This is a genomic window from Actinoplanes sp. NBRC 101535, assembly GCF_030269225.1.
In the GTDB taxonomy this organism is placed as follows: domain Bacteria; phylum Actinomycetota; class Actinomycetes; order Mycobacteriales; family Micromonosporaceae; genus Actinoplanes; species Actinoplanes rectilineatus.
In genome coordinates this window covers 113815-169293 of record NZ_BSSY01000009.1, presented here as the reverse complement: position 1 = coordinate 169293, position 55479 = coordinate 113815, and the positions used below count along the sequence as shown (strand labels likewise).

General features: G+C 70.6%; 61 protein-coding genes and 1 riboswitch (2 of these 62 cut by a window edge). Of the genes, 42 read left to right on the top strand and 19 right to left on the bottom strand.

Translation table 11 applies throughout. The annotated features are described in order from the left end of the window. The 10 genes in view from QSK32_RS25195 to QSK32_RS25150 are tightly spaced (at most 31 nt apart) and all read left to right on the top strand, a layout consistent with a single transcriptional unit that may run on beyond the window. On the top strand, window positions 1-1010 hold the 3' portion of the coding sequence (locus QSK32_RS25195) for a chemotaxis protein CheW (RefSeq protein ID WP_045747933.1). The gene continues 571 nt to the left of window position 1, outside the view; only the last 1010 of its 1581 coding nucleotides appear in the window; the start codon falls outside the window, past its left edge; it ends in the stop codon at window positions 1008-1010. Window positions 1011-1022: 12 nt separating this feature from the next. After that, window positions 1023-2084 (top strand): chemotaxis-specific protein-glutamate methyltransferase CheB, encoded by a 1062-nt coding sequence (gene cheB, locus QSK32_RS25190; RefSeq protein ID WP_083449712.1) that lies wholly within the window; start codon window positions 1023-1025, stop codon window positions 2082-2084. Between the two features lie 24 nt (window positions 2085-2108). Then, the gene (locus tag QSK32_RS25185; protein WP_285473347.1) at window positions 2109-2732 is read left to right on the top strand and encodes a HEAT repeat domain-containing protein; all 624 of its coding nucleotides are present in this window, start codon (window positions 2109-2111) and stop codon (window positions 2730-2732) included. Then, a complete protein-coding gene (locus tag QSK32_RS25180; protein WP_045747935.1) occupies window positions 2732-3595 on the top strand; it encodes a CheR family methyltransferase in 864 nt (287 codons plus the stop codon). Before QSK32_RS25185 ends, QSK32_RS25180 begins: the two co-directional genes overlap by 1 nt. Continuing rightward, window positions 3595-3996, top strand: a complete 402-nt coding sequence (locus QSK32_RS25175) for a response regulator (RefSeq protein ID WP_045747936.1) — start codon at window positions 3595-3597, stop codon at window positions 3994-3996. The genes QSK32_RS25180 and QSK32_RS25175 overlap by 1 nt, the downstream gene beginning before the upstream one ends. Continuing rightward, window positions 3993-6347 (top strand): chemotaxis protein CheA, encoded by a 2355-nt coding sequence (locus QSK32_RS25170; RefSeq protein WP_285473346.1) that lies wholly within the window; start codon window positions 3993-3995, stop codon window positions 6345-6347. The genes QSK32_RS25175 and QSK32_RS25170 overlap by 4 nt, the downstream gene beginning before the upstream one ends. Beyond that, window positions 6328-6603: a hypothetical protein gene (locus tag QSK32_RS25165; protein WP_045747938.1), complete on the top strand. Its 276-nt coding sequence runs from the start codon at window positions 6328-6330 to the stop codon at window positions 6601-6603. The genes QSK32_RS25170 and QSK32_RS25165 overlap by 20 nt, the downstream gene beginning before the upstream one ends. Beyond that, the gene (locus QSK32_RS25160; protein ID WP_045747939.1) at window positions 6600-6971 is read left to right on the top strand and encodes a response regulator; all 372 of its coding nucleotides are present in this window, start codon (window positions 6600-6602) and stop codon (window positions 6969-6971) included. The genes QSK32_RS25165 and QSK32_RS25160 overlap by 4 nt, the downstream gene beginning before the upstream one ends. Window positions 6972-6997: 26 nt before the next feature. Beyond that, window positions 6998-8041: a methyl-accepting chemotaxis protein gene (locus QSK32_RS25155; RefSeq protein ID WP_045747940.1), complete on the top strand. Its 1044-nt coding sequence runs from the start codon at window positions 6998-7000 to the stop codon at window positions 8039-8041. Window positions 8042-8072: 31 nt separating this feature from the next. Beyond that, on the top strand, window positions 8073-8345 hold the full coding sequence (locus QSK32_RS25150; RefSeq protein WP_045747941.1) for a hypothetical protein: 273 nt from the start codon (window positions 8073-8075) through the stop codon (window positions 8343-8345). Window positions 8346-8391: 46 nt separating this feature from the next. Here QSK32_RS25150 and QSK32_RS25145 read toward each other — a convergent pair whose 3' ends face one another. Together QSK32_RS25145 and QSK32_RS25140 are read right to left on the bottom strand one after the other, a co-directional pair. Continuing rightward, entirely contained in the window at window positions 8392-8589 is a 198-nt protein-coding gene (locus tag QSK32_RS25145) for an antitoxin VbhA family protein (protein ID WP_285473345.1), read from the bottom strand. A 62-nt stretch (window positions 8590-8651) separates the two neighbouring features. Beyond that, entirely contained in the window at window positions 8652-9272 is a 621-nt protein-coding gene (locus tag QSK32_RS25140) for an NYN domain-containing protein (protein WP_285473344.1), read from the bottom strand. A gap of 355 nt (window positions 9273-9627) precedes the next feature. Between QSK32_RS25140 and QSK32_RS25135 the strand changes: the two genes are divergently transcribed. Further along, window positions 9628-10206, top strand: a complete 579-nt coding sequence (locus QSK32_RS25135) for an HhH-GPD-type base excision DNA repair protein (protein ID WP_285473343.1) — start codon at window positions 9628-9630, stop codon at window positions 10204-10206. 67 nt (window positions 10207-10273) lie between these two features. Next, window positions 10274-10660, top strand: a complete 387-nt coding sequence (locus QSK32_RS25130) for a DUF3099 domain-containing protein (RefSeq protein WP_045747945.1) — start codon at window positions 10274-10276, stop codon at window positions 10658-10660. A 2-nt stretch (window positions 10661-10662) separates the two neighbouring features. On the opposite strand, the gene QSK32_RS25125 is transcribed toward QSK32_RS25130, so the two are convergent. After that, on the bottom strand, window positions 10663-11541 hold the full coding sequence (locus QSK32_RS25125; RefSeq protein ID WP_285473342.1) for a carbohydrate kinase family protein: 879 nt from the start codon (window positions 11539-11541) through the stop codon (window positions 10663-10665). A gap of 16 nt (window positions 11542-11557) precedes the next feature. Next, window positions 11558-12508, bottom strand: a complete 951-nt coding sequence (locus QSK32_RS25120) for a pseudouridine-5'-phosphate glycosidase (protein WP_045747947.1) — start codon at window positions 12506-12508, stop codon at window positions 11558-11560. Window positions 12509-12641: 133 nt separating this feature from the next. Here QSK32_RS25120 and QSK32_RS25115 point away from each other — a divergent pair, with 133 nt between their 5' ends. The 5 genes from QSK32_RS25115 to QSK32_RS25095 all read left to right on the top strand — a co-directional run bounded on the left by QSK32_RS25115 (window position 12642) and on the right by QSK32_RS25095 (window position 16320). Then, window positions 12642-12866, top strand: coding sequence for a DUF3039 domain-containing protein (locus tag QSK32_RS25115; protein WP_083449714.1), 225 nt, complete (start codon window positions 12642-12644; stop codon window positions 12864-12866). Between the two features lie 7 nt (window positions 12867-12873). Next, window positions 12874-13488, top strand: a complete 615-nt coding sequence (locus tag QSK32_RS25110; RefSeq protein ID WP_045747949.1) for a trimeric intracellular cation channel family protein — start codon at window positions 12874-12876, stop codon at window positions 13486-13488. Between the two features lie 162 nt (window positions 13489-13650). Further along, window positions 13651-15318, top strand: coding sequence for a DEAD/DEAH box helicase family protein (locus QSK32_RS25105; RefSeq protein WP_425394695.1), 1668 nt, complete (start codon window positions 13651-13653; stop codon window positions 15316-15318). A 265-nt stretch (window positions 15319-15583) separates the two neighbouring features. Then, window positions 15584-16084, top strand: coding sequence for a hypothetical protein (locus QSK32_RS25100; RefSeq protein WP_285473341.1), 501 nt, complete (start codon window positions 15584-15586; stop codon window positions 16082-16084). Then, window positions 16084-16320 (top strand): helix-turn-helix transcriptional regulator, encoded by a 237-nt coding sequence (locus QSK32_RS25095; protein WP_045747952.1) that lies wholly within the window; start codon window positions 16084-16086, stop codon window positions 16318-16320. The genes QSK32_RS25100 and QSK32_RS25095 overlap by 1 nt, the downstream gene beginning before the upstream one ends. Window positions 16321-16434: 114 nt before the next feature. Here the strand turns inward: QSK32_RS25095 and QSK32_RS25090 are convergent, their stop codons facing one another. Both QSK32_RS25090 and QSK32_RS25085 read right to left on the bottom strand, forming a co-directional pair. Then, on the bottom strand, window positions 16435-16677 hold the full coding sequence (locus QSK32_RS25090) for a DUF7455 domain-containing protein (protein ID WP_045747956.1): 243 nt from the start codon (window positions 16675-16677) through the stop codon (window positions 16435-16437). A 247-nt stretch (window positions 16678-16924) separates the two neighbouring features. Further along, entirely contained in the window at window positions 16925-18463 is a 1539-nt protein-coding gene (locus tag QSK32_RS25085; RefSeq protein WP_285473340.1) for an RNA polymerase sigma factor, read from the bottom strand. A gap of 272 nt (window positions 18464-18735) precedes the next feature. On the opposite strand from QSK32_RS25085, the gene QSK32_RS25080 reads away from it, so the two are divergent. Further along, a complete protein-coding gene (locus QSK32_RS25080; protein ID WP_045743102.1) occupies window positions 18736-19539 on the top strand; it encodes an inositol monophosphatase family protein in 804 nt (267 codons plus the stop codon). A gap of 76 nt (window positions 19540-19615) precedes the next feature. Here the strand turns inward: QSK32_RS25080 and QSK32_RS25075 are convergent, their stop codons facing one another. Then, window positions 19616-20206 (bottom strand): LytR C-terminal domain-containing protein, encoded by a 591-nt coding sequence (locus QSK32_RS25075; RefSeq protein ID WP_045743101.1) that lies wholly within the window; start codon window positions 20204-20206, stop codon window positions 19616-19618. Between the two features lie 334 nt (window positions 20207-20540). On the opposite strand from QSK32_RS25075, the gene QSK32_RS25070 reads away from it, so the two are divergent. Both QSK32_RS25070 and QSK32_RS25065 read left to right on the top strand, forming a co-directional pair. Next, window positions 20541-20837, top strand: coding sequence for a DUF4193 domain-containing protein (locus tag QSK32_RS25070; protein ID WP_045743100.1), 297 nt, complete (start codon window positions 20541-20543; stop codon window positions 20835-20837). A gap of 143 nt (window positions 20838-20980) precedes the next feature. Continuing rightward, on the top strand, window positions 20981-21781 hold the full coding sequence (locus QSK32_RS25065; protein WP_285473339.1) for a hypothetical protein: 801 nt from the start codon (window positions 20981-20983) through the stop codon (window positions 21779-21781). Here QSK32_RS25065 and QSK32_RS25060 read toward each other — a convergent pair. Then, window positions 21744-22244 (bottom strand): DUF3093 domain-containing protein, encoded by a 501-nt coding sequence (locus tag QSK32_RS25060; RefSeq protein ID WP_045743098.1) that lies wholly within the window; start codon window positions 22242-22244, stop codon window positions 21744-21746. The genes QSK32_RS25065 and QSK32_RS25060 overlap by 38 nt on opposite strands. 105 nt (window positions 22245-22349) lie before the next feature. Between QSK32_RS25060 and dut the strand changes: the two genes are divergently transcribed. Genes dut through QSK32_RS25030 form a run of 6 tightly spaced genes read left to right on the top strand, consistent with a single transcriptional unit; the run spans window position 22350 to window position 25560 of the window. Further along, entirely contained in the window at window positions 22350-22805 is a 456-nt protein-coding gene (dut, locus tag QSK32_RS25055) for a dUTP diphosphatase (RefSeq protein ID WP_285473338.1), read from the top strand. A gap of 41 nt (window positions 22806-22846) precedes the next feature. Further along, window positions 22847-23515: a DUF3710 domain-containing protein gene (locus QSK32_RS25050; protein WP_052720525.1), complete on the top strand. Its 669-nt coding sequence runs from the start codon at window positions 22847-22849 to the stop codon at window positions 23513-23515. A 27-nt stretch (window positions 23516-23542) separates the two neighbouring features. Beyond that, complete coding sequence (locus QSK32_RS25045) at window positions 23543-23920, top strand: OB-fold nucleic acid binding domain-containing protein (RefSeq protein WP_045743095.1); 378 nt, start codon at window positions 23543-23545, stop codon at window positions 23918-23920. Beyond that, complete coding sequence (locus QSK32_RS25040) at window positions 23917-24708, top strand: DUF3159 domain-containing protein (RefSeq protein WP_052720524.1); 792 nt, start codon at window positions 23917-23919, stop codon at window positions 24706-24708. The genes QSK32_RS25045 and QSK32_RS25040 overlap by 4 nt, the downstream gene beginning before the upstream one ends. Before the next feature lie 4 nt (window positions 24709-24712). Next, a complete protein-coding gene (locus QSK32_RS25035; protein ID WP_045743094.1) occupies window positions 24713-25138 on the top strand; it encodes a helix-turn-helix transcriptional regulator in 426 nt (141 codons plus the stop codon). A 5-nt stretch (window positions 25139-25143) separates the two neighbouring features. Further along, a complete protein-coding gene (locus QSK32_RS25030; protein WP_045743093.1) occupies window positions 25144-25560 on the top strand; it encodes a VOC family protein in 417 nt (138 codons plus the stop codon). Here the strand turns inward: QSK32_RS25030 and QSK32_RS25025 are convergent. Next, window positions 25557-26222: a potassium channel family protein gene (locus QSK32_RS25025; RefSeq protein WP_045743092.1), complete on the bottom strand. Its 666-nt coding sequence runs from the start codon at window positions 26220-26222 to the stop codon at window positions 25557-25559. The two genes, QSK32_RS25030 and QSK32_RS25025, sit on opposite strands and share 4 nt — an antisense overlap. 1 nt (window position 26223) lies before the next feature. Further along, window positions 26224-26889 carry a potassium channel family protein gene (locus tag QSK32_RS25020; protein WP_285473337.1) on the bottom strand — a complete coding sequence of 222 codons (666 nt, stop codon included), beginning with the start codon at window positions 26887-26889 and terminating at the stop codon, window positions 26224-26226. Window positions 26890-27001: 112 nt separating this feature from the next. Between QSK32_RS25020 and QSK32_RS25015 the strand changes: the two genes are divergently transcribed. Both QSK32_RS25015 and QSK32_RS25010 read left to right on the top strand, forming a co-directional pair. Continuing rightward, entirely contained in the window at window positions 27002-29032 is a 2031-nt protein-coding gene (locus tag QSK32_RS25015; protein ID WP_045743090.1) for an APC family permease, read from the top strand. A 77-nt stretch (window positions 29033-29109) separates the two neighbouring features. Continuing rightward, a complete protein-coding gene (locus QSK32_RS25010; RefSeq protein WP_285473409.1) occupies window positions 29110-30402 on the top strand; it encodes a class I SAM-dependent RNA methyltransferase in 1293 nt (430 codons plus the stop codon). Window positions 30403-30414: 12 nt separating this feature from the next. Here the strand turns inward: QSK32_RS25010 and QSK32_RS25005 are convergent, their stop codons facing one another. Beyond that, entirely contained in the window at window positions 30415-30783 is a 369-nt protein-coding gene (locus tag QSK32_RS25005) for a MerR family transcriptional regulator (RefSeq protein WP_045743089.1), read from the bottom strand. 113 nt (window positions 30784-30896) lie between these two features. Here QSK32_RS25005 and QSK32_RS25000 point away from each other — a divergent pair, with 113 nt between their 5' ends. Then, entirely contained in the window at window positions 30897-31970 is a 1074-nt protein-coding gene (locus tag QSK32_RS25000) for an alkene reductase (protein WP_045743088.1), read from the top strand. A 172-nt stretch (window positions 31971-32142) separates the two neighbouring features. Here QSK32_RS25000 and QSK32_RS24995 read toward each other — a convergent pair whose 3' ends face one another. Further along, complete coding sequence (locus QSK32_RS24995; RefSeq protein ID WP_045743087.1) at window positions 32143-33003, bottom strand: bifunctional 5,10-methylenetetrahydrofolate dehydrogenase/5,10-methenyltetrahydrofolate cyclohydrolase; 861 nt, start codon at window positions 33001-33003, stop codon at window positions 32143-32145. A 15-nt stretch (window positions 33004-33018) separates the two neighbouring features. Next, window positions 33019-33101, bottom strand: a riboswitch (ZMP/ZTP riboswitch). 124 nt (window positions 33102-33225) lie between these two features. Between QSK32_RS24995 and dxs the strand changes: the two genes are divergently transcribed. From dxs to QSK32_RS24975, 4 genes are read left to right on the top strand one after another with little or no spacing between them, the layout of a single operon-like run. Further along, entirely contained in the window at window positions 33226-35148 is a 1923-nt protein-coding gene (gene dxs / locus QSK32_RS24990) for a 1-deoxy-D-xylulose-5-phosphate synthase (protein WP_045743086.1), read from the top strand. A 47-nt stretch (window positions 35149-35195) separates the two neighbouring features. Next, window positions 35196-36521, top strand: coding sequence for an outer membrane protein assembly factor BamB family protein (locus tag QSK32_RS24985; RefSeq protein WP_285473336.1), 1326 nt, complete (start codon window positions 35196-35198; stop codon window positions 36519-36521). Window positions 36522-36549: 28 nt separating this feature from the next. Next, window positions 36550-37902 carry an outer membrane protein assembly factor BamB family protein gene (locus tag QSK32_RS24980; protein WP_045743084.1) on the top strand — a complete coding sequence of 451 codons (1353 nt, stop codon included), beginning with the start codon at window positions 36550-36552 and terminating at the stop codon, window positions 37900-37902. A 50-nt stretch (window positions 37903-37952) separates the two neighbouring features. After that, window positions 37953-39239 carry an outer membrane protein assembly factor BamB family protein gene (locus QSK32_RS24975; RefSeq protein ID WP_285473335.1) on the top strand — a complete coding sequence of 429 codons (1287 nt, stop codon included), beginning with the start codon at window positions 37953-37955 and terminating at the stop codon, window positions 39237-39239. A gap of 122 nt (window positions 39240-39361) precedes the next feature. Here QSK32_RS24975 and QSK32_RS24970 read toward each other — a convergent pair whose 3' ends face one another. After that, window positions 39362-39736 carry a hypothetical protein gene (locus QSK32_RS24970; RefSeq protein WP_285473334.1) on the bottom strand — a complete coding sequence of 125 codons (375 nt, stop codon included), beginning with the start codon at window positions 39734-39736 and terminating at the stop codon, window positions 39362-39364. Window positions 39737-40031: 295 nt separating this feature from the next. Between QSK32_RS24970 and QSK32_RS24965 the strand changes: the two genes are divergently transcribed. Beyond that, window positions 40032-40706 (top strand): response regulator transcription factor, encoded by a 675-nt coding sequence (locus QSK32_RS24965; protein WP_045743081.1) that lies wholly within the window; start codon window positions 40032-40034, stop codon window positions 40704-40706. Next, a complete protein-coding gene (locus QSK32_RS24960; RefSeq protein ID WP_083449077.1) occupies window positions 40703-41920 on the top strand; it encodes a sensor histidine kinase in 1218 nt (405 codons plus the stop codon). Before QSK32_RS24965 ends, QSK32_RS24960 begins: the two co-directional genes overlap by 4 nt. A gap of 58 nt (window positions 41921-41978) precedes the next feature. On the opposite strand, the gene QSK32_RS24955 is transcribed toward QSK32_RS24960, so the two are convergent. From QSK32_RS24955 to QSK32_RS24940, 4 genes are all read right to left on the bottom strand, one after another. Beyond that, on the bottom strand, window positions 41979-42962 hold the full coding sequence (locus QSK32_RS24955) for a hypothetical protein (RefSeq protein ID WP_285473333.1): 984 nt from the start codon (window positions 42960-42962) through the stop codon (window positions 41979-41981). 152 nt (window positions 42963-43114) lie between these two features. Then, window positions 43115-45175: a 3-hydroxyacyl-CoA dehydrogenase NAD-binding domain-containing protein gene (locus QSK32_RS24950; RefSeq protein ID WP_285473332.1), complete on the bottom strand. Its 2061-nt coding sequence runs from the start codon at window positions 45173-45175 to the stop codon at window positions 43115-43117. Then, on the bottom strand, window positions 45172-46368 hold the full coding sequence (locus QSK32_RS24945; RefSeq protein ID WP_285473331.1) for a thiolase family protein: 1197 nt from the start codon (window positions 46366-46368) through the stop codon (window positions 45172-45174). Before QSK32_RS24945 ends, QSK32_RS24950 begins: the two co-directional genes overlap by 4 nt. 244 nt (window positions 46369-46612) lie before the next feature. Next, a complete protein-coding gene (locus QSK32_RS24940) occupies window positions 46613-47926 on the bottom strand; it encodes an HRDC domain-containing protein (protein ID WP_083449076.1) in 1314 nt (437 codons plus the stop codon). Window positions 47927-48087: 161 nt separating this feature from the next. Here QSK32_RS24940 and QSK32_RS24935 point away from each other — a divergent pair, with 161 nt between their 5' ends. Beyond that, entirely contained in the window at window positions 48088-49191 is a 1104-nt protein-coding gene (locus tag QSK32_RS24935) for a S1C family serine protease (RefSeq protein WP_285473330.1), read from the top strand. A gap of 269 nt (window positions 49192-49460) precedes the next feature. Here the strand turns inward: QSK32_RS24935 and QSK32_RS24930 are convergent, their stop codons facing one another. Beyond that, window positions 49461-50033, bottom strand: a complete 573-nt coding sequence (locus QSK32_RS24930) for a DUF3000 domain-containing protein (protein ID WP_045743075.1) — start codon at window positions 50031-50033, stop codon at window positions 49461-49463. An 82-nt stretch (window positions 50034-50115) separates the two neighbouring features. Here QSK32_RS24930 and hemE point away from each other — a divergent pair, with 82 nt between their 5' ends. From hemE to hemQ, 3 genes are all read left to right on the top strand, one after another. Further along, complete coding sequence (hemE, locus tag QSK32_RS24925) at window positions 50116-51150, top strand: uroporphyrinogen decarboxylase (RefSeq protein WP_045743074.1); 1035 nt, start codon at window positions 50116-50118, stop codon at window positions 51148-51150. A 93-nt stretch (window positions 51151-51243) separates the two neighbouring features. After that, window positions 51244-52635, top strand: a complete 1392-nt coding sequence (gene hemG / locus QSK32_RS24920) for a protoporphyrinogen oxidase (RefSeq protein WP_285473329.1) — start codon at window positions 51244-51246, stop codon at window positions 52633-52635. Next, window positions 52632-53333 carry a hydrogen peroxide-dependent heme synthase gene (gene hemQ / locus QSK32_RS24915; RefSeq protein ID WP_045743072.1) on the top strand — a complete coding sequence of 234 codons (702 nt, stop codon included), beginning with the start codon at window positions 52632-52634 and terminating at the stop codon, window positions 53331-53333. The genes hemG and hemQ overlap by 4 nt, the downstream gene beginning before the upstream one ends. Here the strand turns inward: hemQ and QSK32_RS24910 are convergent. After that, window positions 53317-53772: a GNAT family N-acetyltransferase gene (locus tag QSK32_RS24910; protein ID WP_045743119.1), complete on the bottom strand. Its 456-nt coding sequence runs from the start codon at window positions 53770-53772 to the stop codon at window positions 53317-53319. The two genes, hemQ and QSK32_RS24910, sit on opposite strands and share 17 nt — an antisense overlap. Before the next feature lie 85 nt (window positions 53773-53857). On the opposite strand from QSK32_RS24910, the gene QSK32_RS24905 reads away from it, so the two are divergent. The 3 genes from QSK32_RS24905 to QSK32_RS24895 form a co-directional block, all read left to right on the top strand. Then, window positions 53858-54133: an isoamylase early set domain-containing protein gene (locus tag QSK32_RS24905; protein ID WP_045743071.1), complete on the top strand. Its 276-nt coding sequence runs from the start codon at window positions 53858-53860 to the stop codon at window positions 54131-54133. A gap of 65 nt (window positions 54134-54198) precedes the next feature. Next, window positions 54199-54804 carry an NAD(P)H:quinone oxidoreductase gene (wrbA, locus tag QSK32_RS24900; RefSeq protein WP_285473328.1) on the top strand — a complete coding sequence of 202 codons (606 nt, stop codon included), beginning with the start codon at window positions 54199-54201 and terminating at the stop codon, window positions 54802-54804. Between the two features lie 36 nt (window positions 54805-54840). After that, window positions 54841-55479 carry the 5' portion of a thymidylate synthase gene (locus QSK32_RS24895; protein WP_285473327.1) on the top strand. It continues 159 nt past the right edge of the window, so only the first 639 of its 798 coding nucleotides appear in the window; it begins with the start codon at window positions 54841-54843; its stop codon lies off the right edge, out of view.

The window sequence follows — 55479 nt, the reverse complement described above, 5'->3', positions numbered from 1 at the left end:
AACTGGTCAGCTTCGCGGTCGAGGGCCAGGAGTACGCCCTGCCGATCGACCAGGTGCAGGAGATCGTCCAGGCGCCCGAGTCGGTCAGCCACATCCCGAACGCCGGCAACCGGGTCCTCGGCGTGATCGACCTGCGCGGCCGGCTGCTGCCGGTGGTGAGCATGCGCCGGGTCTTCGGGCTGCCGGTGACCCCGCTGGAACCGCAGAACCGGATCGTCGTGTGTTCCATCGACGGTGGTGTGGTCGGCGTCGTGATGGACACCGTCCGGGAGGTGCTGCGGGTCCCGCACCAGCTGGTCGCCCCGCTGCCGCCGGTGGTCGCGGGTGAGGGGCGCAAGACCGAGGTGGAGTCGGTGTGCCGTCTCGAGGACGGCAGACGACTGGTCTCGGTGCTGAACGTGAACCGGATGTTCGATTCGCCCGAGGTCCGCGACGAGATCGCCGAATACCAGGAGGACCAGCCGGAGATGATCGAGGAACGGGGCCGGGACGCCGACGACGGGCGTGGCGACGAGGAGCTGTTCGTGGTGTTCCGCCTCGACGACGAGGAGTACGCCGTCGACGTCGACACCGTCCAGGAGATCATCCGGGTGCCCGAGGCGCTGATCCGCGTGCCGAAGTCGTACGACTTCGTGGAAGGCCTGGTGAATCTGCGCGGGACCGTGCTGCCGGTGGTCGACCTGCGGACCCGGCTGGGACTCGGCCGGACCGAGCGCGACGAACGCCAGCGGATCGTGGTGCTGATCATCGGTGGGGTCCGGACCGGCTTCATCGTCGACTCGGTCGCCGAGGTGGCCCGGGTCGGGCGCAACGTCCTCGAGCCGGCTCCGGAACTCTCCGCGGAACAGGCCCGGGTGGTGTCCCGGGTGGCCAACCTGCCGGACCAGCAGCGCATGCTTCTGCTCGTACAGGTGGATCAGCTCCTGGCGGCGAACCAGGCGGCCGATGCCGCCGAACTGTGCGAAACCGTGTGTGAGACCGCCGCCGACGAGGCGCTGGTCGGCGTCTGATCGGAGGCTCCGGTGGCAGCCACCTCTGTCCTGATCGTCGACGACTCGGCCCTCATGCGCCGGGCGCTCAAGGGGATCCTCGCCGACGGCGGCTTCGACGTGCACACCGCTCGCAACGGTGTCGACGCGTTGGAGCAACTCGGCCGGATCCAGCCGGACGTGGTGACCCTCGACGTCAACATGCCGGAGATGGACGGCCTGACCTGCCTGGCCCAGATCATGGACCAGCAGCCCACACCGGTCGTGATGGTCTCCTCACTGACCGACCACAACGCGCTCGTCACGCTGGAGGCGCTGGAACTGGGCGCGGTCGACTACGTCCCCAAACCGGGCGGAACCGTCTCGCTCAACATCGACGACGTCGCCGTCGAACTGGTGAGCAAGGTCCGGGAGGCCGCCTCGGCCCGCCTCAAGCGGGCCGGGGGGCTGTCCGACCGGGTCCGGCAGCAGACCCGCAGGAGCGCCGCGGCCCCACCACGCCGGGAGGTCAGCGCGGTCGGCGCGGTCGACCTGGTCCTGATCGGCTCGTCCACCGGCGGCCCGGCGCTGCTCTCCGACCTGCTGCCGCAGCTGCCGGCCGGCCTCGGCGCCCCGGTGGTGCTGGCCCAGCACATCCCGGCGTCGTTCACCGCGGCCCTGGCCCGGCGCCTCGACGAGGTCTGCGCGTTGCGGGTGCACGAGGTGGACCGCGTGATGAACGTGCAGCGCGGCAACATCTACATCGGCCGGGGCGGGGCGGACGTCGTGGTGGCCCGCCGCACCGACGGCCTGATCGTGAAGAGCGTGCCGTCCGGGGCCGAGTACCGCTGGCATCCGAGCGTGGACCGGATGGTGGCCTCGGCCCGCCGCTACCTCGACCCGCAGCGGTTGGTCTGCGTCCTGCTGACCGGCATGGGCGACGACGGCGCCGCCGAGATGTGCCTGGTCAAGGAGGGTGGTGGCCGGACCATCGCCGAGGCGGAGGAGACCGCCGTGGTCTGGGGCATGCCCGGTGAACTGTCCCGAAGGGGCGGGGCCAGCGTGGTGCTGCCCTCGTACGAGATCGCCCACCGGCTCGCCGACTGGGTTCGCTGAGTTCGTCGAGGAAGGGTGATCACGATGGGACTCGTCCGGAAGCAGGCACCGCAGGCGCCCGAGGAGGTGTCGCCGGAACAACCGGCGGCCGAGGCGCTGATGCGCCAGCTGGACGACCCGGATCCGGAGGTACGCCGGGAGGCCGCCCTGGCGCTGGACGGGGTGACCGAGGCGGTGCACGCCCTGTTGATCCGGGCCACGGTGGAGACCGAGTCCCGGGTCCGGGACGCCGTGCTCACCACCCTCGCGGTGCACGACACCGAGGAGGTGGCCGGGGCGCTCGCCGTACACCTGGCCAGCGACGACCCCGGTCTGCGGACCGCCGTCGCGGAGGCGCTGGCCACCATGCCGAGGTCGACGCCGTCCCTGATCCCGGACCTGCTCGCCGCCCCCGACCACGACATCCGGGTGATGACCGCGATGGTCCTGGCCGACCTGCCGCACCCCGAGGCGAAGACCTGGCTGGTCCGGATGATCGCCGAGGACAGCCATCCGAACGTGGTGACCGCCGCGATCGACGCGCTGCTCCCGGTGGCCACCTCCGAGCACGCCGACGTGCTGGAGGAGGCGGTGCACCGCTTCCCCGGCGACCCGTTCCTGCGCTTCACGGTTCAGACGGCGGTCTCCCGCCTGGTCGGTACCGCGTGATGGCCACCGCCACGGCCGGCCTGTCCGACCCGGACTTCGCGCGGTTCTGCGAGTACTTCTACAAGCGCACCGGCATCCACTTCACGTCGGCCAAGCGCTACTTCGTCGACAAGCGGATCGAGACGTGCATCCGCGAGTCGGAGTACGACACGTTCGCCAGCTGGTTCTCGGCGCTGCGGATGAACGACCGGTCCTCGATGCTGCAGGGCCTGATCAACCAGCTCACCGTCAACGAGACGTACTTCCTGCGCGAGGACTACCAGTTCGACGCGATGCTCAGCACGGTGCTGCCGGGCGTCCTGGCCGACCGCGGCGGGGTGAACCGGATCGTCGGACCGGTCAAGATCCTCTCGCTGCCCTGCTCGACCGGGGAGGAGCCGTACTCGATCGCGTTGCGGCTCCTGGAGGAGTGGGACCAGATCGACCACGTGGACGTCGAGATCCACGGCGCGGACATCGACAGCGAGGTGCTCGCCAAGGCGGCCCAGGCCAGCTACGGCGAACGGTCCCTGCAACGGGTGCCCAAGTCCTGGCTGAACAAGCACTTCGTCGCCGCCGGCGCCGGGCGGTACCAGGTCGAGGACGGCATCCGCAGCGCCGTCACGCTGCACCGGGTGAACATCTGCGACACCCTCTCGATGCGGGCGTTCCGCGACTTCGACGTCATCTTCTGCCGCAACGTCCTGATCTATTTCGACGAGCTGTCCAGCCGGCGGGCGGCCGAGAACCTGTACGGCGCGCTGCGTCCCGGCGGATACCTCTTCCTCGGTCATTCCGAGTCGATGAGCCGGATCTCGCCGATCTTCACGCCGGCCCGCCTGCCGGAGGGCATCGTCTACCAGCGACCGACCGGAGCGAAGTGATGACCTCGGATACCGCGACCAGACCCAGGGTCCTCGTCGTCGACGACGCCGCCACGGTACGGATGTACCACACCAGCCTGCTCGCCGAGGGCGGCTTCCAGGTGGACGAGGCGGCGAACGGGCTGGAGGCCGTCGAAGCGGCGATGACCACCGCGTACGACCTGTTCGTCGTGGACGTGAACATGCCCAAGATGAACGGGTACGCCTGCGTCGAGGCGCTGCGGTCGGCGACCGTCGGCACCCCGGCGCCGGTGGTGATGATCAGCACCGAGGACCGGCCGGGTGACGCGGACCTGGCGTACCGGGCCGGGGCGAACCTCTACCTGGTCAAACCGGTGGCGGGCGACCGGCTGGTCCGGATCGCCGGGATGCTCACCGCACAGAGGGGCGTCCCGGCATGAACCCGCTGCTCTCCCAGTTCCTCGCCGAGGCCAACGACCTGCTCGCCCAGGTCGACGAGGGCCTGCTCCAACTGGAGCAGCGGCCCGGCGACGCGGAACTGGTCAACGAGGTCTTCCGGGGCGCGCACACCTTCAAGGGCTCGTCCGGCCTGTTCGACTTCCCGGAACTGACCCGCCTGACCCACGCCGCCGAAGACCTTCTCGACGCGGTACGCGCCGGCAAACTGGCCCTGGACTCCGGCATGGTGGACGACCTGCTGGCCGCGTTCGACCTGATCCGCGGCTGGCTGGCGCACGTCACCGCCCACGAACGCCTACCCGTCGGCGCGGGCACCGACGCCGCCCTGCTGATCACCAAGCTGCGCGCCCCGATCGGCGGCGAACCGGTCAGCGTCGCCGCCCACGCCGCCGCGGTCCCGCCGCGGGTGGTCGACGCCGCCCCCGAATGGCTCGCCTGGTTCGACGCCGACTGGCTGAGCACGACCGCGGCGTGGCTGGAGACCACCTCGTCGACCATGCGTTTCCTCTGGTACACCCCGGACACGGACTGCTTCTTCCGTGCCGAGGACCCGCTGCACCTGGTCCGGCAGGTGCCGGCCCTGGAACACCTCGGCGCGGTCCGCCCCCAGCAGTGGCCGCCGGTCGACGACTACGACGAGTACGCCTGCCTGATCTCGTTCGTGTTCGCCACCCGGGCCGCGGTCGGCGAACTGGAGTACCTCTTCCGGTACGTCCAGGACCAGGTCCAGGTCGTCGAACTGGACGCCGACGCGATCACCCGGCACCTGCGCGGCGAACCGCCGTTGAAAGCCGAGGAGCCGGTGCACGTGGCGGTCACCGAGGTGGCCGACAGCGAGATCGCCGCCGACGCCCGGGCCGTGCTCAGCGCCGCCCAGCGCTCGCTCGAACTGCGCCCCGACGACGAGGCGGTCCACCTGCGCTCGGTCTGCCACGCGGTCTCCGCCGCGGCGTACGCGCTGGGTGTCCCGACCGTCCTGACGGACGCCGCCCGCCCGGCGATCCTGGCTGCCATCGAACGACTGCTCGCCGAGGCGGCCCCCGCACCGGTGATGCCGCTGACCCCGTCGGGTGCCCCGGCCACCACCGCGGCGCCGGCGGAGGCCCCGGTCGCCCGGGCCGACGACCCGAACGGCCAGGTCGGCACCAAGGTCCTGAAGGTGGACCAGGAGAAGGTCGACCGGCTGATGGAGCTGGTCGGCGAACTCAACGTGGCGAAGAACGGCCTGACCTTCCTCGCCGACGCGGCCGAGGAGGAATTCGGCAGCCGGGTGCTCAGCCGGCGGATCAAGGACCAGTACTCCGGCATGCACCGGATCGCCGAGGAACTCCAGGCCGCGGTGATGGACGTCCGGATGCTCCCGCTGTCGGTGGCCTTCAACCGGTTCCCGCGCCTGGTCCGCGACCTCAGCCGGCGCCTCGGCAAGACCATCGAACTGGTCACCGAGGGCGAGGACACGATGGCGGACAAGGACGTCATCGAGGCGCTCGGCGACCCGCTGGTACACCTGGTCCGCAACAGCCTCGACCACGGCATCGAAACCCCCGACCAGCGGCTGGCGGCCGGCAAACCGGGCTCCGCGAAGCTGACCCTGGCCGCGGTGGCGGACGGCGACGCGGTCATCGTCGAAGTGTCCGACGACGGGTGCGGCATCGACCCGGAACGGGTCAAACGCAAGGCGTACGAGAAAGGGCTCATCAGCGAGGAAGAGCTGGAGACGATGTCCGACGTCGAAGCCGTCGACCTGGTCTTCCGGGCCGGCTTCTCCACCGCCGACCAGGTGTCCGACCTCTCCGGCCGGGGCGTCGGCATGGACGCGGTCCGCGCCAGCGTCGAGAAGCTCGGCGGGACCGTGACCATGCGGTCGCGACTCGGCCACGGCACCACCACCCGGCTGCGCCTGCCGCTGTCCATGGCCGTCACCCAGGTGATGGTGGTCAGCGTCGCGGGTCAGAGGTTCGGGATTCCGGTCGATCTGGTGGTCGAGACGGTACGCGTCCCGGCCGCCGAGATGGGCCGGGTACTGCACCAGGAGGTGGTCGTGATGCGCGGCGAGGTGATCCCCGTGATCGACCTGGCCCGTGCCCTCGACATGCCCTGGTCCCCGGAGGACCCCACCGACCGCCGGATCCTCGTGGTCAGCGTCAACGGCCAGCGGGTCGGGCTGCTCGTCGAACAGTTCCACCGCGAGGTCGACGTGATCCTCAAACCGATGGAAGGACTGCTGGCGTACGCGGACGAGTTCTCCGGAACGGCTCTGCTCGGCGACGGCCTGGTCCTGCTCGTACTCAACATGAAGGAGGTGCTCGGCCTTGCCGCTCGAGTTGCATGACGACAGCGCCACACTCGCCGGCGTCGTGTCGGTCGACGAGGTCGAGCAGTTGGTCGGTTGGCTGCGGGCCGCTCGCCGGCCCCGGGTGAGCCTGCGCAGGTGCAGTCACCTGCACACCGGCGCGCTTCAGGCCCTCATGCTCTTCCGGCCGAAGATCTCGTCAGCACCGACCGACGCCTTCCTGGCATCGCAGGTGCTTCCGCTGCTCACCGGGGGCAGCGGCCAGGCCAGCCGACAAGGAAGTGATCCGCCATGACCACCGTCATGCTCGTCGACGACTCCGCCACCATGCTCATGAGCCTCAAATCCATCCTCACCAAGGCCGGGTACCAGGTCGAGACCGCGGGCCACGGCAAAGAGGCGCTGGAGAAGCTCAGCAAAGGGGTCAAACCCAACCTGATCATCAGTGATGTGAACATGCCCCAGATGGACGGGATCACCTTCGCCCGCGAGGCGCGCAAGGCCCCCGGCATGCGGTTCACTCCGATCCTCATGCTCACCACAGAGTCGGAACAGACCAAACGCACCGAGGCGAAGAACGCCGGCGCCACCGGCTGGCTGGTCAAACCGGTCGGACCGGAGCAGTTGCTCGGCGTCATCAAGCAGGTGCTGCCGGGGGCCTGACCGCTCATGAGTTACGGAGGTATCGCATGCCCAGCCTTCTCCGCCGAGCCGCAACGGCTCCGACCGGGGAGACGAAGCAGGTGAGCGGGGACGTCGTGGCCGACGCACTGGCGCCGATCCCGCCGTACTGCGACGTGATCGACGCCCACGTGCGCGACGTCATCGAGCAGACCGGCGACGCCGCCCAGGCGATCGTCGAACAGCTCCTCAAAGTCGACCAGCTCGCGGAGGTGATGGCCGGCGACGTCTCCCAGCTCGCCGGCACGCTCACCCGCACCGAACACGAACTGACCCGGGTCAGCTCCTCCAACGAGGAACTCCTCGGCAAGCTGATCTCCTACTTCCTGTACCGCGACCACCAGATCCGCGCGCTCGTCGACCAGATGCGCGAACTCAACCAGCACGTCGCCCAGATCGAGGAGGTCAGCCGGGCCACCAACATCCTCGCCCTGAACGCGATGATCGAAGCCGTCCGCGCCGGAGACGCCGGCGAGGGCTTCTCGGTCGTCGCCGACGAGGTGCGCAAACTCGCCCACCGCTCGGCGGAGGCCGCCCAGGGCATCGGCAGCAGCATCGCCGACCTGACCGCCAAACTGGACGCGGTCCTCTCCGACGACAGCCAGTTCGACCGGGCCGAGGACGTACCCGAGATGAACCAGGACACCGCGATGACCCGGCGCCTGGGCGGCATCGCCGACGCGCAGCGGGAGATGTCGGAGATGGTCGGCGGGGTCCTCAAGGACACCGTGAGCGCCGCGGACCAGGTGCAGCGAAGCTCGAACGCGCTCAGCGTGGAGACCACCGGCGCGGTCGGGCACATCCAGTTCCAGGACATCAGCCGCCAGATGCTGGAACACGTCGGCCACGCGGTCGCCGACGTGCGCCGCCAGGCCGAGAGCACCAGCGCGTACGCCCACGGCGACCTCACCGAGGAGGCACTGCGCCAGAATTCCATCAACGTGGAGGACCTGCGGACCCAGCACGTCATGTCCCGTCAGCGGGCCACCCACGCCGCGCAGACCGGCACGAAGGACGCCGCGGGCACCGAACCGCTCATCGAACTCTTCTGACCCACCGACAGCATCAGCGAGAGGCGCCACGATGGCTCGCCACGACGACATCGGCCACGACGTGCCGACCGAGCAGGACGCGGTGGAAGCCCTCGCCGACCTGATCGGCGCGGAGATGGCCGAAGGACTCTGGGGACTCGCCGTCCAGGCGCTCGGCATGCAACGCCCGGTCAGTTCCCCCACCGACCTGCGCAGAGTCGCCGAACACGTGATGGAGGTGGGCGAGTTGAGCCGCGTCGCCGGCCGCTCCCTGAAGGTCCGCATCATCACGTACGAGGCCCTGGCCCGCACTCTCCAGACCTGACCCCCGGTGTGCCGTCACCCGGCACCGGGAAAGGTCATCGTGGGCGTCACGTGGTGCGGTGGTAGGCCGACAGCATCGCCTCCATCCGGTCCGCGGTGATGCGGCCCTTTGCGAAGAGGCCGGCCAGTGCGGTGGCGATCGAGGAGGGCTCCAGGCCCTCGGCCCGGATCGACCCGGCGACGTCGTCGACCGCACGCTCACGTTCGCCGCGCAGGTACATCGTTGCGGGTCGCGCGGATGCCACCGGTGGCGCTGCCGTCGAGCCTGGTGTGCGCCTCTGGTGTAGCCGTCGGGTGGCCGGCGTCATCATCGCCAATGACCCGGCCGGTTGACGACCGTTCCGTCGATGGTCTTGATGATGTCGGGCAAGAGGTGGCGTTCGGGGACTTTGTCGTAGATCTGCAGCGTGGAATCCGCGGCCTGCTTGAGCGTCACGCTGCTCCGTTTCGGAGGGAAGACGGCAACAAGACGTTTGTCGGGAGCGATGCGGCGGACGGACCTGATCGCCGGCGCCATGTCGCTGTCGCCCGAAACGATCAAGGCATGATCGAAAACGTTCACGGCGGCGTCCTCGACGATCTGAACCGCCAGACTGACATCGGACTCCTTCTCTTCGTAGGAGATCCAGGAATGGCCGCAATCGCGGCACCGCATTTGCTTGGATTGAAAGCGGCCGACGTGCAGGCGAGTGCTGGCGCAGTGTGCTCTCAGCGCGTCCAGGTACGTTTGTTGATGTTGCCGGCTCGGGCCCTGCACCAGGGCCGTGAAGTAGTGAACGACCGAGAGTTCCTGATCGGCTCGCAGCAGGGATCCGAGGAGGCTTTCCATGTTCAGCCAGAGGCTGCGCCTTCCTCGTGCGTCATGCATGCCGTTGTAGAGGTTGAAGCCGTCCACATATGCGGCGACCTTCACGATGGCCTGACTCACTGCTCATCCCCGTGTCCTGGTGGACATCCACCTGGGGAACCGGCTAGCATCGGGACATACCCCGCCGGCTGAGCCGGTCAGACGGCCCGCTTTCGGCGGGCCGTTTCCTTTTGGGTGATGTGCGTTGCTTGCCGATTCGCGGGCTCGTTCGACGAGTGGCCGACTCGGAACCGCGCCTCTCGGAACTGCGCCCTTCGAATGGATCTTACGCCCGTAAGGGTACTTATTCACTATCTGTACCACAAGGTGCGCCTAATGGTCATGTGGGCGATATGAGGGATTTTCTTATTCGGGTTGTCGTGTCCGAGGCGCCGGTCGGTGTCCTGCCCCGACAACGGGATAGCAAGATGAGCGCATGACGTTCACGCTTCCCATTCCCGCCGAGGCCAACGCGCTGCTCGACCGGGACCCGCTCGCCGTGCTGATCGGCATCACGCTGGACCAGCAGGTGACCATGGAGAAGGCGTTCACCTCGCCCTGGGTGCTGGCCGAGCGGCTCGGGCACGCGCCCACCGCGACCGAGATCGCCGAGTTCGACCCGGAGGCGCTGCTGGCGATCTTCTCGACGCCGCCGGCGCTGCACCGGTTCCCCAAGGCGATGGCGTCCCGGGTTCAGGAGGTCTGCCGGGTGCTGGTCGACGAGTACGACGGGGATCCGGCGGCGCTCTGGACGACCGCGGCGACCGGCGCCGAGCTCTACCGGCGGATCCTGGCGCTGCCCGGGTTCGGCAAGCAGAAGGCGCAGATCTTCGTCGCCCTGCTCGGCAAGATCTGCGACGTGCGGCCGGACGGCTGGCGGGAGGCGGCCGGCGGTTACGGCGGCGAGGACGCCTACAAGTCTGTCGCGGACATCACCGACGACGAGTCGCTGGTCAAGGTGCGAGCCTACAAGAAGCAGGTCAAGGCGGAGGCGAAAGCGGCCAAGGAGGCGTAGGTCCCGGACCCGCTGGGCATGTCGGCCCGGGCGGTGGGAGGATGACGGGGTCGATCGGAGACCTCGCGTGAAACAGCATCCGGTGTTGATCACCGACGCGGCTCGCAGCCAGGACGATCAGCTTCGCGGCCGGCAGATTCGTTACGTGACGATGATGGCGGCGCGGGCGCTCTGCCTCATCCTCGGTGCCGTCCTGGTCAGCCTGCAGGTGCCGTTGCTCCCGCTCTGGCTGGTGCTCTGCGGCGTGGGCATGGTCTGCCTGCCCTGGGCGGCGGTGCTGATCGCCAACGACCGTCCGCCCAAGACCAAGGCCGAGCGGGCCGCCGACCTGGCCGCCCGGGAGGACTACCGGCGGGCCCTCATCCTGGAGAACCAGGCTCAGGCCACGCCGGAGTTCGTCACCATCGACGCCGAGGTCGTCGAGGAACCCGAAGCGCGGAAGCACACCGCCTAGAGCTACGGGCGGGCGCCGATCCGTCCGACGGCCAGGGCGCCCAGTTCGGCGCCGGCGGTGAGGGCCGCTTCCGGTCCGCGACCGGACAACCATGCGGTGAGCAGGCCCGCCGCGAAGGCGTCACCCGCGCCGGTCGGATCCTTCATGGGTACGCGAGAAGCCGCCCCCGACCAGGACGACCCGTCCCGTCCACACCACAGGGCGCCGCCCGCCCCCTGCTTGACCACCGCGTTACGCACGTGCGCCGTCAGCCGGCCGCCCTGCTCGTCCGCCGTGCCCGGCCCGGCCAGCACGTCCGCCTCGTCCGCGTTGCACAGCAGCACGTCGGTGTCGCGTACCCAGGAAAGGAAGGCCTGTGCACCGGCGTCCCGCAGCGGTCCCGCCGAGGCCGCGTCGACGCTGACCGTGAGGCCGTGCCGTGCGGCGGCTGCCAGGGCCGCCAGGCCGGCCGGACGTGACCCGTCGTGCAGCAGCGGATAGCCGGACAGGTGCACGTGGCTGCCCGCCGGAGCGCCGGCCAGCACCGAGGTCACGTGCTCCGGGTCGAGCAGCAGCGAGGCTCCCCGGTCGGTGATCATCGTGCGTTCGGTGGCGCCGGTCAGCACGACCACGCTGCCGGTGGCCGCGCCGGTGCGCACCTGGACGGCGCAGCGGACACCGCCGGACTCCAGTTCGGCGATCCGCTGGCGCCCGGCCAGGTCGTCGCCGACCGCGGAGACCAGCGTCACGGCCTGGCCGCTGTGTGCCAGCCAGGCCGCGGTGTTCGCCGCCTGGCCGCCGCCGGTGACCCGGATCGCCGCCTCGGTGTCCGACCCGTAGCGCACCGGCCCGTCGTGTTCGACGAGCACGTCGGTGACCAGGTCACCGACCACGATGATCATGGCCGGGGCCCGGAGGTCACGCCGGGACGCCGAAGCCGACCGGGGCGGCCGCGCCGGTGCTCGCCGCCGCGGCGATCCGGGCCGCCAGCGCCGAGTTGCGCAGGATGATCCGGATGTTGACCTCGAGGCTCTTGCCCTCGGTGCTGGAGTGGAAGTGCGACAGCAGGAACGGGGTGACCGCCTTGCCGGTGACGTTCTGCTCGGCCAGCAGGCTCAGGCCCGAGGCCAGGGTCCGGTCGTGCAGGTCCACGTCGAGCTGCTCGTCGACCGGCAGCGGGTTGGCCAGGACCAGCGCACCCTCGGTGACGTTCTGCTCGGCGCGGGCCTTGATGAAGTCGGCGACCTGCTGCTCGGAGTCGAGCGCCCAGTCGATGTCGAAGCCGCCGTCGGTGATGAAGAAGCCGGGGAACCGCTTGGTCTGGAAACCGGCGACGGAGACGCCGAGGGTCTCCAGGCGTTCCAGGGTCGCGCCCACGTCGAGGATCGACTTCACGCCGGCGCAGACCACGACGATCGGGGTGCGTCCCAGTTCGGTGAGGTCGGCGGACTCGTCGAAGGTGACGTTCGCCTCCCGGTGCACGCCGCCGAGGCCGCCGGTGGCGAACACGCCGATGCCCGCGGACGCCGCGATGGCGCTGGTGGCGGCCACCGTGGTGGCGCCGTCGGCCCGCCGGGCGGACGCGATGGCCAGGTCCCGGACGGAGAGCTTGGCGACGTCCGGGGCGAGCGCCAGGTGTTCGATCTGGGCGTCGTCGAGGCCGACGACCACCTGACCGCCGATCATGCCGATGGTGGCGGGAACGGCCCCGTTGTCCCGGACGGTCTGCTCGATCTCCCGGGCGACCCGCAGGTTGTCCGGGTGCGGCAGCCCGTGCGAGATGATCGTGCTTTCCAGGGCCACCACCGGCCGGCCGTCCCGCTGGGCGCGGGCCACGTGCTCGCCGAATCGAATCGCAAAGTCAGTCACGATCAGTACCGTACGGTGCCGGGACGTCGCCTTGTCGTTGGACCGACCACGCGTGAGCTGTCAGACTTGTCGGCTGGAGCCTTGCTCCACCCGTTGCCTCGAAACCCGCCTCAAACCCCACGCTGAAGGGCAGATACCCGTGAGCACCCAGATCCTGGAGCGTCCCGAGACCAAGGACGCCGACACCGGTCCGGAGATGTTCCACTACGTCCGCAAAGAGAAGATCGCCGAGAGCGCGGTCATGGGCACGTTCGTCGTGGCTCTCTGCGGGGAGAAGTTCCCGGTGACCAAGACGCCGAAGCCCGGTTCCCCGGTCTGCCCGGCGTGCAAGGAGATCTACGAATCGATGATGGCCTGATCCGGTCGTGACGGGCGGATACGGACTGCTCGTCGCGGATCTGATCGGTGTGGCGGTGTTCGCCGCCTCCGGCGCCTCGGCCGCCGTCGCGAAGCGCCTCGACATCTTCGGGGTGGCGTTCGTCGGCTTCGCGGCCGCGCTCGGCGGTGGGATCCTTCGCGACCTCGTGATCGGCTCGGTGCCACCCCTCGCGTTCGCCGACTGGCGGTATGCGGTGACCGCCGTGCTGGCCTCGGTCGCGGTCTTCCGGCTTCATCCGAGACTCCATCGGGTACGCCGTACCGTCCTGCTGCTGGACGCCGCAGGCCTCGGCCTGTTCACCGTGACCGGCACGCTCAAGGCGCTCGACGCCGGCGTGCCGGCGGTCGGTGCCTGTCTTGTGGGCATGCTCACGGCGATCGGCGGTGGCCTGACCCGCGACCTGCTCACCGGCGAGATCCCGGTGGTCCTGCAACGTGAGATCTATGCGATGGCGGCTCTGTTCGGAGCCGCGCTGGTAACGGTTATGTACCGGCTCGACCTGCATGGCCTGTTCCCTCTGATCATGGCTGCGTCCCTGGTCACAGGCGTACGCCTGCTCGCGCTCTATCGGCGTTGGTCGCCTCCGGTGGCCGTGCCGTAACACGCGAACGGCGGTCGTCCGCCGCTATGCTGGAACCCGCCTCCGCGCCCTGACGCCGCGGAGGTTTTTCCGTGGAATGGATGAAGGGATCACCGCAGCTTGAGCCCGCCACTGCCGAACCTGGAGATCTTCCCGCCGCTGCGGGACTGGCAGCGCAAGGCGATGGTGACGTACCTTCGCCGCCGCTCCGAGGACTTCATGGCGGTGGCGACCCCGGGGGCCGGCAAGACCACCTTCGCCCTGCGGATCGCGGCCGAGATGCTGGTCGACGGCACCTGCGACGCGGTCACCGTGGTCTGCCCCACCGAGCACCTGAAGACCCAGTGGGCGCAGGCCGCGTCCCGGGTCGGCATCCAGCTCGACCCGAAGTTCCGCAACTCCGACGTGCACTCGTCGAACGACTTCCACGGCGCGGTACTGACGTACGCGCAGGTGGGTATGGCGCCGGCGGTGCACAAGCGGCGCACCCTGACGAAGCGCACGTTCGTGATCCTCGACGAGATCCACCACGCCGGTGACTCGCGCAGCTGGGGCGACGGGGTCAAGGACGCCTTCGAGCCGGCTGAACGCCGCCTGCTGCTGACCGGGACCCCGTTCCGGTCGGACGAGAACCCGATCCCCTTCGTCTACTACGAGCGTGGCCAGGACGGCGTCCAGCGGTCCAAGTCCGACTCGGTGTACGGGTACGGCGACGCTCTCCGCGACGGCGTCGTGCGGCCGGTGCTGTTCATGGCGTACTCGGGGGAGACCCGCTGGCGGACCAACGCCGGTGACGAGTTGGCCGCCCGGCTCGGCGACCCGATGACCAAGGATCTGGTCGCGCAGGCGTGGCGGACCGCCCTGGACTACCGCGGTGAGTGGATGCCGCAGGTGCTGCGGGCCGCCGACGCCCGACTCACCAAGATCCGTGAGCACGGGATGCCGGACGCCGGTGGTCTGATCATCGCCAGCGACCAGACGGCCGCCCGGGCGTACGCGAAGATGGTCCACGACCTGACCGGCAGCTCGGCGACCGTGGTCCTCTCCGACGACGACGGCTCCTCCGGCCGGATCGCCTCGTTCGCCGCCTCCGACGACCGCTGGATGGTCGCGGTGCGGATGGTGTCCGAGGGTGTCGACATCCCGCGCCTGGCCGTCGGGGTCTACGCGACGAGCGCGTCCACCCCGCTCTACTTCGCCCAGGCGATCGGCCGTTTCGTGCGTGCCCGCCGGACGGGGGAGACCGCCACGGTCTTCCTGCCCAGCGTGCCGCACCTGCTCGGGCTGGCCAGCGAGATGGAGGCCCAGCGCAATCACGTGCTCGGCGCCCCCAAGGAGAAGGACGGGCTCGACGACGACGCCCTGGAACGGGCGCAGAAGGCCGAGGACGCGCTCGGTGACCTGGACAAGAAGTTCGAGTCGCTGTCCGCCACGGCCGAGCTGGACCAGGTCATCTACGACGGCACGTCGTTCGGCATGGCGGCCCGGACCGGCACGCCGGAGGAGGCGGACTATCTGGGTCTGCCCGGTCTGTTGACCCCCGACCAGGTGACCTCTCTGCTCAACAAGCGGCAGGCCGACCAGATGGCCAATCAGAAGCGGATCCAGCAGGAGCAGGCGAGGAACGCTCCGGAGAAGGTCGTGGAGCAGGTCATCCCGATGAGTGCGGGGGAGCGGCGCAACACGCTGCGACGTCAGCTCAACACCCTGGTCGCGGCGCATCACCACCGCACCAACCTGCCGCACGGCAAGATCCACGCCGAGTTGCGCCGGCTCTGTGGCGGCCCGCCGAGCGCGCAGGCCACGATCGAGCAGCTCGAGGAACGGATCGCGACCATCCAGACCATGTGAACACCGGGTGTGGTGTTTTCGGGCGTCCTGGACGCCTCAAGTCGCCACGCTGTGATCCGGTGTGGTGATTTCGGGCGCCCACGACGCCTCAAGTCACCACGCTGTGAACGGGTGTGGTGATTTCGGGCGCCTACGACGCCTCAAGTCACCACGCTGTGAACGGGTGTGGTGATTTCGGGCGCCTACGACGCCTCAAAGCACCACGCTCGGGCTCGCCGTGTAAAGCTGACTTGACGTTAAGAGGACTTGACGTCAGGATGGGTGCGTGGCGAGCACGATGATGGACCGTTTCGTTCGGTGGAACCTCGACTTCGACGGCGACCTCTACGGTGACGACGAGCGCGAACGCACCCGGTGGTATGAGGGCATAGCGACCGCGTCGCAGCTGCAGTCGATCCTGGTGCCGTGGGTCGCGGTCGCCCTGGTCTGGATCCTCGGCCGGCCGGCGGTCCTGCCGCTGGCTGTCGTGCTGGCGGCCCTGCTGGCGCCGATGGCGTTCACCTCGATCTACGTGTCGGCCCGTCGGGTCGAGGTGACGCCGCGGGCCTGGAGCGCCAAGCGCAAGCTGCTCGGCGTGCTGGCCGGTGCGCCCTACGTGGTGTTCATCATCAGCGCGTCGTACCGGATGGCCTGGCCGCAGGAGGACTCCTGGATCTCGATCATCATCGGGGCGGTGATCGGCGCGGCGATCGGCGCCGTGTTCCAGGCCTACGCCACCCGCAAGCGCAACCGGGCCGAGGCTGCCGTCTTCGCGGACGAGGACTGATGGCGCCGCCGGTGGGCCCGGTCCGCGCCCCGGAGCCGGGCGGCGCGGCGGGCGACCGGATCCGGGCGGCCCGCAAGACGGCCGGCCTGACCCAGCAGGGGCTGGCGGCGGCGGTCGAGGTGAGCCGTCAGACGATCATCTCGATGGAGACGGGGGACTACGCGCCCTCGGTCTACCTGGCGATCAAGGTCGCACGGGCGCTGGACACTCCGGTGGAGGCACTCTGGGGTCCGTGAGGTCCCCGTCGCTCCGAACGGTCCGCCAGAGCGGATCAGGACAGGCAGAAGGGGCGCCCCCTGGCTGGGGGCGCCCCTTCTTATGCGTCAGTCGGGGGACCGCTGCTTGGTTTGCTAGTTGGTGGAGTTCGACATCATGACCGCGCCGCGCCAGGTGAACTCCGGATCGGCCGCGTACTGTACCGCGATCTTCACCAGGTCCTCGGCGTACCGGTTGGCGTGGTGGCCGCAGAACACCAGTTCGCCGCCTCCAGCCAGGGTCAAACGGAGCTTCCCGGCTGCATTGCAGCGGTCGCACCGTTCATCGGCTGCTAGGCCCGCCAGGCTTCCCGCCGGCGGCGTGAGGGTCGGGGTCATCGCCTTCCTCCTCTGTTCGTCACCGATGAACATGTTCCTCGGCTACTGCTCACACATCGTGCAACACCCTGCACCGTTGCAGCCTTCCCAATGTGCCCCGGGGGGACCGGGGTCACACCGTTGGTTCTGGCTAGTGTGCCGTGATCCAAGGGTGCCACGTCAACGATCATTTCTGCACAACGGTCTGATCACCACCCGTTGATGTACGGGTGGTGACCATTCAGACACGGAATGTTGACTGAAAGTCCTAGTCGAGGTAGTCGCGCAGAACCTGCGACCGGGACGGGTGACGCAATTTCGACATCGTCTTGGACTCGATCTGCCGGATCCGTTCCCGGGTGACCCCGTAGACCTGGCCGATCTCGTCCAGAGTGCGCGGCTGCCCGTCGGTCAGACCGAACCGGAGCCGCACGACGCCCGCCTCACGCTCGGAGAGCGTCTGCAGGACCTGCTGGAGCTGGTCCTGCAGCAGCGAGAAGGAGACCGCGTCGACGGCGACGACCGCCTCGGAGTCCTCGATGAAGTCACCGAGCTGGCTGTCGCCCTCGTCACCGATGGTCTGGTCCAGGGAGATCGGCTCACGCGCGTACTGCTGGATCTCCAGCACCTTCTCCGGCGTGATGTCCATCTCCTTGGCGAGCTCCTCCGGGGTGGGCTCGCGGCCCAGGTCCTGGAGCAGCTCCCGCTGGATGCGGCCGAGCTTGTTGATGACCTCGACCATGTGCACCGGGATGCGGATGGTGCGGGCCTGGTCGGCCATGGCGCGGGTGATGGCCTGGCGGATCCACCAGGTGGCGTACGTGGAGAACTTGTAGCCCTTGGTGTAGTCGAACTTCTCGACGGCGCGGATCAGGCCGAGGTTGCCCTCCTGGATCAGGTCCAGGAACGCCATGCCGCGTCCGGTGTACCGCTTCGCGAGGGAGACCACGAGCCGCAGGTTGGCCTCGAGCAGGTGATTCTTGGCCCGCTCGCCGTCCCGGTTGATCCACTTGAGGTCGCGCTCGAAGTTGCGTTCGAGCACCTCCTCGCCCTCCTCCGCGGCGCGCAGCCGCTCGGCGGCGTAGAGGCCGGCCTCGATCCGCTTGGCGAGCTCGACCTCCTGCTCCGCGTTGAGGAGGGGCACCTTGCCGATCTGCTTGAGGTAGGCGCGGACCGAGTCGGCCGAAGCGGTCAGCTCGGCGTCCCGGCGGGCCTGCTTGAGCGCCTCGGACTCCTCGTCGTCCCACTCGAAGTCGCCGTCGGTGGCCGAGCTGGCGGCGTCGGTGGCGGCGGCCGCGACCATCGCAGCCGGCTCCTCGATCACCACGTCCTCGACCGAGGCGGCGAGCTCCTCGGGAGAGATCTCCTCGCCGCCCTCGCCGGGCTTCCCCGCCTTGGCGGTGGTGGCCTTGCGGCCGGGGACGGCCTTGGCGGCGGCGGTCTTGCGGACCGGAGCCGCCTTCTTCGCCGCACCCTCACCGCCGGCCGGAGCGGCCTGCTTCGGTGCGGGTGCGGCCTTCTTGGCCGGGGCGGTCTTGGCGGTCGTCGCGCGCGAGGCGGGTGTGGTCGCGCGGGCGGCCGACACCTTGCTGCGGCGAGTGCTCGCCGACCCGTCCACGACGACGGTGATGCCCGCGTCCACCAGGCCGCGAAGGATCTTCTTGGCTTGCGCCGGGTTGACCGCGGCGGACTCGAGCGTGTGCGCGACCTGGGCCGATGTGAGTTGCCCGCCCGCACCCTGAGCATGGGTGATCAAGGCCTCGGTGAGAGAGCGAACGTCGGCACCGTTCTGGTGGGCTTCTGTCACGAATGACCTTCCGGAGGCGATGAGGTTGGGCACGGCCAGGATCCGGCGCAGCACACGGGGACGAGTCGCGCCGGAGTCGGTTGAGGAGCCCCCGGGTCACGGACAGTCCCGCGAATGAGTGTCCGTGAAGCGTGGGCAGGGATGAATTGTAGCGCCGCCGGACGAGATCCTCCGCCTCCAGCACGCCGCCAGGGGCCGACGACCTCGTCTGAAGCGCTCGAAGCGAGAATGCTATCGGCGGAAAGGACCCATACGTGAGCGAGATTTCGACGATGCCGACGCCCGACGCGTTGCTGGCGATCGCGGTCCGGGTGGCCCGGGACGCGGCGCGGACCGCGGTACGGATGCGGCACGAGGCGATCGGCGACGTGCAGACCAAGAGCACTGATACCGATGTGGTCACGGCGGCTGACAAGGCCGTCGAACGGCAGGTGGTGGAGGCGCTGCGCGCCGAGCGTCCCGGCGACGGCGTGCTCGGCGAGGAGTACGGGGATTCGGTGGCCGTCGAACCCGGCGCCGTGCGATGGATCCTGGACCCGATCGACGGCACGGTCAACTACCTGTACGGCATTCCGCAGTACGCGGTCTCGTTGGCGGCCGAGGTGGACGGCGCGGTGGTCGCCGGCGTGGTGATCAACGCGGTCACCGGTGACGAGTGGACGGCGACCCTCGGCGGCGGCTCCTGGCATGCCGGGCGCCGTCTCAGCGGCTCGGAGCGGACCACGCTGGACCAGTCCCTGGTCGGCACCGGGTTCGGCTACGACGCGCGGCGCAGGGCGTACCAGGGGGCGGTGCTGGCTCGTTTGATCACCCGGGTGCGTGACATCCGCCGGATCGGCGCGGCGTCGCTGGACATCTGCTTCGCGGCGGAGGGCGTCCTCGACGCGTACTACGAGAAGGGCCTGAACCTCTGGGACCACGCGGCGGCCGGTCTGGTGGCCGCCGAGGCGGGTCTGGTGGTCGCCGGTCTCTCCGGTGCGCCGGCCGGGCGGGAGATGCTCGTGGCGGCGCCGCCGGCGATCTTCCCGGCGCTGCACGACGCGTTGGTGGAACTGGAGGCCGCGGGCGGCCCGTGACGGGTGAACCCGCGGGGTCACGACGAAGTCGGCCCCGCGGGGACATCCGGGCGTGTTCTGCCCTGACGGAGCGTTCTCAGCCCTGAGGCTGCTGCGAGGCGGACTCCTCGACCGGCTCGTCGCCCTCGGCCTCGTCCTCACCGGCGGGCTTGAGGCACGTGCCCGGGGGCAGGGTCGGCTCGCCGATCTCGACCAGCGACTGGTTGACCTCGGTGGTGGTGGCCAGCTGCTGGAACTGGTCGCCGACCACGATGTCGATCGTCTGACCCTCGCGCTTGGCGTCGTAGACCATCTCGGACTGAGCCAGGAAGTACGCCCTCAGGAGCTGCGCCTTGCCGACCGTCTCCGGCCCGAACTTGATCTGGGCGACGCCCTTGAACTTGGTCTTGCTCTTACCGGGGTCCTTCGTGGTGAAGCGGCGGTTCTTGAACTCGTTGCTGACGGACTCGGCCAGCCCGGTGCGGGTGCTGCCGTTGAGAACCTTGACGGTCACCTCGGCCGGATCGTCCGGGAGCAGCACGTCGGCGAGGGGCGCGCCGGCCGGGCAGTCGCTGCCGTTGACCGCGTCACCCTGCGAGTCACGCACCAGGGCCACGACGACGAAGACCACCGCGGCCACGGCGAGCACGCCGACGAGTACCAGCGCTCGGACGCGCGCAAAGCTCATGGGGTTGGCTCCAGGATCGGAAGACGGACCCGGGTAAGGTGCCCGGGCCTGCCGAGAGGTTAGCGTCTGTCCGCCAGGCGCGCGGAAACAGGCGATGCTTCCGGCGCGCCGACAATGATCCAGAGGCCGGGGCCCCTACTTTGATGTCGCCTCGGTCACATCGGGAACAATGTGCCGCTGGAACGCGTACAAGCCTGCCGCAGCAGCGGTAGGGTTCCGCGCTCGCCGGGGCTTGTTCGGGTGTCAGAAATCGTCCAGCGGAACCGGGAACCGAAACCTTGTCACAGGCGTTACAAACGCCAAGTGACACATCGATACAGGAGAGTGAAAACCGATGGCCACCGACTACGACGCCCCGCGTCGCGATGAGGTCGACCTCGGCGAGGACAGCCTCGAGGAGCTCAAGGCCCGTCGCGCCGACTCACAGTCGGGCGCAGTGGACGTCGACGAGGTCGAGGTGGCGGAAAGCTTCGAGCTGCCCGGCGCCGACCTCGCCGACGAGGAGCTCACCGTCAAGGTACTGCCGATGCAGACCGACGAGTTCCGCTGCTCCCGCTGTTTCCTCGTGCATCACCGCAGCCAACTGGCCGTGGAACGCAACGGGGAACTGATCTGCCGCGAGTGCGCCTGAGCGCACTCGCGCGCAGGCGCCCATCACCCGGTCGCGGTTGACGCGGTCGGGCGTACGGCGTTCGCCACGGGGGTTTGACAAGGGGTTTGACCCTGGGGAGTTACCGGGCACAGGGACCGGTGACGACCATGGGAGGGACGACGATGAACCACTCGGACCACTCGGCCGAGCCGGGACACGAGATCGAACCGGCCGTCGCTGAGCCCACCCCCGAGGATGTGGGCCGCACCGTTGCGGCCCTCGCATCGGACGACCTGGAGCCTGCCGGCCGGCGACGGCTGCTGGCCCGGTTGGCCGGAGAGTTCCGTCGTCGTGGGCTGGGACAGCTGTTCCGGCCGAAAGCGGCGATGCGCTGGATGGCCGATCTGGTGACCGACGTGGCGCCGCACGTGCCGGTCCGTGACCGGGACACGCTGCGCCGTCACTTCCCGGACATGGACGACGACGAGCTGGCGGAGCGGCTGGTCCGGAACGCGGCACGGGCCACCGCGGGGGTCGGTGCGGCCGGTGGCGGCATCGCGTCGGTGGAGTGGGTGGCAGCACCCACGCTGCTCTCCGCGCCGGTTCTGCTGGCCACCGAGACGGTGGCCGTGGTCGCGATCGAGATGAAGCTGATCGGCGAGCTGCACGAGGTGTACGGCCATCCGGTCACCGGCACCGCGTCGGAGCGCGCCCTGCGGCTGGTCGAGGCCTGGTCGTCGCAGCGCGGGGTCAACCCGCTGGTGCCGGGGGTCGGTGTGGCCACCGTGCTGGGCACCGCGGCCCGCAAGGAACTCCAGAAGACCCTGTTGCGCCGGTTCGGGCGCAACCTGACCACGCTGGGGCCGATGCTCACCGGCGCCGCCGTGGCCAGCTATCTGAACCGGCGGGCCACCCGGAGCGTGGGTGACAACGTCCGGACCGATCTCAAGAAGAAGCCCGGGAGGCACGCTCTCGGGAACTGACCGCCAGCAGGGCGGTCGCCAGCTCGACGGGCCGGCGGGTGCTGATCACCCAATAGGGTGTCGGGTCCTCGGGGTCGTCGAGAAGCACCTGCACGGCCGGGCCGATCCAGGGACGCTGGACCACGAAGGCGAGCGGGTGCGCACCGACGCCCAGCGCCTCACGCTTGCCGGCGGCGTCCAGTGCGACCACGTCGGAGATCACCGAGACGGGCAGCCGGGCGTCGTCCACCTGGAACTCGTCGTCGGTGACCGCCACTCGCAGCCGGCCCAGCGGGACCAGGAGGGCCACCGCGAGCGGGAGCAGCACCGCGTAGGGCAGCCAGGCGGGCAGGGCGGGCAGGCCGATGACCAGCTCGGTGGCCAGGATCGCGGCGGTGAGCAGGCCGGTGGGCCATGACCACCAGGGGAGGCCGAGCCGTTCCAGATGGGCCGCCGACGTGCGGGCCGGGGTCTCGGGTGTCACCCTCGAAGGGTACGGCGCGCCTCCGGTGCCCGGCGCGGCAGGATGGCAGGGTAGGTGCCGCCCGTGAATGTCGTACCACTCCCCGTACCAGTGAGGACCTCCCCAGTGACTGACGTGGTCGTCCCGGTCCGTCTCCTCGACGCCGACCTGCCCCTTCCGGCGTACGCGCATCCCGGCGACGCCGGTGCCGACCTGGTCGCCGCCGAGGAGGTGGAGATCGCCCCGGGTGCCCGCGCGCTGGTCCGCACCGGTGTGGCCGTCGCGCTCCCGGACGGGTTCGTCGGTCTGGTCCATCCGCGCTCGGGACTCGCCCATCGGCTCGGGGTGACGGTCCTCAACGCGCCCGGTACGGTCGACGCCGGTTACCGCGGCGAGATCAAGGTCAACCTGATCAATCACGACCGGGAGACGACCGCGAAGATCGCCCGTGGCGACCGGATCGCACAACTGGTCGTCCAACGGGTGGAGCGCGCGGCGTTTCACGTGATGGAATCCCTCGGCGACACCGCACGCGGCGCCGGCGGGCACGGCTCGACCGGCGGTCACGCGACGCTGGACTGAGCGACACGCAGGACTTGAAGTGAGACGGAAGGTTGGCAGTGATGTTCTCCCGTAAGCGCGGTGGCGCGAAGCACGTTCGTGCGGCCGACGCGCCGCCCTCCGAGGCGCTCGCCAACAGCCTGAAGTCGGACGGGGACCGCCCCGCTCCGGACTTCGGCCCGTGGGACGCCCGGCACGCCCCGTCCGGGGTGCAGCGTCTCGACCTGGGCAGCCTGCAGATCCCCGCGATCGAGGGCGTCGAGGTCCGGGTGCAGGCCAACCCGGAGGGTGGTGTCGAGCAGATCGTCCTGGTGGACGGCGAGAGCGCGCTGCAGCTGGGCGTCTTCGCCGCACCGCGGACCGAGGGCATCTGGGACGAGGTCCGCGCGGAGATCCTCGGGGCGATGGCCTCCGACGGGGTGACGCCGCAGGAGAGCATCGGGCGCTACGGCATCGAGCTGGCCGCCCGGGTGAACACCCCGGACGGTCCGGCCGACGTCCGGTTCGTCGGGGTGGACGGGCCGCGCTGGATGGTCAGGGCGCTCTACCAGGGCGCGGCCGCGGCCGACCCGGCCCGTGAGGGCGTGCTCCGCGACGTCCTGGAGGGTCTGGTCGTGGTCCGTGACGACGAGCCCCGCCCGGTCCGTGAGCCGCTGCCGTTGCGGCTTCCCAAGGAGATGGCCGAGCAGGGCCAGCAGGCGCCGGCCGCACCCGGTCACCACCACCACTGACCGGCGTCGGCGTACCGTGGAGGGGCCATGACCACCGAGGAACACACCGGCCTGCGCCGGTTCCTGGACAGATTGACGGCCACCGACTCGGAGCTCGACGCCGAGGAGCTGCAGCGGGACAGCGCCAAGTGCGGCGCCGTCCCGGCCGGCCAGTGCCGGCGGGGACAGGTCGTCTCGGTGTCGGGGCGACTGCGGACGGTGGCGTACACTCCTCGCACCAACCTGCCGACGCTCGAGGCGGACCTCTACGACGGCAGCGACGTGGTGACCCTGGTGTTCCTGGGGCGCCGGTCGATCGCCGGCATCGAACCCGGGCGTCAGCTCACCGCGCGCGGCCGGATCGCGGTCCGGGACGACCGTAAGGTGATCTACAACCCGTACTACGAGCTGGAGGCGCCCCGGTGACTGGCAGCGAGCCGCGTCACGCCGCGCACGAGTCGGTCGAGGAGCGGCTCGCCGAGGAGATCGTCGAGGAGCTCGACCTTCATCCGGTGCCGGAGACGCCCGCCACGAAGGACGACGAGGAGGAGCCTCTCCCGTCGATGAGCGAGCAGATCGCCGAGCAGCTCGGCGGGGTGCGCGGTCTCATCGAGTCAAGCCTGCCGGTCTTCGCGTTCGTCATCCTCAACGTGCTGCTCGGCGACGCGGTGCTGGGCCTGGAGAAGCGTCAGGCGCTGCTCTGGGCGATCATCGGTTCGGTCGGCACGGCACTGGCCATCGGCGGCGTCCGGCTGGCCCGCAAGCAGCCGGTCCGGCACGCGGTCAACGGACTGCTCGGCATCGCGATCGGTGCGTACCTCGCGTGGCGTACCGGTGATGCGAAGAACTTCTATCTGCCCGGCATCCTGCTGACCTTCGGCCAGGCCGCCGCCCTGCTGCTGTCGGTGGTCTTCCGCAAACCCCTGATCGGGTACGCCTGGGGCATCATGGCCAACAAGGGCCACCAGGACTGGTTCGGCAACGCCCGGCTGTTCCGCACGTTCCAGTGGCTCACCCTGCTCTGGGTGGTGTCGCTCTGCATCCGGGCCGGCATCCAGTACTACCTGTGGGCGCTCGGCGAGGCCAACGCGATCGGCGTGGTGCGCATCCTGGTGAGCTGGCCGCTGTACGCGGCGACGTTCGCCTTCACCGCGTGGGCGATCCACCGGGTGACCAGCGCCCAGCGCCGGGACGCCGAGACCGCGACCGCCTGAGACGATGCGCGTCGAGGAGCTCGTCCGGTTGCGGCGGGCCCGCGACCGGATGGACCGTGACTACGCCGAGCCGCTCGACGTGCCGGCTCTGGCCCGGACGGCACTGATGTCGCCGGGGCACTTCTCGCGCAGTTTCCGGTCGGCGTTCGGCGAGACGCCGTACTCCCATCTGATGACCCGGCGGATCGAGCGGGCGAAGGCGCTGCTGCGGCGTGGGGACCTGAGCGTCACCGAGGTCTGCTTCGCCGTCGGGTGCACCTCGCTGGGGTCGTTCAGCACCCGGTTCACCGAGCTGGTGGGGGAGAGCCCGAGCGCGTACCGCGCCCGTGACCACGACGAGGGCGCCGGGATCCCGGCCTGCATCGCCAAGATCTACACCAGGCCGGTCAGGAACGGAGAAGCGCGGAGCACCCGCCCGCCCGTAGCGTGATTCGCATGGACATCACGCTCTCCACCTGCTTCATCGCCGTCGACGACCACGACAAGGCGCTCGGGTTCTACCGGGACGCGCTCGGCCTGGAGGTCCGCAAGGACGTCGGGTTCGAGGGCATGCGCTGGGTCACGGTCGGGTCCCCGTCGCAGCCGGATGTGGACATCGTCCTCGAGCCGCCGCTGGCCGACCCGAACGCGTCCGCCGCGGACCGGGAGGCGATGGCCGCCCTGTTGGCCAAGGGGCTGCTGCGGGCGGCCCTGTTCAGCACCGACGACGTGGACGCCGCCTTCGAGCGGGTCCGGGCCACCGGCGCCGAGGTGCTGCAGGAGCCGATCGACCAGCCGTACGGGGTCCGCGACTGTGCCTTCCGTGACCCGGCCGGCAACATGGTCCGGATCAACCAGAAGACCGGTTCCTAAGCGTCCGGGCCGAGAACGACGGCCCGGACCTGGTCCTCCACCTCGCTCGTGCAGATGAAGATCAGCTCGTCACCGGACTCCAGCGGGTCGTCCGGGGTCGGCACCAGAACCCGCTTGCCGCGGAGGATGGCGACCAGCGCCGCATCCCGGGGGATGGGGACGTCCCGCACCGGCTTGCCCTCGTACGGGGCGTCCCGCGGCAGGGTGATCTCCACCAGGTTGGCCTCACCCTGCCGGAACGTCATCAGCCGGACCAGGTCGCCGACGGTCACGGCCTCCTCGACCAGGGCGGCCATCAGGCGGGGCTTGCTGACCGCGACGTCCACCCCCCACTGCTCGGTGAAGAGCCACTCGTTCTCGGCGCGGTTCACCCGGGAGACCACCCGGCCGACCGCGAACTCGGTCTTGGCGAGCAGCGACACCACCAGGTTGGCCTTGTCGTCGCCGGTGGCCGCGACCACCACGTCGCAGCCGGCCAGGTCGGCCTCCTCGAGGCTGCTCAGTTCGCAGGCGTCGGCGAGCACCCACCGGGCCTGCGGCACGCGCTCCGGGCAGAGCTGTTTCGGCTCCCGCTCGATGAGCATCACCTCGTGCCCGTTGCCGATCAGCTCCTGGGCGATGGAGCGCCCCACGTTGCCCGCCCCGGCGATGGCGATCCGCATGTCAGTGGCCCTCGTTTCCGGTGCGGTGGGCGATGTCCAGGACGTGGGCGGCGGTCTCGTCGGTCACCAGCAGGTAGACCTGGTCGCCGTCCTGCAGGACGGTGGACGGGTGGGCGAGGGAGCCCATCCCGAAGCGGCTGAGGTAGGCCACCCGGGCGCCGGTGGCGTCCTCCAGGGTCTTGACGGTCCGGCCGACCCAGTCCCGGTGCAGCGGCGCTTCGACGATGCTGACCACACTGGTCGGGTCGCGGAACACCTCGACCCGGTCCTCGGGGACGAGGTGGTGCAGCATCCGGTCGGCGGCCCACCGGATGGTGGCCACCGTCGGGATGCCCAGTCGTTCGTAGACCTGGGCCCGCCGGGCGTCGTAGATGCGGGCCACCACCCGGCTCACGCCGAACGTCTCGCGGGCCAGCCGGGCCGAGATGATGTTGGAGTTGTCACCGCTGGAGACCGCGGCGAAGGCGTCCGCCCGTTCGATCCCGGCGGTCCGCATGGTGTTCCGGTCGAAGCCGACGCCGGTGACCGTGAGCCCGCCGAAGTCTGAGCCCAGCCGCCGGAACGCGTCCGCGTTCTGATCGATCACGGCGACCTGATGTCCTCGTTCGTCCAGGTGCAGAGCCAGCGTCGAGCCGAGCCGCCCACACCCCATGATCACCACGTGCACGGTCCCGTGCCCTCCCGAATCAGTACGGACGCTCGTGAGCCTGCCATGTGGCCGGTGAGACCGCCGTCCGGGGCGGGGCACACGTGACAGCCCACAGCCGTACTCTGCACACGTGGCAAGTACCACCTCCCTCGCCAAACGGCTGCTTCTGGGCCGGCCGTTCCGTTCGGACAAACTGCAGCACACGCTGCTGCCGAAGCGGATCGCCCTGCCGGTGTTCGCCAGCGACGCCCTCTCCAGCGTGGCCTACGCCCCCGACGAGATCCTGCTGACCCTCTCGATTGCCGGCGCTGCCGCCTACCTTTATTCGCCCTGGGTGACACTCGCGGTCGCGGTGGTCATGGTGACGGTGGTCGCCAGTTACCGGCAGAACGTGCACGCCTATCCCTCCGGCGGCGGCGACTACGAGGTGGCCACGGTCAACCTCGGGCCCAAGGCCGGTGTCGGCGTGGCCAGTGCCCTGCTGGTCGACTACATCCTCACGGTGGCCGTCTCGGTCTCCTCCGGCGTGACCAACCTGGGGTCGGTCGTCCCCTGGGTGGCCGACAACAAGGTCGGCATCGCCATCGTCGCGGTGGTGGTGCTGAGCGCACTCAACCTGCGGGGGCTGCGGGAGTCCGGCACCGCCTTCGCGGTCCCGACCTATCTGTTCATCGTCGTCATGCTCATCATGATCGGGACCGGCCTGGTCCGGGTCTTCCTGCTCGGCGACGATCTGCGGGCGCCCAGCGCCGACCTGGTGATCGCGGCCGAGGACCACCATCTGAGCAGCTTCGCGTTCGCGTTCCTGCTGCTGCGGACGTTCTCCTCCGGTTGTGCGGCGCTGACCGGCGTCGAGGCGATCTCCAACGGGGTGCCCGCGTTCAAGCAGCCGAAGAGCAGGAACGCGGCGACCACGCTGCTGCTGCTCGGCAGCCTGGCGATCACCATGCTGGTCGGCATCATCGTGCTGGCCCGGGCCACCCATCTGCAGTTCGTCGAGGACGAGACGGTCCAGATCGTCTCCGGTCCGGCGAACTACGTGCAGAAGACGGTCACCACGCAGCTCGCCGAGACCGTCTTCGGGTCCGGCTCGTTCCTGCTCTACCTGGTCGGCGGGGTCACCGCCCTGATCCTCTTCCTGGCCGCGAACACCGCGTTCAACGGGTTCCCGGTGCTCGGTTCGATCCTGGCCCAGGACCGCTACCTGCCGCGGCAGCTGCACACCCGCGGTGACCGGCTGGCGTTCAGCAACGGCATCCTGTTCCTGGCGGTCGCCGCGATCGTGCTGATCGTGGCCTTCCACGCCGAGGTCACCAAGCTGATCCAGCTCTACATCGTGGGCGTGTTCGTGTCGTTCACGCTGTCGCAGGCCGGCATGATCCGGCACTGGAACCGGTTGTTGCGCATCCAGAAGGATCCGGAACGCCGCCGCCAGATGATCCGTTCCCGGGCGATCAACACGTTCGGCATGGGTTTGACCGGCGCGGTGCTGATCGTGGTGCTGATCACCAAGTTCCTGCTCGGCGCGTGGATCGCGATCGCCGCGATGGTGGTGATCTACATGCTGATGCTGGGTATCCACCGGCATTACACCCGGGTCGCCGAGGAGCTCAAGGCGACCGACGAGCGGCCCGTGCTGCCGTCCCGCAACCACGCCGTGGTGCTGGTCAGCAAGGTGCACCAGCCGACCCTCCGGGCGCTCGCCTACGCCCAGGCGACCCGCCCGGACACGCTCACCGCGGTGACGGTCAACGTGGACGAGAAGGACACCCGTACCATTCAGGAGGAGTGGGAGCGCCGGCAGTTGCCGGTGGCGCTGGCCGTCGTCGACTCGCCCTACCGCGAGATCACCCGGCCGATCATCGACTACGTGAAGAGAGTGCGCCGCACCTCGCCGCGTGACGTGGTCACCGTCTTCGTGCCGGAGTACGTCGTCGGCCGTTGGTGGGAGAACCTCCTGCACAACCAGAGCGCTCTGCGGATCAAGGGCCGGCTGCTGTTCGAGCCGGGCGTGATGGTCGTCAGCGTGCCCTGGCAACTACGGTCCAGCCAGGACCGGGATCTCGACCGCCTGGACCGGGTGCTCAGCCGGGCGCCGGCCCGCGGACCGCGCAACCGCGGCGACATCCCCGAGCCCGTCGATCACCATGAGGACACGTGACGCAGCTTTTCGACACCCCGCCGGAGACCCCCTCGGAGACCCCGCGGGAGGTCCGGCCGCAGACCCCGCAGGACGACCTGGTGGAAGGCGACCGGGTCGAGGTGGTGGTGGGCTCGCCCGCACACGGCGGGCACTGCGTGGCCCGGATCGGCGGCGCGGGCGGCCGGGTGGTCTTCGTCCGGCACGCGCTGCCCGGCGAACGGGTCACCGCCGAGATCACCGAGATCCACCGGGGATACCTCCGGGGCGACGCCGTGGAGATCCACGAGCCCTCGCCGGACCGGGTCACGCCGCCGTGCGCGTTCGCCCATCCGGGTGGGTGCGGCGGCTGCGATCTGCAGCACGCCTCCGGCGATGCACAGCTGCGCTGGAAGACCGCGGTGCTCCGGGAACAGCTCGAGCGTCTGGCCGGCCTCACCCCCGAAGATCTTTCCGGGGTACGCGTGGAGCCGTTGCCGGAGAGATCGGGCAGTCCCGTCACGTCCCGGGACGGTGCGGCGAACCCGTTGCTCGGATGGCGCTCGCGGGTCCGCTACGCGGTGGACGCGATCGGCCGGCCCGGGCTCCTGCAGCACCGGTCGAACCAGGTCGTCCCGATCGACCGCTGCGTGATCGCCCATCCGGCGGTCCAGGAACTGGACCTGTTGCAGCGGACCTGGCCGTCCGAGAACGCGCTGCAGGCGGTCGCCACGACCGGCGGTGACGTGACGGTGCTGGCGCGGCCGGTCGGCGGTGCGGGACCGGTCGGCGGCGACGACCTCGACGACGCCCCGTCCGGGGGCACGCTGACCCGGTTGAGCGGGCCCGCCGAGGTCACCGAGGTGGTCGGGGAGCGTGCTTGGCGCGTACCCCCGGAAGGTTTCTGGCAGGTGCACCCGGCCGCCGCCGAGACGCTGACCGCGACGGTCCTGGAGATGTTGCGGCCCGCCGAGGGCGAGGTCTCGTGGGATCTGTACGGCGGGGCGGGCCTGTTCGCGGCGGCGCTGGCGGCCCGGACCGGCGGGCGTACGACGGTGGTCGAGTCGTCCCCGTCCGGGGTGGCCGCGGCCCGGCGCAACCTGGCGGACCTGCCGGGTGTGGAGGTCGTGACGGCCAAGGTGGAGGCGGCGCTGAGCCGGCGGCGGATCGCCGGGCCGGTGGATCTGGTGGTGCTCGACCCGCCGCGGGCCGGTGCCGGTGCCGCGGTGGTGCGGGCGATCGCGGCGGCGGGCCCGCGGGCGGTCGCCTATGTGGCGTGTGATCCGGCCGCGCTGGCCCGGGACATCAAGACGTTCCGGTCGCTGGGCTGGCGGGTCGCCGAGGTCCGGGCCTTCGACTGTTTCCCGATGACGCAGCACATCGAGTCGGTGGCGCTGATCCTGCCGGCCTGAGTCTGCGATGTGTCAGGCGGCGGGCAGCTGTTCGCGGAAGCCCGCCGCCACCCCCATCAGCCGGTCCAGGGCGTCGCGGGCACGGACCAGGTCGTCGATGCGTTCGTCGAGGCGGGCGCGTTCCTCGGTCATCCGGATCATCGCGGCGTCCGAGTTCGCCAGGCTCGGTGACTCGGTGCACGGGAGCAGCTCGGCGATGGTCCGGCTGGAGAGGCCGGCGGCGTAGAGCCGCTGGATGAAGCCGACCCGCTCGACGTGTTCGGCGCGGTAGTGCCGCTGGCCGCTGGTGCTGCGCTCGCTGACCAGCAGTTGCTGCTCCTCGTAGTAGCGGATGGCCCGCACGCTGACGCCGGCCTTCGCCGCGAGGTCCCCGATCCGCACGTCGCCTCCCGTTTATTCCCTGTTGTGACCCGTCGCGCAGAGCTTGCCTCTGACGTCAACGTCAGGTTTTAGCGTAGCCGCACCTGACCCGACGGACCACGAAGGATCCCGATATGTCACAGCTTTTCAGTGCGTACCGGCTCGGCGATCTGACCCTCCCCAACCGCGTCGTGATGGCCCCGATGACCCGGGTCCGCGCCGGCGCCGGCGGCCTGGCCACCGCGTCGATGGCCGCCTACTACGCGCAGCGGTCGACCGCCGGCCTGATCGTCTCGGAGGGCGTGCAGCCGAGCCTTCTCGGACAGTCCAACCCCGGCACCCCCGGACTGCACACCGACGAGCAGACCGCGTCGTGGCGGCAGGTGACCGACGCCGTACACGTCAACGGAGGCCGGATCTTCGCCCAGCTGATGCACGGCGGCCGCGTCTCGCACCCGGACACCACCGGATTCCAGCCGGTCGGCCCGTCCGCGGTCGCGGCCACCGGGGACGTCTTCACCCCGGCCGGCCCGCAGCCGGCGCCGCTGCCCCGGGCACTGGACACCGCCGAGGTCCCGGAACAGGCCCGGTCCTACGGCGACGCCGCGCGGCGGGCGGTCGCGGCCGGCTTCGACGGGGTGGAGCTGCACGGCGCCAACGGGTACCTGATCTCGCAGTTCCTCTCCAGCAACGCCAACCTGCGGACGGACGTCTACGGGGGTTCGGTGGCGGGACGGATCCGGTTCGCGATCGAGGCGGTGGCGGCCACCGTGGACGCGGTCGGCGCGGACCGGACCGGGATCCGGCTCTCGCCCGGCGGCGGGTTCTGGGGCGTCGAGGAGAACGACGCGCCGGAGCTGTACGCCGCGTTGCTGCCCGAACTGGCCCGGCTGGACATCGCGTACGTGCACGTGGAGGCGACGGCCGACGAGGAGACCCTGCTCGGTCTCCGCAAGGCGTGGCCGGGTGTGCTGATCATGAACCCGGTCTTCCCGATGGGACCGAGGCAGACCAGCCGTGTCGAGGCGGACCACTGGCTGGGGCTGGGCGCCGACCTGATCAGTTTCGGCCGGGCGTTCATCGCGAACCCGGACCTGGTCGAGCGCCTGCGGACCGGGGTGGCGCTGGCGCCGGTCGACGAGGCGACGTATTACCAGGGTGGTGACGCGGGCTATCTGACCTACCCGGCGCACCGGTACGCCGCTTGACCGACCGTGGTGCGTGGTGACTTCAGGCGCTGGGCGTGCCTGAAGTCACCACACCGGGTGGGTGCGTGGTGATTGCGGGCGCTGGGCGTGCCTGAAATCACCACACCGGGTGGGGCGTGGTGATTTCGGGCGTTCAGCGCGCCTGAAATCACCACACGAGTGGGGTCGAGCGTTACGGGTTGGCGCGCTCGGCGGCGGCCACGGCGTTGCGGAACAGCATGGCGACCGTGGTCGGGCCGACACCGCCGACGCGCGGGGTGATCGCGCCGGCCACGGAGGCGCAGGACTCGTCGACGTCGGGGAGCAGGCGGCGGCCCTCGTAGCGGACACCCGCACCGATGACCGTCGCGCCGGGCTTGACGTGTTCCGGCTGGATGATGCCGGGGACGCCGACCGCGGCGATCAGGATCTCGGCCCGCTTGGTGTACCGCTCCCAGTCCTTCACCCCGGTGTGCACCACGGTGACCGCGGCATTGGCGGTCGGCCGCTTCTGCGCGAGCAGCATGGCCAGCGGGCGGCCCAGGGTGGCGCCGCGACCGAGGATGACCACCTCGCGGCCGGCGACCTCGATGTCGTGGAAGGCGAGGAGCGCCTCGATGCCGGCCGGGGTGCAGGGCAGCGGGCCGGGCAGGCCGACGGCGAGGCGTCCCATGTTGAGCGGGTGCATGCCGTCGACGTCCTTGTCGGGGTCGAGGGTCTGCAGGGCGGCGTCGTAGTCCAGGTGGGCCGGGATCGGGTACTGGATCAGGACGCCGTGCACGTCCTTGTCGTCGTTGAAGCCGGCGATCACCTTGAGCAGGTCGGCCTGGGTGACGTCGCCGCCGAGGTGCTCGTGCGGGGACGCGAAGCCGAGGTCGGCGGCCTGCTTCTGCTTGATCCGGATGTATCCGGCGCTGGCGTCGTCGTCGCCGACCAGGATGGTGGCGAGACTCGGGTGGACGCCGCGGGCCTTGAGGGCGGTGACGCGCTCACGCACGTCGGCGAGAACCGATTCGGCGACGGGGGCGCCGGGAAGAAGACGAGCGGTGGACATGGGTATCCCTCCTCAGGCGGGAGCCCAGGCGGTCGACTCCTCGTGACGAGCTCCCCGATGGTTGAACCATCCCCTGGCCGCCAGTCGCTGCTATCTCTCCAGGATGCCGGACGTCACGGGGCGGTGACCGGCCGGGGGCTGATGTGAAGGTTGTGTGGAGGAGAGGGGGACAAGCTTTCACTCCAGTAGCACGGCGGCGGCGCACCGATAGACTCTCTGCTCATGAGCGACTCCCCCTCGACCCCGGCCGGCCTGCTGACGACCATCAACACCCCCGGTGATCTGAAGCGACTGTCCGCGGAGCAGCTGACGCTGCTCGCGGCCGAGATCCGTGACTTCCTGGTGGCGAAGGTGTCGCGGACCGGGGGTCACCTCGGTCCCAACCTGGGCGTGGTGGAGACGACCCTGGCGCTGCACCGGGTCTTCGACTCGCCGCGCGACAAGATCCTCTTCGACACCGGCCACCAGTCGTACGTGCACAAGATCCTGACCGGCCGGCAGGACGGGTTCGACCTGCTGCGCCAGCGGGGTGGCCTGACCGGCTACCCGAGCCGTGCCGAGAGCGAGCACGACCTGATCGAGAATTCGCACGCCTCCACGGCCCTCTCCTACGCGGACGGTCTGGCCAAGGCGTTCACGCTGCGCGGCGAGGACCGGCACGTGGTGGCGGTGGTCGGTGACGGCGCGCTGACCGGCGGCATGTGCTGGGAGGCCCTCAACAACATCGCGGCCACGAAGAACCGGCTGGTCATCGTGGTCAACGACAACGGCCGGTCGTACGCGCCGACCATCGGCGGCCTGGCCGACCACCTCTCCACGCTGCGCCTGAACCCGGGCTACGAGAAGGTCCTCGACCTGGTCAAGGACGCGCTGGGGCAGACGCCGGTGGTGGGCAAGCCGGTGTTCGAGGTGCTGCACGCGGTCAAGAAGGGCATCAAGGACGCGGTCAGCCCGCAGCCGATGTTCGAGGACCTGGGCCTGAAGTACATCGGTCCGGTGGACGGCCACGACCAGCAGGCGATGGAGTCCGCGCTGCGCCGGGCCAAGGGCTTCGACGCCCCGGTGATCGTGCACGCGGTGACCCGCAAGGGCTACGGCTACAGCCCCGCCGAGCAGGACGAGGCGGACCGCTGGCACAGCCCCAGCGCGTTCGACGTGGAGACCGGCAAGATGGTGGCCTCGTCCACGCTGAAGTGGACGAAGGTGTTCGCCGAGGAGCTGGTGGAGATCGCCGACGAGCGCCCGGACGTGGTCGGGATCACCGCCGCGATGGCCGAGCCGACCGGGATCGCCGCGCTGGCCAAGAAATACCCCGAGCGGACGTACGACGTGGGCATCGCCGAGCAGCACGCGGCGACGTCCGCGGCCGGCCTGGCGATGGGCGGCCTGCACCCGGTCGTGGCGGTGTACGCGACCTTCCTGAACCGGGCGTTCGACCAGGTCCTGCTGGACGTGGCGATGCACAACCTGCCGGTGACGTTCGTGCTGGACCGGGCCGGCATCACCGGTCCGGACGGCCCGAGTCACTACGGCATGTGGGACATGAGCGTCTTCGGCGTGGTGCCGGGCCTGCGGATCGCCGCGCCCCGGGACGCGGCGACGTTGCGTGAGGAGCTGCGCGAGGCGGTCGCGGTCGACGACGGCCCGACCATCGTGCGGTTCCCGACCGGCGCGGTCGCCCCGGACACCCCGGCGCTGCGCCGGGTCGGCCAGGTCGACGTGCTGCGCGAGGACGAGGGCAAGGACATCCTGCTGGTCGCGGTGGGTTCCTTCGCGGGCCTGGGGCTGGACGTCGCGGAGCGGCTCGCCGAGCAGGGGTACGGCGTGACGGTCGTCGACCCGCGCTGGGTCCGTCCGGTGCCGATCGAGCTGACCGGCCTGATCGCCCAGCACCGTCTGGTGGTGACGATCGAGGACGGTGTCCGGGCCGGCGGTGTCGGTGACGCGGTGGCGAGTGCCCTGCGGGACGCGCGTGTCGCGGTGCCGTTGCGGGACTTCGGGGTGCCGGTCGGCTTCCACCCGCACGGCACCCGGGCCGAGATCCTCACCTCGCTGGGACTGACCGCGCAGGACATCGCCCGGGACGTCACCGGTTGGGTGTCGGGTCTGGACGTCGAGGCGCCGACCGAGAAGGCGTCGATCTGACATCACGCCACTGAGCGACTTCGTTATGTAACCGTTACCTTTGTTGGATGGGTGCGGACATCGCGAGCGGGCCGGTCGTCGTCATCGAACTGGGGCTGGACCGCGGCGAACCGGAGACGTACTCCCGGCCGGGGCGGCGCACCACGCCGCTCTGGCTGGGACCGGCGCTGGTCGCGCTGGCCGTCCTGTTCGGGGCGGTGGCCTCGGCGCCGCCGCCCGGCCCGCCGATCCGCGAGGTGTTCCGGGTGCCGATCGGGCCCGGCGACCCCTACGCGCTCACCGACGACGGCCGGCTGCTGCTGCAGAGTGCCGGGATGCTCACGTCGTACCGGCTGGCCGACGGCGAACCCGTCTGGCGGGTCGGCCAGAACATCCCGGTCTACCGGCTGCGGACCGGCAACGACATGCTCCTGCTGCGGCCCCGGGCCGCCAACCGCGCCGCCGAACCCGGCACCACGGCCCTCTCGCTGCGCACCGGCGCCCGGGAATGGCGGCACGACCGTGAGGTGGTCAGCTTTCCGGGCATCCCGCTGATGTTCGCGGTGGACGCGGTCCGCAGCCTCTCCAGCAGCCGCCGGGTGCAGAACACCGTCGAGGCGATCGACCCGGACGCCGGCCTGCCCCGCTGGCGGGTGGAGGTGCCGTCCACCGCGGTGCTGATCCCGGTCCCGGGCGTCTCGGACAGCCTGTCCCGGATGCTGCTGATCCGTGACGACCGGACCGCCGACCTGTACGACATGCAGTCCGGGGCGCACCTGGCCGGCCGGGCACTGCCGGCCGCCGGCTACGACCCGGAGAACCCGGTGGTGGCCGGTGGCGTGGTGCTGCTGCGACACCCCGGACCGGACGGCATGGCGGTGACCGCGTACGACCCGGTGGACATGCGGCAGCTCTGGAGCAGGCCGTTCCACCGGACCCGGGCGATCCGGGTGTGCGGGGACCTGGCCTGCCTGATCGGGGTGGACGGCGTCCGGGCGGTCGAGCCGTTCACCGGGGACGAGAAGTGGTCGCAGCCGGGCTGGACCGGGGTCGAGACGTACGGCTCGCGGCTGGTCGCGTACGGGTCGCCGGGCGGGGACGACCCGATCGCGGTGGCCGACACGGCGACCGGCCGTCCGGTCGTGGACCTGGGCGGATGGCGGCCGGTCAGCGGCGATCCGGGACACGGCGAGATGCTGCTGACCCGGATGGCCGGCGACGGGACGCGTACCATGGTCGCGGTCGTGGCCCCGGGGGCCGCGCGGCCCCGCCTGGTGGCCGAGCTCCCGCAGGGGACCGGTGAGTGCCGGGCGGCGCCGAGCCGGCTGATCTGCCGGTCGATGTACGGCGAGCTCGTGGTCGGGGAGTACCTGACGACGGCGGGCGCGGGCTGATCCGCGCGTACTGATTGAGGGTTGTCGCGTGACGCTGATCGAGCTGGACCTCGACGCGACGCCCGGCCCCGCGCCGGGCCGGCAACCCCCGCCGTGGCGCTACCGCCGGACCGGTCTGCTGGTGGCGGTGGTCCTGGTGATCGCCCTGGGCGGGGCGGCGCCCGCGGCCGGCATGTTCTGGCGTCTGCTCGGCGAGGTGGCCGGCGGTAACGTCGCCGAGTCGCCGGCCCAGCTGGTCGGCGGGCGGATCTACACACTCTCGGCGACCTTTCCGGACCGGGAGCTGAGCGCCTGGGACCCGGCGGACGGCCTGCGGCGGCTGTGGACCGCGCGGATCGTCGCGCCGCGGGACGCGGTCCGCGGGCTCTTCCTCTCCCGGATCACGGTGAGCGCCGCCGGTGACGTGGTGCTGGTCGGCGACCGGCTGAACACCACGGCGCTGGACGCGGCGGACGGCCACACGCGGTGGACCAGGACCAGCCCGGTCACGCCGCTGGCCGCGGGCGGCACCGGGATCGTCACCGACGTGGTGTTCCGGGCCGGCACCGAGTACGACCAGGAGTCCGGCGATCCCGGCATGCTCTATTTCTCGGCCGACGGCGCGCCGCACACCGAGCCGCCGATCCGCACCGACGTCCGCGGCGTCGATCTGGTCACCGGTCAGGTGTTGTGGACCGCGCAGGCGCCGGGTTCGGTCAACGTCGAGCCGGCCGTGGCCGGGCAGCCGTCCGTGCTGATCACCTCGGCGACCGGTCTGGAGTTGCGGGACGGGCGCAGCGGGACGGTGGTGCGGGCGGCCGCGCTGCCCAAGGTGGCCGGATCCTGGCCGAGCAACGGTGCGATCCTCGGCGACGTGGTGCTGGTCCGGTACGACCAGGCGAGCCGTCAGGTGGGCTACGACCTGCGGACCCTGGAACAGCTCTGGAGCCGCGACATCCCGGACATGCAGGCCGAGCCGGCCGACTGCGACCAGGTGCTCTGTGCCGGGGACCGGGGCGACCTGAGTGTGCTGGACCCGCGCACCGCGCGACCGGTCTGGACCGTGGTGGACGCCGTCGACCTGAGCATGCGCGCCGGTCACGTGCTGGAGACCGACGCCGAGACGGGCGCCCCGCTGCGGCTGGCGGACGCGCACACCGGCCGGATCCGGCGGGAGCTGTCCGGATGGTCCGAGGCGCTGGACGGGCCGGCGGCCGGCCCGCTGGTGCTGCGGCGGACGGCCGGGGACGGCGAGGCGGCGTTCGGGGCGGTGCCGCCGGGGCACGCCGAGGTCCGGCTGCTCGGTGCGGCCCGGGTCGGCGACGGGGACTGCCAGGCCGACGACCGCTACGTGGTGTGCCCGAACGGGCAGGATCTGCGGATCTGGGCGTACCGGTTCTGAGACCGCCGGCGGCAGAATGAGGGGGATCGCCGCCGATCGGGGGGCCCGGTGTGAGCGAGAACCGGATCGACCTCGGCGAGATGCCGCGCGGTGCCGCACGGGCCGAGACACGGGAGCCGCCGGTGCCGCGGCGCTCGCTGCTCGCCGTCGTGTCGATGCTGCTGCTCCTGACCATGTCGGCGGCGGGCGCGACGGACCGGCCGGAGCCGCCCCTGCTGCTGCCCGCGGCCCGCGGCGACACCATGACGGTCGCCGGTGACCGGCTCTTCGTGATCAGCGGGCGGGCGACCAGCCGGCGGACCGTGCAGGCGTACGCCTTGCCGTCCGGCCGCCGGTTGTTCCGCAACACGTTCGCGGTCGGCGGCGAGGTGGTGAACATCGTGGACGCCGGTGACGACCGGATGCTGGTCACCGTGCAGAACCCGCAGAGCGGCGTGTTCAGCACGATCGCGCTGCGTGGCGGGGTGCCCGAGCCGCTGTGGGAACGCCCGGCGCTGTCCCACGGGGTGTCGGTGGCCGACGGCGTCGTGGTGATCCGTCAGGAGGAGGTGGTCGGCGCCGGGCTGACCGAGTGGCACGGCGTCGACCTGGAGACCGGCGAGTCCCGCTGGACGGTGCACGAGGGTCTCGGCGACGACGTGACCCTGTCCACCTGGACCTGTGGATATCCGCAGTGGCTGTACATGATGACCCGGGACGGCCGGCTGCAGGCGCGGGACACCCGGACCGGCCGGGTGACGGCCCAGGTGGACGTGCCGGAACGCCGCAGCGGGGGTGTGGTGCTGTGGGCGGCCGGCGAACTGGTCATGATCGGTGCCGGTGACCAGGGCACCACCGGATACGACGCGAGCGCCGGGCTCGCCCCGCGGTGGCGGAGCGGCCTGAACCTGACGTGGTACAGGGGACCGACCGGGTGCGGGGAGCTGATCTGCGCGTACCTGCCGCAACGCGGGGTCGTGGTGATCGATGCGCGGACCGGCCTGGAACGGTGGTCGTCGGACCGGTGGGAGTCGGCGGAGCCGGTGGGGGACTACCTGCTGGCCGGGGCGCCGGACACCGCCGTTCCGGCGTTGCACGTGCTCGATCCGGCCACCGGCGACGTGCTCGGTCAGGTGGGGCCGTGGCGCAGCGGTGGCCCGGGCCCGGAGCCGCGGACCGCCTGGGTGTTCCGGGCCGCCGAGGGGGAGGGCCGGATCTTCTACGGGGTCCTCGACCTGCCCCGGGCGCGGGTGCGGATGCTGGGTGCGGCGGAGGAGGCCATCGGCGACTGCCGGTTCGCCGCCGGCACGCTGGTCTGCCGCCGTTCCGACTATCGGATCGGGGTGTGGCGTTCTTAGAATGCGAGAACGGGACCGGAGGAGAATTCCGGCCCCGTTCTCATGATTCCGCGGTCGACGCCGGGAGGTAACGCCCGGCACCCCCGTCGCCGCGGAATGACCAATCAGCCGATCGTTGCCGACTAGTAGTTCCGGATGTCGATGCGGTCGTACGCGTAGGCGCTGGGCAGCCGGCCCTTGTAAGTGCCGTAGAGGCCGGTGACGGTCCTGCTGGTCGAGCCCTTGCCCTGCGCGATGATGACGCCGGTGTTCACGTCCCACACCCGCCACGGGCTGTCGCTGCCCCGGGTCGAGACGCTGATGTACAGGGTGTGTGCGCTGGTCGTGCTGATCGTTCCGGTGTTGCAGCTCCGGCCGTTGAGCGGGTTGTAGAAGGACGGCGCCGAGCAGCCGACCCCGGTCTGGGCGACCGCGGCGGAGGCCGGCGCGGCGATGCCGGCCAGGATGGCGGTGGTCGCCGCGGTGATGGCCACGGCGCGCTTGGTCGTCGGATTCATCAATTCCCCGTTTCTCGTTCCGGTGGTGACCGCGGTGACGGTAGTAGAACGTTCTTATATTTTCCAGTCGATCTATGTAATCGGACTGTAACGGGCCGTGTGACGATTCAAAATGGACACTCGGCGTCGAATTCCGTCAATTATTTGTCGCGTTCGGCAAAATTGTGACGAGTGGCTATGGGCGGCTCGGGGCATCGCGGAATCCGAAGGGGTGTCATGCCTTCGGTAGCCTGCAGCTACGTCCCTCCCGTGCCGGTCCGTGCCGGGATCGACCGGACGGCTACGGAGGTCTGCGGTGCGGGTGCTGGTGGTGGAAGACGAGCGGAACATGGCCGACGCGATCGCGCGCGGACTGCGCCGCAAGGGGATGGCGGTGGACGTCGCCTACGACGGTCTGCAAGGACACGAGATGGCGTTCGTCACGCGGTACGACGTCCTCGTCCTCGACCGCGACCTGCCCGGCATGCACGGTGACGAGATCTGCGCCGACCTGGTCGCCTCCGGCACCCTGACCCGGGTGCTGATGCTCACCGCCAGCGGCACGGTCGCCGACCGGGTCGAGGGCCTCGAGCTCGGTGCCGACGACTACCTGGCCAAGCCGTTCGCCTTCGAGGAACTGGTGGCCCGGGTGCAGGCGCTCGGCAGGCGGGCCACCCCCGCGGCGCCGCCGGTGCTCGTCGTCGGCACCCTGGTGCTGGACCAGACCCGCCGGGTGGTCACCCGCGGAGGCGCGCCGGTCGAGCTCACCAACAAGGAGTTCGGCGTCCTGGAGGAACTGCTCAAGGCCCGCGGCGGCGTGGTCTCCGCCGAGGAGCTGCTGGAACGGGTCTGGGACGCCAACACCGACCCGTTCACCACGACCGTCCGGGTGACCATCAACACCCTGCGCAAGAAGATCGGCGACCCGCCGCTGATCGAGACCGTGGTCGGCGCCGGTTACCGGGTCCCCGAACCGGTCGTGGCGTCGTGACGGTCTACCCCGGCCGGAAGACCCTCTGGCAGATCTGGACGCGGCCCACCCTGCGACTGCGGCTGACCCTGCTCAACGGCATCCTGCTGATCGGCGCCGGCGCGGTCCTGGTGGTGCTCGCCTGGCTGCTGGTCAGCGAATCGCTGCACCCGGTCGACGAACTGCTCGCCGGTTCCACCGTGTCCCTCGCCGACGGCACCACCCGGGACGCGCTCGACTGGCAGGCCGACATGGAGGCGCAGTCCTCCCAGGAGCTGCTGGTCAAGGGACTCAGCGCGCTGGTCGGCATCGGCGTCCTCGGGATCGCCTGCGCGTACGTGGTGGCCGGCCGGGCGCTGCGCCCGCTGCAGGCGGTCACCCAGGCCGCCCAGCGGCTCGGTGAGGAGACGCTCGACCAGCGGATCCGGTACTCCGGGGCGGACGACGAGGTGGCCGAGCTGGCCCGGACCTTCGACGCGATGCTCGACCGGCTGACGGCGGCGTTCGAGTCGCAGAAACGGTTCGTCGCCAACGCGTCGCACGAGCTCCGGACCCCGCTGGCGGTGATGCGCACCGAGATCGACGTCACGCTCAGCGACGACGAGGCGGACGTGGCGGAGTACCGCCGGATGGCGAAGGTGGTGCGCAACGCCTCCGAACGGGCCAACGGGCTGGTCGACGCGCTGCTCGTGCTCGCCCGGTCGGAGGCGCAGTCCGGCCGCCGGCTGGTCCGCAAGGTGCCGGCGGACCTGGCGACCAGCGTCTACAACGCGCTGTCCGCGGTGAAGGCGGAGGCCGGCCGGTTGAAACTGGACATCACCACCGACCTGGAGGCGGCGCCGGTGGTCGGCGACCCGAGCCTGCTCGACCGGCTGGCCGGCAACCTGATCGAGAACGCGATCCGGTACAACCACCTGCTGGGCCGCCTGTGGGTACGCACCGAGTCGTCGGACGGCCAGGTCCGGCTGATCGTCGGCAACACCGGATACGAGGTGGAGCCGGCCGACGTGCCGGGGCTGTTCGAGCCGTTCCGGCGGGGCGGCTGGGAGCGTACCGGCTCGCGGGGGTCCGGGCTGGGCCTGTCGATCGTCCGGGCGGTCTGCGACGCGCACGGCGGGACCGTCTCCGCGGTGGCGCAGGAGGGCGGTGGCCTGGAGGTCACGGTCGTCCTGCCGGGTGCGTCGGCCACCCCGGTCGTCTCCGCCACCGCGAGCGTCCCCAAGGTCAAGGCCTGAGACGGGACCGGGCCGGCACGCTCAGCGCGCCGGCCCGGAACGTACGAGCAAGAAGGGGTCAGCTCTTCTTCTCGATCTGCGCCCGCAGCTTCGGGAACTCGGCCTTCACCTTGGCGGCCTTCTTGAAATACCACATCACCATGCCGATGCTGCCCTCGTCGGCCCAGCTGCAGACCGCCACGTCGATGCCGGACGCGTCCGCGGTGCCGCACTGCGCCGCGCCACCGAGGTCACCGGTGCTCGCGTCGCCGAGGTCGTTCACCTTGAGGCCGCCCAGACCGATGCCGGCGAAGGTCTGCGACAGGGCGAGGTCGGGGTCCGGGATCGGCGCCTCGACGGCGATCGCGATCACGATGTTCTGCTTCTCCACGTCGCCGTAGAACGCGCCGAACGAGGTGCCCGCACCCGGGTAGCCGGTGGCCAGGCCGGACTCCATCTGCTCGGTGATGCCGGCGAACTGGCCGTCGGTCAGTTTCTCCCGGCCGCCGAGCGTCTTCGGCTCGGTGATGGTGACCGACGAGGTGTTCTCGGTCTCGGTCGCCTCCGGCAGGCCGGGCGCCGCCGAGGCGGTCGGCAGGGCGTCGAACGCCTCCTTGGCGTCCTCGACGGTGTTCTTGCCGATCAGGACCACGCTGGCGATGCCGCCGATGCACAGCACCAGGAAGATGGCGACCGAGGTCAGCACGATCGGCAGGACCTTGGACTTCTTCTGCGGCGGGCCCGGCGGGTAACCCGGCGGCACGCCGAAACCGGGCTGGCCGGGCTGGCCGGGAGCCGGGTATCCGGGCTGCTGGGCGTAACCGGGCTGGTCGGCGCCGGGCGGCGGGTAACCCGGCTGGCCGTAGCCGGGCTGACCGGGCTGGCCGGAGACCGGGTGACCCGGCGGCGGGGGATAACCGGGCTGACCCGAGACGGGCTGACCGGAGGCAGGCGGGCCGAACTCGGGCCGGCCCGGCGCCGGCCACCCGGGCGGCGGGCCCGGTTGCGGCGGCACCGAGGTCGGGTAGTCGGGGTTGGGCGGGCCGAACGGCGGCTGCGACATCAAAGCTCCATGATCTGTACTCGTCGTCCGGGGAGCCTAGCCGCAGGGTGCGACACCCGCCGTCCGCTTTTCCGGCACCTAGGCTCCGGCATCCGGACAACGGAAAGCCCCGCGCCGGACGACGCGGGGCTTTCCGGGGTAAAACGCCTCGATCAGGCGGGTACGCCGGCCACACCCTGTGGCAGGAATCGCTTACCTGTCACCCGTTCGGCGGTCCCACTCCGGTCCAGGTAGGGCGTCACACCACCGAGGTGGAACGGCCAGCCGGCCCCGAGCACCATGCACAGGTCGATGTCCTGCGCCTCGGCGACCACACCCTCGTCGAGCATGATCCGGATCTCCTCGGCCAGGGCGGCGAGGGTGTTCTCGCGTACCTCGTCGGCGGTGGACGGCGCGGAACCGCCCTCCACCAGCGCGAGCACCTCGGGGTTGAGTTCGTCGTCGACGAGCAGCGGCAGACCCGCGTCCACGATCCGCTTGAGGTTGGGGCTGTCGGTGAACCGGTCCGGGAAGGCCGCGTGCAGCGTCTCGCCCACGTGGTACGCCACCGCGGGCCCGACCAGCTGCAGCAGCGCGATCGGGCGCATCGGCAGGCCCAGCGGGTCGAACGCCTCGTTCACCACCGACAGCGGCGTGCCGGCGTCGACGGCCCGGAAGACCTCGTTGGTGAACCGGGTGAGCACCCGGTTCACCACGAACGCCGGGGCGTCCTTGACCAGCACCGACGACTTGCGCAGCTGCTTGCCGACGGCGAACGCGGTGGAGAGGGTGGCGTCGTCGGTCTTCTCGCCCTTGATGATCTCCAGCAGGGGCAGGACGGCGACCGGGTTGAAGAAGTGGAAGCCGACCAGCCGCTCCGGGTGCTCCAGATCGGCCGCCATCGCGGTGACCGAGAGCGAGCTGGTGTTGGTGGCGAGGACCGCCTCCGGGGTGACGATCTTCTCCAGCTCGGCCCAGATCTGCTTCTTGAGATCGAGGTTCTCGAAGACCGCCTCGATCACGAAGTCGGCGTCGGCGAAGACCGCCTTGTCCACCGAGCCGCTGACCAGGCCGCGCAGCTTGGCCGCGGTGCCCTCGTCCATCCGGTGCTTGCCGACCAGCTTGTCGATCTGCGCGTGGACGTAGGCGACGCCCTTGTCCACCCGAGCCTGGTCCAGGTCGGTGAGTACCACCGGCACCTGCAGGCGTCGCAGGAAGAGCAGGGCGAGCTGGGAGGCCATCAGGCCGGCGCCGATGATGCCGACCTTGGTGACCTTGCGGGCCAGTCCGGCGTCCGGCACCCCGACCGGGCGCTTGGCGCGACGCTGGACCAGGTCGAACGCGTACAGGCTGGACCGGGACTCGTCGCCCATGATCAGGTCGGCGAGCACCTGGGTCTCGGCGGCGGTGCCGTCGGCGAAGGACGCCTCCTTGGCCAGTGCGAGCAGCTCGAGCGCCTTGTTCGCGGACGGGACCGCGCCGTGCAGCTTCTCGTCGAGCTGCTGCTTGGCGAAGTACAGCACGCCGTCCCACATGTCCTTGTCGACCTCGGGGCGGATCACCTCGACCTCGCCCCGGACGACACCGGCAGCCCACGCGAGCGAACTCTCCAGGAAGTCGGCCGGCTCGAACAGCACGTCCGCGACACCCAGCTCGGCGGCCTGCTTCGGCCGTAGCGTCTTCTGGGTGAGCGGGTTCTGCAGGATCACCTGGGCCGCACCCGGGATGCCGATCAGGTTGGGCAGCAGCTGACTCCCGCCCCAGCCGGGCACCAGGCCGATGGCGACCTCCGGCAGGCCGAGCGCCGCCGCCCCGCCGGAGACCGTGCGGTAGTGGCAGTGCAGGGCGACCTCGAGGCCACCGCCGAGCGCCGCGCCGTTGATGAAGGCGAAGGTCGGGATCGCACTGTCCTTCAGCCGGGCGAACACCCGGTGGCCGAGCTCGCCGAGCTCGACGGCCTGGGCACGGTCCTGCAGGAACGGGATGCCGGTGATGTCCGCGCCGACGCAGAAGATGTACGGCTTACCGGTGACGGCGATGAAGGCGGGCGCCGCCGCGGTGGCCGTGGTGATCGCCTCGTCGAGCGAGGTCAGCCCGGCCGGGCCGAAACTGTTCGGCTTCTTGTGGTCGAAACCGTTGTCCAGGGTGATCAGCGCGGCCTGCTTGTCCAGCCCCGGCACGCTGACCAGACGGACGATGGCCCTGGTCACTACCTCTTTGGGGTGAGAGATCACTTCGCCGCGCCTTCCCAGTTCGGGTTCTCCCAGATCACGGTGCCGCCCATGCCGATGCCGATGCACATGGCGGTGAGGCCGTACCGCACCTCGGGGTGCTCGGCGAAGTGCCGGGCGAGCTGGGTCATCAGGCGCACGCCGGAGGACGCCAGCGGGTGACCGATGGCGATCGCACCGCCCCACGGGTTGACCCGCGGGTCGTCGTCGGCGATGCCGTAGTGGTCGAGGAAGGCGAGGACCTGGACCGCGAACGCCTCGTTCAGCTCGAACAGGCCGATGTCGTCGATGGTCAGGCCGGCCTTCTTCAGGGCCTTCTCGGTCGACGGGATCGGGCCGTACCCCATGATCTCCGGTTCGACGCCGACGTAGCCGAAGGACACCAGCCGCATCGCCACCGGCAGGCCCAGCTCGCGGGCGGTCGCCTCGTCGGCCAGGATCGCCGCGGTCGCGCCGTCGTTGAGACCGGCCGCGTTGCCCGCGGTGATCCGGCCGTGCGGGCGGAACGGGGTCTTCAGCGTGGCGAGCTTCTCCAGCGAGGTCTCGCGGGGCGCCTCGTCCACGGTGGCCAGGCCCCAGCCCTGCTCGGCGCTGCGCAACGCCACCGGGACCAGGTCGGGCTGGAGCTTGCCGTTCGCATAGGCCTTCGCGGTCTTGATCTGCGAGTTCAGGCCGTAGGCGTCGGTGCGCTCCTTGGTGATGTGCGGGAGCCGGTCGTGCAGGTTCTCCGCCGTCGCGCCCATCACCAGGGCGGACGGGTCGACCAGTTTCTCCGCCAGGATCCGCGGGTTGGGGTCGGCGCCCTCACCCATCGGGTGCCGGCCCATGTGCTCGACGCCGCCCGCGAACGCGATGTCGTATGCCCCCATGGCGATGCCGCCGGCGACGTTGGTGACCGCGGTCATCGCACCCGCGCACATCCGGTCGACGGCGTAGCCCGGGACGGTCTTCGGCAGGCCCGACAGCAGGGCCGCGGTGCGGCCGATGGTCAGGCCCTGGTCACCGGTCTGGGTGGTGGCCGCGATGGCGACCTCGTCCACCCGGTCCAGCGGGAGCTGGGGGTTCCGCTTGATCAGCTCTCGGATGCATCGGATCACCAGGTCGTCGGCGCGGGTCTCGGCATACATGCCGCCGGCCTTGCCGAACGGGGTGCGGACGCCGTCGACGAAGACGACCTCGCGTACTTCACGGGGCACAGCAAGCCTCCTTGCGGGCGTGAACCCAAATGTGTCGGCAATGCTACTCGCCGGTAACTAGAGGGTGCCATCCCCTTGAGAATCAACATCGAGATCAGGATGTCGTAGCGGGGTGGTGGGTGCGGACCGTCGCTCCCGCCGAGGGCCCCGAAGAACTTCACTGGCCGCTGACGCGTCCAGAACGTGAAGCCCTCCGAGGCGACCTGCGTGAGTGGTGGCGCTCGACCCCGCAAAACCCGGTCGGTCAGGTGGCGGACGGGTCGGGGAGGACCTCGGCGATGCGGTCGGCGATCAGGCCGACCTGCCAGTTACGGGCGCCGAAACCGCGCAGCGTGTCACCGACCGTCTGCGGGGACACCTCGTCCGGCGGCGACCAGGCCAGCCGCCGGATGAAGTCCGGGCTGATCAGGTTCTCCGGGGGCAGGTTGTGCTTCTCGGCGGTGCCCACCACGACCTGCCGGCACCGGGCCAGCCGGGCCGCGGCGACCGGGTCACGCTCGGCCCAGCGGTGCGGCGGGGGCGGACCGTCCACCGGCTGGTTCACCGGCAGCGCGTCGTCCGGCAGGGCACGGGCCTGATCCAGCGCGTCCAGCCAGATCTTGGCGAGACGGCGGACCGAGCGTCCCCCGAAGCCGGCGATGGCGAGCAGGGTGCGCTCCTCCTTCGGATCCGACTCGGCGGCGGCGACGATCGCGGTGTCGGGCAGGACCCGGCCGGGGGCGGTGTCCCGGCGGGCGGCGACACCGTCCCGGGCGTACCAGAGGGCGCGGACCCGGGACTGGGCGCGGGCGCCGCGGACCCGGTGGATGCCGGAGGTGCGGCGCCACGGGTCGGGGCGGACCCGGGGCGGCCGGTCCGCGGAGGCCACCAGCGCCTCGAACTCCTCGGCGGCCCACGCGGTCTTGCCCTGCCGCTCCAACTCGGCGGCCAGCAGGTCACGCAGGTCGGTCAGCAGCTCGACGTCCAGGGCGGCGTACGTCAGCCAGGACTCCGGCAGCGGCCGGGTCGACCAGTCCGCCGCCGAATGGTGTTTCTCCAGCGAGTAGCCGAGCAGCTGCTCGGTGAGCGCGGCCAGGCCGACCCGCTCGAACCCGGCCAGCCGCGCGGCCAGCTCGGTGTCGAACAGCCGGCGCGGGCGCATGCCGATCTCGGCGAGACAGGGCAGGTCCTGGCTCGCGGCGTGCAGCACCCACTCGGTGTCGGCCAGGGCCTCGTCCAGGGTGTGCAGGTCGTCCAGCGGCAGCGGGTCCAGCAGGACGGTCCCGGCGCCGGCGCGGCGCAGCTGTACGAGGTAGGCCCGCTGGGTGTAGCGGTAGCCGGAGGCCCGTTCGGCGTCCACGGCCACCGGGCCGGTGCCCGCGGCCATACGCGCGACGACCTCGGCCAATGCGGCCGCGGTCTCCACGGGTCTCGGGGTCCCCTCACGGGGCGCGGTCAACGGTGTTGCGGATGGCTCTTGCTCGGAACCGCCAGAACTCGGGCCGGGCGGCACTTCGTGCGGTCCGTCCCCTGCTGTGTCCGGCGAGTCCCGACGGCGCAGGGGTGCTTCGTCGGTCACTCCGTAACCCTACGGGGGACGGTGGCCCTGTCGTGCGCAGCCGGGGTCCGGCGCGTCGATTCCCGATCTTCGTCATCCGATCTTCGCCCGGAACTCATCCGTTGGGCGTTCCGGTGCGTATCACCTGTCGGCAGCACCGAGACCACGGGAAGGCCGCGCCAGTGACCTCTTTCGAGCCCTTCACGCCCGCTTCCGGCGACGACCCCCGCCGGAGGCGCGAGGAGAGCTGGGCCCGGCCGAACGACGACTGGCGCACTGATCTCTCCTGGGAGCAGCAGCAGCCCTCCTGGGCGCAGCCGTCCCAGCAGCAGCCGCAACAACCGCAGCAGCACTGGGCGCCGCAGGACCCGTGGTCCCAGCAGGATTCCTGGACGCAGCCGTCCCAGCAACAGCCCCAGTACGCGCAGCCGCAGCCCGACCCCTGGGCCCAGTACCAGCAGGCACAGCAGCCGCAACAGCCCCAGCAGCCGCAGTGGAGCACGGCTCCGGAGCCGGCGTACGCGCCGGGGCCCGCGCCCCGGGCCCGCCGTGGTTTCCCGGTCAAGACGCTCGGCATGGTGCTGGTCGGCGCGTTGATCGTGGTCTCGGCGTGGCAGGCCTTCCGGGTGGAGACCCTGATCAAGAGCAGCTCGGACCTGACCGAGGCGGTCGCGAGCGGCAGCGCCGGACTGGACCAGCAGCCCGCCGCGGCCTTCGACCCGGAGGGTGTCTCCGAGGCCGTGCTGCCCAGCGTCTTCCGGGTCCGGGCCGGTGACTTCACCGGGACCGCGTTCGCGGTCGGCACCACCAACGGCGGAGCTACCAGCCTCTTCACCAACTATCACGTGGTCGAGGAGGTCTTCGAGGACGGCGACCGGGACGTACAGCTGGAGCGGGGTGACCGGCAGATCTCGGCGACCATCGTCAAGGTCGCCCCGGACCGGGACCTGGCCCTGCTGCGGACCAGCACCGAGATCGAGCCGCTCGACGTGGAGTTCACCGCGGTCAAGGCCGGTCAGCCGGTGCTCGCCGTCGGCGCGCCGCTCGGCCTGGACGACTCGGTCACCTCCGGCGTGATCAGCGCGCTGCGCGACGACGACTCGGCCGGCCCGGCCATCCAGTTCGACGCGCCGATCAACCCGGGCAACTCCGGCGGCCCGGTGGTCAACGCGAACAAGAAGGTCGTCGGGATCGCCACCGCGAAGGCCCGCGACGCCGAGGGCATCGGCCTGGCCATCCGGATCGAGCTGGCCTGCACCGAGATGGGTGCTTGCGGCGAGGGCTGACCCCCACTCCCCAACCGCGTGTGTTGACTTTCGGCGTCCAGCGCGCCCAAAGTCACCACACCCCCGCAGGTGTGTTGAATTTCGGCGCTCTGGACGCCCAAAGTCACCACACCCCGGCAGGTGTGGTGACTTTTGGCGCGCAGAGCGCCCAAATTCAACACACAGCCATGGGTGTGTTGAATTTGGGCGTCCAGGCCGCCTTAACTCTCCACACCGCTGTGGGTGTGTTGAGTTCGGGCGTTCAGAGCGCCCGAAGTCAACACACCGGGTCAGGAGGCCGGGGCGTGGTGGCGGTCGGTGAGCGACGAGACACCGGGCGGCGGCAGGCCGGCCGTCGAGGCCAACATCGCGCACCAGCCGCGCAGGTGCGCACCGAAGTCGCCGGACGTCGGCGTCCAGGACGCGCGGACCTCCAGGTCAGCGGTGGGTTCCGGGCCGGCCAGTTCGCCGAACCGGGTGGACGCGGTCTGCGTGATCGTGCCGCCGATCGCGGTGTAGGCCGCCGCGTTCTGGTCCAGCGCGTCGGTCAGCCAGGTCCAGGCCACGTCGGGCAGCAGCGGATCGGTGGCGAGATCGGACTCGAGTTCCGCGGTGACCAGGGTGACCAGACGCAGGTCACCCTGCCAGGCGTCGTGCCCGGCCGGGTCGTGCAGCAGGATGAGCCGGCCGCTCGCGACCTCGTCGCCGCCGCGGAGGACGGTGGCGCTGAGGGCGAACGCGAAAGGCGCGAGACGCTGGGGCGGGGCGATCTCCTCGAGCAGGATCTCCGTCCACGGCGAATCCGCGCGTAACCCGGCGACGGCGCGGGTGAACGCCTCGGGGGCAGCGGAGGGGGACGCCATGGTGGAAGACTATGCCGATCTACCGGATGGTCCGTGCTCGCCGCGCCGCCGGGTCGCTTCACTCACGTGTCACCATGGCTCGGTGACGGTTCTCGACGATTCCCCCTTCCTCCGCGCGTGCCGCGGCCTTCCCGGTTCGCACACGCCGGTCTGGTTCATGCGGCAGGCGGGGCGCTCGCTGCCCGAATACCGCAAGATCCGGGCGGGGATCGGCATGCTCGAGTCGTGCCGCCGCCCCGATCTGGTCACCGAGATCACCCTGCAGCCGGTGCGCCGGCACGGGGTGGACGCGGCGATCCTGTTCAGCGACATCGTGGTGCCGCTCGCGGCGGCCGGCATCGATCTCGACATCGTGGCCGGCACCGGCCCGGTGGTGGCCGAGCCGGTGCGTGCCGAGACCGACCTGGAGCGCCTGCGCCCGATCACCGCGGACGATGTGGACTTCGTCGCCGAGTCGGTGCGGCTGCTGGTCGCCGAGCTGGGCACCACCCCGCTGATCGGCTTCGCGGGTGCGCCGTTCACGCTGGCCAGCTACCTCATCGAGGGCGGTCCGTCGCGGACCTACCTGAAGACCAAGGCCATGATGTACGCGGAGCCGAAGCTCTGGCACGCCCTGCTGTCCCGGCTCGCCGACATCACGCTGACGTTCCTGCGGACGCAGGTCGAGGCCGGGGTGAGCGCGGTGCAGCTGTTCGACTCGTGGGCCGGCGCGCTCTCCGAGGCCGACTACCGCGAATACGTGATGCCGCATTCGGCCGGGGTGCTGAGCGGCCTGGCCGACGCGGGTGTGCCCCGGATCCACTTCGGTGTGGGGACCGGGATGCTGCTGAAGGCGATGGGCGAGGCGGGCGCGGACGTGGTCGGCGTCGACTGGCGTACCCCGCTGGACGTCGCCACCGGGCTGATCGGGCCGGACAAGGCGGTGCAGGGCAACCTGGACCCGGCGATCCTGTTCGCCGGCTGGGAGACCGTGCAGCGCGAGGCCCGGCGGGTCCTGCGGCAGGGCACCGCGGCGCCCGGTCACGTGTTCAACCTCGGCCACGGTGTGATGCCGGAGACCGACCCGGAGATGCTGACCCGCCTGGTGGCGCTGATCCACGAGGAAAGTGCCCGCTGACCCGGGACCTATGACCCTGTGGCGGTGGGCCGGACCGTCACAGACTCGGACCCCGGCGGGTGCCGCCGGAACAGACCTGGGAGTGTGAGGAACGTGCGCAAGCGGATCGCGGTGATCGGCGGCGGCATCGCCGGACTGGCGGCCGCCGTGCGTCTGCGGGATCTTCTCGGGCCGGACGCCGACCTGGTGGTGTACGAGCAGGGTGACGCCCTCGGTGGCAAGCTGCGCACCGGTGAGCTGGGCGGCCTGACCGTGGAGCGCGGCGCCGAGTCCTTCCTCAACAGCGGCCCGGACGGGGCCGAGTCCGCGGCGGTGGCCCTGGCCCGGCGGATCGGCCTCGGCGACGACCTGGTGCACCCGGCGGCCCGGCCCGCGGCGCTGGCGATCGGCGGGCGTCTCGCCCCGATCCCGGGCGGCACCCTGGTCGGTGTGCCGGGAGATCTGTCGACCCTGGACGGGGTGGCGCTTGCGGAGGCCGGTGCGGACCGTGACGAGGGCCGTCCGCTGCTCGCGCCCGGCCAGGACATCGCGGTCGGTGAGCTGGTCCGCGCGCGGTACGGCGCCGAGGTGGTGGACCGGCTGGTCGATCCGATGCTCGGCGGGGTGTACGCGGGACGCGCCGACCGGCTGTCGTTGCGGGTCACCATGCCGCAACTGGCCCGGACCGCGGAGACCGAGCACACCCTGCGGGACGCGGTCCGCGCGGCGCAGGCGCAGAGCCGCCGGGTTCCCGGACGGCCGGTGTTCGCGGCGGTGAACGGCGGGATGGCCCGGCTGGTCGAGCGGGCCGCGGCGGCCGGGGGCGCGCGGATCGGGCTGGGCACGGCGGTGCGTGCGGTCACGCGTACCCCGAAGGGCTGGGAATTGACGCTCGGCCCGGCGGCTGCCCCGGAGACCGAGCACGTCGATGCGGTGATCCTGGCGGTGCCGGCCAGGCCGGCGGCCCGGCTGCTGTCGGCGGTCGCTCCCGGTGCCGCAGAGGCGGTGGGCCGGCTGGAGTATGCGAGTGTGGCGCTGGCCGGCCTCGCCCTGCCGCCCGGGACGAGCCTGCCCGACCTGTCCGGATTCCTGGTGCCGCCCGGTGCGGGGTCGCTGGTCAAGGCCGCGACGTTCTTCACGCACAAGTGGCCGCATCTGGACGGCGGGGACGGTCCGGTGATCGTGCGGGCGTCGTTGGGACGCGCCGGCGAGGAGGAACGTCTGCACCTCGACGACGACGCGCTGCTCGAGGTGGCGCGCAAGGAACTCGGCGAACTGATCGGAACCGGTCTGCCGACGCCGACCGCGTCCTGGGTCCAGCGGTGGGGCGGTGGTCTTCCGCAGTACGCGCCGGGGCACGCCGACCGGACCGTGGCCGCCCGCGCGGAGCTGCCGGACGGCCTGGCGCTGGCGGGCGCGGCATTCGACGGTGTCGGCATTCCGGTGTGTATCGCCAGCGGTGAGCGTGCCGCGGAAGATGTTTGCAAGTACTTGGAGGAACAATGAGCGAGCAGACCAACGCGGCGCGGATCAATGAGCTGAACGCCACCATCCGCTACACGATGTGGTCGGTGTTCAAGGTCGCGTCGCCGTTGCCGGCGCTCCGCGACGACCTGGCCGGTGAGGTCGACACGCTCTTCGCGCAGCTGGCCGAGAAGGACGTGACCATCCGCGGCACCTACGACCTGGCCGGTCTGCGGGCCGACGCCGACGTGATGATCTGGTGGCACTCGTCGTCCTCGGACGCGCTGCAGGACGCGTACAGCAAGTTCCGCCGCACCGGTCTGGGCCGGCACCTGACCCCGGTCTGGTCGCAGATGGCGCTGCACCGCCCGGCCGAGTTCAACCGCAGTCACCTGCCGGCGTTCCTGGCCGGCGAGGAGGCCCGGCACTACATCTGCGTGTACCCGTTCGTCCGCTCCTACGAGTGGTACGTCCTGCCGGAGGAGGAGCGTCGCCAGATGCTCGCCGAGCACGGCAAGATGGCCCGGCCGTTCCCGGACGTGCGCGCCAACACGGTGGCGTCGTTCGCGCTCGGCGACTACGAGTGGATGCTGGCGTTCGAGGCCGACGAGCTGCACCGCATCGTCGACCTGATGCGGGAGCTGCGGGCCTCGCGGGCGCGGCTGCACGTCCGCGAGGAGGTCCCGTTCTACACCGGCCGTCGCCGTTCGATCACCGAGCTGGTCAACGACCTGCCGTGACCCGCTTCATGGGTACGTGGGGGATGCCGTCCTCCACGTACTCCGGGCCGGTCACCTCGAACCCGAACCGGGCGTAGAAGTCCCGCAGGTGCGCCTGGGCGTCCAGCACGCTCGGGCGGTTGCCGATCACGGCCAGCGCCTCGGTGATCAGCTTTCCGGCCAGTCCGTGACCCCGTGCGTCCGGGGCGGTCACCACCCGGCCGATCCGTTCCACCCCGTGGTCGGCGAGGATCCGCAGATAGGCGCGGATCTCGCCGTCACGCTCGAACCACAGGTGCCGGGTGCCGGGTTCGGTGTCCCGCCCGTCCGGGTCGGGATAGGCGCAGTTCTGCTCCACTACGAATACGTCCGAGCGCAGTCTCAGGATGGCGTACAGCGTCGTGGTGTCGAGGTCCCGGAATGAGGCGACACGTAGGTCATCATGCGGTGCTGGGTGCATCCGCACAGCTTAGGCGGCGTGTCCTCACGTCCCGGCGACTCCTGCCGTTATACGGATTGGGGTCCGGGTCGTTTTTGGAGGACACATGATCAAGCGCAGCAAGCTCTTCGGGAACAAGACCCGGGTGACCTTCTCGCTGCCCGCCGACGAGCCGGCCGGGACGGTCAGTGTGGTCGGCGACTTCAACGACTGGCAGCCCGGGCGGCACGAGATGCAGGTCCGGCGCAACGGTACGCGGACCGTCAGCGTCCCGTTGGACCCCGGCCACTACAAGTTCCGCTACCTGGCGACCGACGGCGTGTGGCTCGACGACGAGCAGGCCGACGTGGTCGGGCCGCATGGTAGCGAAATCCGCCTATAAGCAGTTCACCGCCCTCGCCGAGGCTATTCGCTTGATCGGTAGCCGAATCTGCAGAGGGAGCCACCGTGGCTGACGTCAAGCTCACGATCATCTACTACTCGTCGACCGGGACCGTGCACGGCATGGCCGAGCGGTTGCGCGACGCGGGACAGAAGGCGGGTGCGGAGGTACGCCTGCGTCAGGTCCCGGAACTGGCCCCGAAGGAGGCGATCGCCTCGAACGCGGCCTGGAGTCAGCACTTCGACCGGACCAAGGACGAGCCGAAGGCGACCGCGGACGACGTGGTCTGGGCCGACGCGGTGTTGATCGGCACCCCGACCCGGTACGGCAACGTGTCGAGCCAGCTCAAGCAGTTCATCGACACGCTCGGACCGCAGTGGGGGCAGGGTCTGCTGGCGAACAAGGCGTATGCCGGGTTCACCGCCTCGATGACCGAGCACGGCGGCCAGGAGTCGACGCTGCTCGCCCTCTACAACACGATCTACCACTTCGGCGGTGTGGTGGTGGCTCCCGGGTACACCGATCCGCTGAAGTTCGCCGACGGTAACCCGTACGGTGTCTCGCACGTCACCGGCGGCGGTAACGACACGCCTCTCGGTGACGCCCAACTGGCGGCCCTGGATCATCTGGCGACCCGGATTGTGACGATCGCCGGGAAGCTGCGCGCCTGATCGCGGCGGTCCCCGCCGGGGCGCTAGGTTTTCGCCATGGCCGTCGACACCCAGTACGAAGACCTGCTCCGGCGGGTGCTGCAGTCCGGCACGCCGAAGGGCGACCGGACCGGCACCGGCACCCTCAGCGTGTTCGGGGAGACCCTGCGCTACGACCTCTCCCAGGGGTTCCCGCTGATCACGACGAAGCGGGTGCACTTCAAGTCGATCGCGGTGGAACTGCTGTGGTTCCTGCGCGGCGAGACGAACGTGGCGTGGATGCGCGACCAGGGCGTGACCATCTGGGACGAGTGGGCCGACGCCCAGGGCGAGCTGGGGCCGGTCTACGGCCACCAGTGGCGGTCCTGGCCGTCGTCGTCCGGCCCGGTGGACCAGATCTCCGAGGTCGTCGAAGCGATCCGGACGAACCCGGACTCGCGGCGGATGATCGTCTCCGCCTGGAACGTGTCCGACATCCCGGAGATGGCGCTCGCGCCGTGTCACGCGCTGTTCCAGTTCTACGTCGCCGGCGGCAGGCTGTCCTGCCAGCTCTACCAGCGCAGTGCCGACCTGTTCCTGGGCGTGCCGTTCAACATCGCCAGTTACGCCCTGCTCACCCGGATGATCGCGGCCCAGGTGGGCCTGGAGCCGGGCGACTTCATCTGGGTCGGCGGCGACTGCCACATCTACACCAAC

Excerpts from the sequence above, each read along its gene's own strand:
- QSK32_RS25185 (WP_285473347.1), top strand. The coding sequence starts at position 2,109 with ATGGGACTCGTCCGGAAGCAGGCACCGCAGGCGCCCGAGGAGGTGTCG.
- QSK32_RS25180 (WP_045747935.1), top strand. The coding sequence starts at position 2,732 with ATGGCCACCGCCACGGCCGGCCTGTCCGACCCGGACTTCGCGCGGTTC.
- QSK32_RS25175 (WP_045747936.1), top strand. The coding sequence starts at position 3,595 with ATGACCTCGGATACCGCGACCAGACCCAGGGTCCTCGTCGTCGACGAC.
- QSK32_RS25170 (WP_285473346.1), top strand. The coding sequence starts at position 3,993 with ATGAACCCGCTGCTCTCCCAGTTCCTCGCCGAGGCCAACGACCTGCTC.
- QSK32_RS25160 (WP_045747939.1), top strand. The coding sequence starts at position 6,600 with ATGACCACCGTCATGCTCGTCGACGACTCCGCCACCATGCTCATGAGC.
- QSK32_RS25155 (WP_045747940.1), top strand. The coding sequence starts at position 6,998 with ATGCCCAGCCTTCTCCGCCGAGCCGCAACGGCTCCGACCGGGGAGACG.
- QSK32_RS25150 (WP_045747941.1), top strand. The coding sequence starts at position 8,073 with ATGGCTCGCCACGACGACATCGGCCACGACGTGCCGACCGAGCAGGAC.
- QSK32_RS25135 (WP_285473343.1), top strand. The coding sequence starts at position 9,628 with ATGACGTTCACGCTTCCCATTCCCGCCGAGGCCAACGCGCTGCTCGAC.
- QSK32_RS25125 (WP_285473342.1), bottom strand. The coding sequence starts at position 11,541 with ATGATCATCGTGGTCGGTGACCTGGTCACCGACGTGCTCGTCGAACAC.
- QSK32_RS25105 (WP_425394695.1), top strand. The coding sequence starts at position 13,651 with ATGGTGACGTACCTTCGCCGCCGCTCCGAGGACTTCATGGCGGTGGCG.
- QSK32_RS25095 (WP_045747952.1), top strand. The coding sequence starts at position 16,084 with ATGGCGCCGCCGGTGGGCCCGGTCCGCGCCCCGGAGCCGGGCGGCGCG.
- QSK32_RS25090 (WP_045747956.1), bottom strand. The coding sequence starts at position 16,677 with ATGACCCCGACCCTCACGCCGCCGGCGGGAAGCCTGGCGGGCCTAGCA.
- QSK32_RS25080 (WP_045743102.1), top strand. The coding sequence starts at position 18,736 with ATGCCGACGCCCGACGCGTTGCTGGCGATCGCGGTCCGGGTGGCCCGG.
- QSK32_RS25075 (WP_045743101.1), bottom strand. The coding sequence starts at position 20,206 with ATGAGCTTTGCGCGCGTCCGAGCGCTGGTACTCGTCGGCGTGCTCGCC.
- QSK32_RS25070 (WP_045743100.1), top strand. The coding sequence starts at position 20,541 with ATGGCCACCGACTACGACGCCCCGCGTCGCGATGAGGTCGACCTCGGC.
- QSK32_RS25065 (WP_285473339.1), top strand. The coding sequence starts at position 20,981 with ATGAACCACTCGGACCACTCGGCCGAGCCGGGACACGAGATCGAACCG.
- QSK32_RS25050 (WP_052720525.1), top strand. The coding sequence starts at position 22,847 with ATGTTCTCCCGTAAGCGCGGTGGCGCGAAGCACGTTCGTGCGGCCGAC.
- QSK32_RS25045 (WP_045743095.1), top strand. The coding sequence starts at position 23,543 with ATGACCACCGAGGAACACACCGGCCTGCGCCGGTTCCTGGACAGATTG.
- QSK32_RS25035 (WP_045743094.1), top strand. The coding sequence starts at position 24,713 with ATGCGCGTCGAGGAGCTCGTCCGGTTGCGGCGGGCCCGCGACCGGATG.
- QSK32_RS25030 (WP_045743093.1), top strand. The coding sequence starts at position 25,144 with ATGGACATCACGCTCTCCACCTGCTTCATCGCCGTCGACGACCACGAC.
- QSK32_RS25025 (WP_045743092.1), bottom strand. The coding sequence starts at position 26,222 with ATGCGGATCGCCATCGCCGGGGCGGGCAACGTGGGGCGCTCCATCGCC.
- QSK32_RS25000 (WP_045743088.1), top strand. The coding sequence starts at position 30,897 with ATGTCACAGCTTTTCAGTGCGTACCGGCTCGGCGATCTGACCCTCCCC.
- QSK32_RS24995 (WP_045743087.1), bottom strand. The coding sequence starts at position 33,003 with ATGTCCACCGCTCGTCTTCTTCCCGGCGCCCCCGTCGCCGAATCGGTT.
- dxs (WP_045743086.1), top strand. The coding sequence starts at position 33,226 with ATGAGCGACTCCCCCTCGACCCCGGCCGGCCTGCTGACGACCATCAAC.
- QSK32_RS24985 (WP_285473336.1), top strand. The coding sequence starts at position 35,196 with ATGGGTGCGGACATCGCGAGCGGGCCGGTCGTCGTCATCGAACTGGGG.
- QSK32_RS24970 (WP_285473334.1), bottom strand. The coding sequence starts at position 39,736 with ATGAATCCGACGACCAAGCGCGCCGTGGCCATCACCGCGGCGACCACC.
- QSK32_RS24955 (WP_285473333.1), bottom strand. The coding sequence starts at position 42,962 with ATGTCGCAGCCGCCGTTCGGCCCGCCCAACCCCGACTACCCGACCTCG.
- QSK32_RS24930 (WP_045743075.1), bottom strand. The coding sequence starts at position 50,033 with ATGGCGTCCCCCTCCGCTGCCCCCGAGGCGTTCACCCGCGCCGTCGCC.
- hemQ (WP_045743072.1), top strand. The coding sequence starts at position 52,632 with ATGAGCGAGCAGACCAACGCGGCGCGGATCAATGAGCTGAACGCCACC.
- QSK32_RS24910 (WP_045743119.1), bottom strand. The coding sequence starts at position 53,772 with ATGCACCCAGCACCGCATGATGACCTACGTGTCGCCTCATTCCGGGAC.
- QSK32_RS24905 (WP_045743071.1), top strand. The coding sequence starts at position 53,858 with ATGATCAAGCGCAGCAAGCTCTTCGGGAACAAGACCCGGGTGACCTTC.